59 protein-coding genes (2 of these 59 only partly in view) are annotated in these 53840 nt (G+C 70.7%); 26 read left to right on the forward strand and 33 right to left on the reverse strand.

The features are described from left to right. The 5 genes in view from OL358_RS02160 to OL358_RS02180 are tightly spaced (at most 26 nt apart) and all read right to left on the reverse strand, a layout consistent with a single transcriptional unit that may run on beyond the window. Nucleotides 1-10, reverse strand: the start of a protein-coding gene (locus OL358_RS02160) for a GNAT family N-acetyltransferase (RefSeq protein WP_264708296.1). 587 nt of this gene lie to the left of the window's left edge; only the first 10 of its 597 coding nucleotides appear in the window; its start codon is at nucleotides 8-10; its stop codon lies beyond the left edge, outside the window. A gap of 22 nt (nucleotides 11-32) precedes the next feature. Beyond that, nucleotides 33-1151 carry a sulfate/molybdate ABC transporter ATP-binding protein gene (locus OL358_RS02165; protein ID WP_264708297.1) on the reverse strand — a complete coding sequence of 373 codons (1119 nt, stop codon included), beginning with the start codon at nucleotides 1149-1151 and terminating at the stop codon, nucleotides 33-35. Beyond that, nucleotides 1148-1927: an ABC transporter permease gene (locus OL358_RS02170; protein ID WP_319805420.1), complete on the reverse strand. Its 780-nt coding sequence runs from the start codon at nucleotides 1925-1927 to the stop codon at nucleotides 1148-1150. Before OL358_RS02170 ends, OL358_RS02165 begins: the two co-directional genes overlap by 4 nt. Before the next feature lie 26 nt (nucleotides 1928-1953). Further along, nucleotides 1954-2760 (reverse strand): molybdate ABC transporter substrate-binding protein, encoded by an 807-nt coding sequence (modA, locus tag OL358_RS02175; protein ID WP_264708298.1) that lies wholly within the window; start codon nucleotides 2758-2760, stop codon nucleotides 1954-1956. A 2-nt stretch (nucleotides 2761-2762) separates the two neighbouring features. Next, complete coding sequence (locus tag OL358_RS02180) at nucleotides 2763-3155, reverse strand: TOBE domain-containing protein (RefSeq protein ID WP_264708299.1); 393 nt, start codon at nucleotides 3153-3155, stop codon at nucleotides 2763-2765. Nucleotides 3156-3265: 110 nt separating this feature from the next. On the opposite strand from OL358_RS02180, the gene OL358_RS02185 reads away from it, so the two are divergent. From OL358_RS02185 to OL358_RS02210, 6 genes are read left to right on the forward strand one after another with little or no spacing between them, the layout of a single operon-like run. Beyond that, the gene (locus tag OL358_RS02185) at nucleotides 3266-4369 is read left to right on the forward strand and encodes a HesA/MoeB/ThiF family protein (RefSeq protein WP_264708300.1); all 1104 of its coding nucleotides are present in this window, start codon (nucleotides 3266-3268) and stop codon (nucleotides 4367-4369) included. Continuing rightward, on the forward strand, nucleotides 4366-5604 hold the full coding sequence (gene glp, locus OL358_RS02190) for a gephyrin-like molybdotransferase Glp (RefSeq protein WP_264708301.1): 1239 nt from the start codon (nucleotides 4366-4368) through the stop codon (nucleotides 5602-5604). The genes OL358_RS02185 and glp overlap by 4 nt, the downstream gene beginning before the upstream one ends. Beyond that, entirely contained in the window at nucleotides 5601-6077 is a 477-nt protein-coding gene (moaC, locus tag OL358_RS02195) for a cyclic pyranopterin monophosphate synthase MoaC (protein ID WP_264708302.1), read from the forward strand. The genes glp and moaC overlap by 4 nt, the downstream gene beginning before the upstream one ends. Before the next feature lie 4 nt (nucleotides 6078-6081). Then, nucleotides 6082-6690, forward strand: a complete 609-nt coding sequence (locus tag OL358_RS02200; protein WP_264708303.1) for a molybdenum cofactor guanylyltransferase — start codon at nucleotides 6082-6084, stop codon at nucleotides 6688-6690. After that, a complete protein-coding gene (locus tag OL358_RS02205) occupies nucleotides 6687-6956 on the forward strand; it encodes a DUF6457 domain-containing protein (RefSeq protein WP_264708304.1) in 270 nt (89 codons plus the stop codon). The genes OL358_RS02200 and OL358_RS02205 overlap by 4 nt, the downstream gene beginning before the upstream one ends. Beyond that, entirely contained in the window at nucleotides 6956-7189 is a 234-nt protein-coding gene (locus OL358_RS02210; protein ID WP_264708305.1) for a MoaD/ThiS family protein, read from the forward strand. Before OL358_RS02205 ends, OL358_RS02210 begins: the two co-directional genes overlap by 1 nt. A 3-nt stretch (nucleotides 7190-7192) precedes the next feature. Here OL358_RS02210 and OL358_RS02215 read toward each other — a convergent pair whose 3' ends face one another. The 4 genes from OL358_RS02215 to OL358_RS02230 are packed head-to-tail and all read right to left on the reverse strand — an operon-like array spanning nucleotide 7193 to nucleotide 10702. Further along, nucleotides 7193-7618, reverse strand: coding sequence for a molybdenum cofactor biosynthesis protein MoaE (locus tag OL358_RS02215; protein ID WP_264708306.1), 426 nt, complete (start codon nucleotides 7616-7618; stop codon nucleotides 7193-7195). Continuing rightward, nucleotides 7618-8097 carry a molybdenum cofactor biosynthesis protein B gene (locus OL358_RS02220; protein ID WP_264708307.1) on the reverse strand — a complete coding sequence of 160 codons (480 nt, stop codon included), beginning with the start codon at nucleotides 8095-8097 and terminating at the stop codon, nucleotides 7618-7620. The genes OL358_RS02215 and OL358_RS02220 overlap by 1 nt, the downstream gene beginning before the upstream one ends. A 41-nt stretch (nucleotides 8098-8138) precedes the next feature. Next, complete coding sequence (locus OL358_RS02225) at nucleotides 8139-10031, reverse strand: DUF853 domain-containing protein (protein ID WP_264708308.1); 1893 nt, start codon at nucleotides 10029-10031, stop codon at nucleotides 8139-8141. 5 nt (nucleotides 10032-10036) lie between these two features. Continuing rightward, a complete protein-coding gene (locus OL358_RS02230; RefSeq protein WP_264708309.1) occupies nucleotides 10037-10702 on the reverse strand; it encodes a phosphatase PAP2 family protein in 666 nt (221 codons plus the stop codon). A gap of 78 nt (nucleotides 10703-10780) precedes the next feature. On the opposite strand from OL358_RS02230, the gene OL358_RS02235 reads away from it, so the two are divergent. Together OL358_RS02235 and OL358_RS02240 are read left to right on the forward strand one after the other, a co-directional pair. Then, nucleotides 10781-11287: a nitroreductase family deazaflavin-dependent oxidoreductase gene (locus OL358_RS02235; RefSeq protein ID WP_264708310.1), complete on the forward strand. Its 507-nt coding sequence runs from the start codon at nucleotides 10781-10783 to the stop codon at nucleotides 11285-11287. Beyond that, nucleotides 11284-11775, forward strand: a complete 492-nt coding sequence (locus tag OL358_RS02240) for a nitroreductase family deazaflavin-dependent oxidoreductase (RefSeq protein ID WP_264708311.1) — start codon at nucleotides 11284-11286, stop codon at nucleotides 11773-11775. The genes OL358_RS02235 and OL358_RS02240 overlap by 4 nt, the downstream gene beginning before the upstream one ends. A gap of 1 nt (nucleotide 11776) precedes the next feature. Here OL358_RS02240 and OL358_RS02245 read toward each other — a convergent pair whose 3' ends face one another. After that, nucleotides 11777-13123 (reverse strand): multidrug effflux MFS transporter, encoded by a 1347-nt coding sequence (locus OL358_RS02245; protein ID WP_264708312.1) that lies wholly within the window; start codon nucleotides 13121-13123, stop codon nucleotides 11777-11779. Between the two features lie 338 nt (nucleotides 13124-13461). Here OL358_RS02245 and OL358_RS02250 point away from each other — a divergent pair, with 338 nt between their 5' ends. Both OL358_RS02250 and OL358_RS02255 read left to right on the forward strand, forming a co-directional pair. Then, nucleotides 13462-14178, forward strand: coding sequence for a DUF3105 domain-containing protein (locus OL358_RS02250; protein ID WP_264708313.1), 717 nt, complete (start codon nucleotides 13462-13464; stop codon nucleotides 14176-14178). A 7-nt stretch (nucleotides 14179-14185) separates the two neighbouring features. Continuing rightward, nucleotides 14186-14860, forward strand: coding sequence for a DUF305 domain-containing protein (locus OL358_RS02255; protein ID WP_264708314.1), 675 nt, complete (start codon nucleotides 14186-14188; stop codon nucleotides 14858-14860). 98 nt (nucleotides 14861-14958) lie between these two features. Here the strand turns inward: OL358_RS02255 and OL358_RS02260 are convergent, their stop codons facing one another. From OL358_RS02260 to OL358_RS02270, 3 genes are all read right to left on the reverse strand, one after another. After that, nucleotides 14959-15936: a carbohydrate ABC transporter permease gene (locus tag OL358_RS02260; RefSeq protein WP_264708315.1), complete on the reverse strand. Its 978-nt coding sequence runs from the start codon at nucleotides 15934-15936 to the stop codon at nucleotides 14959-14961. Further along, the gene (locus OL358_RS02265; protein WP_413631331.1) at nucleotides 15933-17285 is read right to left on the reverse strand and encodes a carbohydrate ABC transporter permease; all 1353 of its coding nucleotides are present in this window, start codon (nucleotides 17283-17285) and stop codon (nucleotides 15933-15935) included. Before OL358_RS02265 ends, OL358_RS02260 begins: the two co-directional genes overlap by 4 nt. Before the next feature lie 122 nt (nucleotides 17286-17407). Continuing rightward, entirely contained in the window at nucleotides 17408-18742 is a 1335-nt protein-coding gene (locus OL358_RS02270; protein WP_264708316.1) for an ABC transporter substrate-binding protein, read from the reverse strand. Between the two features lie 242 nt (nucleotides 18743-18984). Here OL358_RS02270 and OL358_RS02275 point away from each other — a divergent pair, with 242 nt between their 5' ends. After that, nucleotides 18985-20022: a LacI family DNA-binding transcriptional regulator gene (locus OL358_RS02275; protein ID WP_264708317.1), complete on the forward strand. Its 1038-nt coding sequence runs from the start codon at nucleotides 18985-18987 to the stop codon at nucleotides 20020-20022. 81 nt (nucleotides 20023-20103) lie between these two features. On the opposite strand, the gene rplL is transcribed toward OL358_RS02275, so the two are convergent. From rplL to OL358_RS02300, 5 genes are all read right to left on the reverse strand, one after another. Next, nucleotides 20104-20487: a 50S ribosomal protein L7/L12 gene (gene rplL, locus OL358_RS02280; protein WP_263797916.1), complete on the reverse strand. Its 384-nt coding sequence runs from the start codon at nucleotides 20485-20487 to the stop codon at nucleotides 20104-20106. A gap of 48 nt (nucleotides 20488-20535) precedes the next feature. Further along, nucleotides 20536-21024: a 50S ribosomal protein L10 gene (rplJ, locus tag OL358_RS02285; RefSeq protein ID WP_264708319.1), complete on the reverse strand. Its 489-nt coding sequence runs from the start codon at nucleotides 21022-21024 to the stop codon at nucleotides 20536-20538. A 372-nt stretch (nucleotides 21025-21396) separates the two neighbouring features. After that, complete coding sequence (locus OL358_RS02290) at nucleotides 21397-21780, reverse strand: hypothetical protein (RefSeq protein ID WP_264708320.1); 384 nt, start codon at nucleotides 21778-21780, stop codon at nucleotides 21397-21399. A gap of 591 nt (nucleotides 21781-22371) precedes the next feature. Beyond that, nucleotides 22372-22740, reverse strand: coding sequence for a hypothetical protein (locus tag OL358_RS02295; protein WP_264708321.1), 369 nt, complete (start codon nucleotides 22738-22740; stop codon nucleotides 22372-22374). A 604-nt stretch (nucleotides 22741-23344) separates the two neighbouring features. Further along, the gene (locus OL358_RS02300; protein WP_264708323.1) at nucleotides 23345-23767 is read right to left on the reverse strand and encodes a hypothetical protein; all 423 of its coding nucleotides are present in this window, start codon (nucleotides 23765-23767) and stop codon (nucleotides 23345-23347) included. Nucleotides 23768-24085: 318 nt separating this feature from the next. Between OL358_RS02300 and OL358_RS02305 the strand changes: the two genes are divergently transcribed. Further along, nucleotides 24086-24589, forward strand: coding sequence for a hypothetical protein (locus OL358_RS02305; protein ID WP_264708324.1), 504 nt, complete (start codon nucleotides 24086-24088; stop codon nucleotides 24587-24589). A 149-nt stretch (nucleotides 24590-24738) separates the two neighbouring features. Here the strand turns inward: OL358_RS02305 and OL358_RS02310 are convergent, their stop codons facing one another. The 3 genes from OL358_RS02310 to OL358_RS02320 all read right to left on the reverse strand — a co-directional run bounded on the left by OL358_RS02310 (nucleotide 24739) and on the right by OL358_RS02320 (nucleotide 29413). Continuing rightward, complete coding sequence (locus tag OL358_RS02310; protein WP_264708325.1) at nucleotides 24739-25815, reverse strand: winged helix DNA-binding domain-containing protein; 1077 nt, start codon at nucleotides 25813-25815, stop codon at nucleotides 24739-24741. 94 nt (nucleotides 25816-25909) lie between these two features. After that, complete coding sequence (locus tag OL358_RS02315; RefSeq protein ID WP_264708326.1) at nucleotides 25910-27382, reverse strand: NAD-dependent succinate-semialdehyde dehydrogenase; 1473 nt, start codon at nucleotides 27380-27382, stop codon at nucleotides 25910-25912. A gap of 135 nt (nucleotides 27383-27517) precedes the next feature. Further along, nucleotides 27518-29413: an FAD-binding monooxygenase gene (locus OL358_RS02320; RefSeq protein WP_264708327.1), complete on the reverse strand. Its 1896-nt coding sequence runs from the start codon at nucleotides 29411-29413 to the stop codon at nucleotides 27518-27520. Between the two features lie 124 nt (nucleotides 29414-29537). Between OL358_RS02320 and OL358_RS02325 the strand changes: the two genes are divergently transcribed. Then, nucleotides 29538-30242 (forward strand): IclR family transcriptional regulator, encoded by a 705-nt coding sequence (locus tag OL358_RS02325; protein WP_264710217.1) that lies wholly within the window; start codon nucleotides 29538-29540, stop codon nucleotides 30240-30242. Nucleotides 30243-30269: 27 nt separating this feature from the next. Here the strand turns inward: OL358_RS02325 and OL358_RS02330 are convergent, their stop codons facing one another. After that, nucleotides 30270-30569, reverse strand: coding sequence for a hypothetical protein (locus OL358_RS02330; RefSeq protein ID WP_264708328.1), 300 nt, complete (start codon nucleotides 30567-30569; stop codon nucleotides 30270-30272). 147 nt (nucleotides 30570-30716) lie between these two features. Here OL358_RS02330 and OL358_RS02335 point away from each other — a divergent pair, with 147 nt between their 5' ends. Then, entirely contained in the window at nucleotides 30717-32369 is a 1653-nt protein-coding gene (locus tag OL358_RS02335; protein ID WP_264708329.1) for a thiamine pyrophosphate-binding protein, read from the forward strand. 108 nt (nucleotides 32370-32477) lie between these two features. Here OL358_RS02335 and OL358_RS02340 read toward each other — a convergent pair whose 3' ends face one another. The 10 genes from OL358_RS02340 to OL358_RS02385 form a co-directional block, all read right to left on the reverse strand. Then, complete coding sequence (locus OL358_RS02340; RefSeq protein WP_264708330.1) at nucleotides 32478-33239, reverse strand: enoyl-CoA hydratase/isomerase family protein; 762 nt, start codon at nucleotides 33237-33239, stop codon at nucleotides 32478-32480. 10 nt (nucleotides 33240-33249) lie between these two features. Further along, nucleotides 33250-34443 carry a 1,2-phenylacetyl-CoA epoxidase subunit PaaE gene (paaE, locus tag OL358_RS02345; RefSeq protein ID WP_264708331.1) on the reverse strand — a complete coding sequence of 398 codons (1194 nt, stop codon included), beginning with the start codon at nucleotides 34441-34443 and terminating at the stop codon, nucleotides 33250-33252. Further along, nucleotides 34443-34955 carry a 1,2-phenylacetyl-CoA epoxidase subunit PaaD gene (paaD, locus tag OL358_RS02350; RefSeq protein WP_413631484.1) on the reverse strand — a complete coding sequence of 171 codons (513 nt, stop codon included), beginning with the start codon at nucleotides 34953-34955 and terminating at the stop codon, nucleotides 34443-34445. Before paaD ends, paaE begins: the two co-directional genes overlap by 1 nt. A 113-nt stretch (nucleotides 34956-35068) precedes the next feature. Further along, nucleotides 35069-35893: a 1,2-phenylacetyl-CoA epoxidase subunit PaaC gene (gene paaC, locus OL358_RS02355; RefSeq protein ID WP_264708333.1), complete on the reverse strand. Its 825-nt coding sequence runs from the start codon at nucleotides 35891-35893 to the stop codon at nucleotides 35069-35071. Further along, the gene (paaB, locus tag OL358_RS02360; protein ID WP_056119062.1) at nucleotides 35890-36195 is read right to left on the reverse strand and encodes a 1,2-phenylacetyl-CoA epoxidase subunit PaaB; all 306 of its coding nucleotides are present in this window, start codon (nucleotides 36193-36195) and stop codon (nucleotides 35890-35892) included. The genes paaC and paaB overlap by 4 nt, the downstream gene beginning before the upstream one ends. Further along, nucleotides 36195-37193, reverse strand: coding sequence for a 1,2-phenylacetyl-CoA epoxidase subunit PaaA (gene paaA / locus OL358_RS02365; protein ID WP_413631332.1), 999 nt, complete (start codon nucleotides 37191-37193; stop codon nucleotides 36195-36197). Before paaA ends, paaB begins: the two co-directional genes overlap by 1 nt. A gap of 44 nt (nucleotides 37194-37237) precedes the next feature. After that, nucleotides 37238-37642 carry a hydroxyphenylacetyl-CoA thioesterase PaaI gene (gene paaI, locus OL358_RS02370; RefSeq protein WP_264708335.1) on the reverse strand — a complete coding sequence of 135 codons (405 nt, stop codon included), beginning with the start codon at nucleotides 37640-37642 and terminating at the stop codon, nucleotides 37238-37240. A gap of 91 nt (nucleotides 37643-37733) precedes the next feature. After that, nucleotides 37734-39821 (reverse strand): phenylacetic acid degradation bifunctional protein PaaZ, encoded by a 2088-nt coding sequence (gene paaZ / locus OL358_RS02375; protein ID WP_413631333.1) that lies wholly within the window; start codon nucleotides 39819-39821, stop codon nucleotides 37734-37736. Further along, the gene (locus tag OL358_RS02380) at nucleotides 39806-40666 is read right to left on the reverse strand and encodes a 3-hydroxyacyl-CoA dehydrogenase family protein (protein WP_264708337.1); all 861 of its coding nucleotides are present in this window, start codon (nucleotides 40664-40666) and stop codon (nucleotides 39806-39808) included. Before OL358_RS02380 ends, paaZ begins: the two co-directional genes overlap by 16 nt. Further along, nucleotides 40663-41400 carry an enoyl-CoA hydratase/isomerase family protein gene (locus OL358_RS02385; RefSeq protein WP_264708338.1) on the reverse strand — a complete coding sequence of 246 codons (738 nt, stop codon included), beginning with the start codon at nucleotides 41398-41400 and terminating at the stop codon, nucleotides 40663-40665. Before OL358_RS02385 ends, OL358_RS02380 begins: the two co-directional genes overlap by 4 nt. A 191-nt stretch (nucleotides 41401-41591) precedes the next feature. Here OL358_RS02385 and OL358_RS02390 point away from each other — a divergent pair, with 191 nt between their 5' ends. Then, nucleotides 41592-42209 carry a TetR/AcrR family transcriptional regulator gene (locus OL358_RS02390; protein ID WP_264708339.1) on the forward strand — a complete coding sequence of 206 codons (618 nt, stop codon included), beginning with the start codon at nucleotides 41592-41594 and terminating at the stop codon, nucleotides 42207-42209. A gap of 89 nt (nucleotides 42210-42298) precedes the next feature. On the opposite strand, the gene OL358_RS02395 is transcribed toward OL358_RS02390, so the two are convergent. Next, nucleotides 42299-43681 carry an MFS transporter gene (locus tag OL358_RS02395; RefSeq protein ID WP_264708340.1) on the reverse strand — a complete coding sequence of 461 codons (1383 nt, stop codon included), beginning with the start codon at nucleotides 43679-43681 and terminating at the stop codon, nucleotides 42299-42301. A 119-nt stretch (nucleotides 43682-43800) separates the two neighbouring features. On the opposite strand from OL358_RS02395, the gene OL358_RS02400 reads away from it, so the two are divergent. The 11 genes from OL358_RS02400 to OL358_RS02450 form a co-directional block, all read left to right on the forward strand. Further along, on the forward strand, nucleotides 43801-45411 hold the full coding sequence (locus OL358_RS02400; protein WP_264708341.1) for a fumarylacetoacetate hydrolase family protein: 1611 nt from the start codon (nucleotides 43801-43803) through the stop codon (nucleotides 45409-45411). Continuing rightward, entirely contained in the window at nucleotides 45408-46118 is a 711-nt protein-coding gene (locus OL358_RS02405; RefSeq protein WP_264708342.1) for a GntR family transcriptional regulator, read from the forward strand. Before OL358_RS02400 ends, OL358_RS02405 begins: the two co-directional genes overlap by 4 nt. A gap of 52 nt (nucleotides 46119-46170) precedes the next feature. Continuing rightward, a complete protein-coding gene (hpaE, locus tag OL358_RS02410; RefSeq protein ID WP_264708343.1) occupies nucleotides 46171-47682 on the forward strand; it encodes a 5-carboxymethyl-2-hydroxymuconate semialdehyde dehydrogenase in 1512 nt (503 codons plus the stop codon). Between the two features lie 116 nt (nucleotides 47683-47798). Then, nucleotides 47799-48959 carry a 3,4-dihydroxyphenylacetate 2,3-dioxygenase gene (gene hpaD, locus OL358_RS02415; RefSeq protein WP_264708344.1) on the forward strand — a complete coding sequence of 387 codons (1161 nt, stop codon included), beginning with the start codon at nucleotides 47799-47801 and terminating at the stop codon, nucleotides 48957-48959. A 146-nt stretch (nucleotides 48960-49105) separates the two neighbouring features. Then, nucleotides 49106-49891, forward strand: coding sequence for a fumarylacetoacetate hydrolase family protein (locus OL358_RS02420; protein WP_264708345.1), 786 nt, complete (start codon nucleotides 49106-49108; stop codon nucleotides 49889-49891). After that, entirely contained in the window at nucleotides 49876-50676 is an 801-nt protein-coding gene (locus OL358_RS02425; protein WP_264708346.1) for an HpcH/HpaI aldolase/citrate lyase family protein, read from the forward strand. Before OL358_RS02420 ends, OL358_RS02425 begins: the two co-directional genes overlap by 16 nt. Before the next feature lie 153 nt (nucleotides 50677-50829). Beyond that, entirely contained in the window at nucleotides 50830-51627 is a 798-nt protein-coding gene (locus OL358_RS02430) for a transglutaminase-like domain-containing protein (protein WP_264708347.1), read from the forward strand. A gap of 50 nt (nucleotides 51628-51677) precedes the next feature. Next, the gene (locus tag OL358_RS02435) at nucleotides 51678-52247 is read left to right on the forward strand and encodes a hypothetical protein (protein ID WP_264708348.1); all 570 of its coding nucleotides are present in this window, start codon (nucleotides 51678-51680) and stop codon (nucleotides 52245-52247) included. Between the two features lie 125 nt (nucleotides 52248-52372). Beyond that, complete coding sequence (locus OL358_RS02440) at nucleotides 52373-52615, forward strand: hypothetical protein (protein WP_264708349.1); 243 nt, start codon at nucleotides 52373-52375, stop codon at nucleotides 52613-52615. A 137-nt stretch (nucleotides 52616-52752) separates the two neighbouring features. Then, nucleotides 52753-53613 (forward strand): ABC transporter substrate-binding protein, encoded by an 861-nt coding sequence (locus OL358_RS02445; protein ID WP_264708350.1) that lies wholly within the window; start codon nucleotides 52753-52755, stop codon nucleotides 53611-53613. 25 nt (nucleotides 53614-53638) lie between these two features. Then, nucleotides 53639-53840: the start of an amino acid ABC transporter permease gene (locus OL358_RS02450; protein ID WP_264708351.1), read on the forward strand. 677 nt of this gene lie beyond the right edge of the window; the window shows 202 of its 879 coding nt (coding positions 1-202); its start codon is at nucleotides 53639-53641; its stop codon lies beyond the right edge, outside the window.

Here is a 53840-nt window from a genome sequence, read left to right on the forward strand (position 1 = left end):
GGATGCGCATCCGATGAGTCTAGGAGCGCCGCTCAGGGCTCCGCTCGAGGTATCGCGACGAATCGCACCGCCGGCGCAGGGATGCGCAGCCTCACGAAGACTCCGGGAGCGAGTCCGAGGTCGAGCGCGGTGTCGGCCGGCACATCCACCGCGACCTCGGGCTCGGCCGTGCGCACCCGCACGCCGGCCGGAGTCTGCTCGAGCCGCATCACGCGAGCGATCCACTCCCCGTGGCGGGACGTCGGCTCGAGCCGGGTGACGCCGGTCCAGGTCTCGGCCGGGACGGACGCGATCTCGACCGACGACGGCCGGAACACCGCCGCCACCTCGGTGCCGCCCGGGAGATCGGATGCCGCGCCCGTCGCCGCGAGAACGAGCGGACCCTGCACCCAGTCTCCGGATCCGGTCGATCCGGCGACGCGGTTCAGACCCGCGACCGCCGCAGCGAACCGGGTCGCCGGCGCAGCGAGCACCTGCCGTACCGGCCCGGACTGCGTGACGCGCCCGTCCTCGAGGACGACCAGGCTGCTCGCGAGCGACACCGCGTCCACCGCGTCGTGCGTGGCGACGATCGCGGTGGTGTGCGTGGCGGCGAGCTGGTGATGCAGAAGCGCACGGATGTCGGCGGCGGTCTCGGTGTCGAGCGAGGTCAGGGGTTCGTCGAGGAGCAGCGCGGCCGGCGAGGTCGCGAGCGCACGGGCCAGGGCGACGCGCTGCTGCTGCCCGCCCGAGAGCTGGGCGGGGCGCCGGTCGCCCATACCGTCGAGACCGACCCGCCACAGCCATTCGTCGGCCTCCCCGAGGGCACCGGGCTTGGCGACGCCGCGCACCCGCAGCCCGAACGCGACGTTCTCGTGCGCCGTCAGGTGCGGGAACAGCCGAGGCTCCTGCCCGAGCAGCACGATGCCCCGCTGCGACGGCGTCGTGCGCACGCGCGGTCGCGGCGCCCGGTCGAGCTCGCGATCCCCGAGCCGGATGTGCCCTTCGCCGAGGTCGACGAGCCCCGCGAGGGCCCCGAGCAGCGTCGACTTCCCCGCCCCGCTCGGTCCCATCACAGCCACGACCTCGCCGGCGGCCGCGCTCACCGCGGCGTCGAGCCGGAACGCGCCGCGCTCCACGACGACGCGGGCATCCAGCCCCACCCCGGTCATCGCTGCGCCTCGGGACGCCAGGCGCGCACGAGCAGGAGCACGCCGACCGCTGTCACCAGGAGGAGCAGCGACAGCGCCACGGCCGTGCCCTGCGAGACGCCGGCGCCGTTGAACGCCGTGTAGATCGCGAGCGGCATCGTCTGCGTGACGCCCGGCGCGTTGCCCGCGAACAGGGCGGTCGCGCCGAACTCGCCGATCGTCCGCGCGAAGCACAGGACGATGCCGGCGACGAGCCCGGGAGCCGCGAGCGGCAGCGTGACGCGACCGAGGATCGTCCATCGATCGGCCCCGAGAGCGGCAGCGGCCTGCTCGTAGCCGACGCCGGTCGTCCGCAGCGATCCCTCCAGTGCCAGCACCAGGAACGGCAGGGCGACGAACGTCTGCGCCAGCACGACGGCCGTCGTGGTGAACGGGATGCGCAGCCCCCATTCGGCGAGGATGCCGCCGAGCCAGCTCGTGCGACCGAAGAGGAACAGCATCGCCACGCCGCCGACCATCGGCGGCAGAACGAGCGGCACGGTGACGAGCGCGCGGAGCACGGCGGAAGCCCGGGGACCACTGCGTGCGATGAGCAGAGCGAGCGGTACACCGAGCACCACGCACACCGCGGTGGCCATGAGGCCCGTGGCGAGCGAGAGACCGAGCGCGGACAGCGCCTGCGGCGAGGTCACGTCGGTCCACAGGGTCGACCAGTCGACGCGCAGCACCAGCGCGGTGAGCGGAAGCGCGAGCAGCGCGAGCCCGAGCAGCGCCGGGACGGCGAGGATGCGCGGCACGAAACCGACGCGATCGCCGCCCGCGATCACGGCGCCCCGAAGCCGAAGCCGTCGAGCAGGGTGCGACCCTTCTCCGAGAGGACGAACTCCACGAACGCCGCGGCGGCGGCCGGGTTCCCGGAATCCGAGAGCGCCGCGATCGGATAGTGGTTGACGACGTCGTCGGCGCCTGCCGCATCGATCGACTCGACATCGTCGCGGCCTTGTACGTCGGTGACGTAGACGAGCCCGGCATCCGCCTCCCCGGCGGCGACCTTCGTCAGCACGGCGGTGACGTTCTGCTCGAGGCTCGCGGGCGTCACGGTGACGCCGTCGTCGTCGAGGAGGGTCTGCGAAGCCGCGCCGCACGGGACCTCCGGCGCGCACAGCACCACGGTGAGACCGTCGTCGCCGAGGTCCTCGACGGACTCGACGCCGCCCGGATTGCCGGCGGGCACGGCGATGACGAGCGTATTCGAGGCGAACAGTTCGGGCGCCGTCGCAAGACCGGCATCCACGACCTTCTGCATGTTCTTCTCGTCGGCGGACGCGAACACATCGGCGGGTGCGCCCTCGATCAGCTGCGTGGCGAGGGTGCTCGATCCGTCGTACGAGATCGGCAGCACCTCGAGCTGCGGATGCCGCGCCTCGAACTGCGTCGCGAGCTCGTCGAACGCGGTGCCCAGCGACGCGGCGGCGTAGATCGTCAGCTCGCCCGTGAGCTCCTCGGTGACCGCCGGCTCGGAAGGCCCGGGAGACACCGGGCCCGCGGGCTCGTCGCCCTCCGCCGCGCAGCCGGCGACGGCCAGCGCGCCGGCGATCAGGGCGGCGATGAGGACGGGCCGTCGCGGCATCGTCAGCTCCTCGGCGTTTCGACGATCACGGTGGTGGCCTTCACGACGGCGACGGCGAGCGAGCCCACCGCGAGACCGAGGTCGTCGGCGGCCTCGGCCGACATGAGCGACACCACGCGGTGCGGACCGGCCTGGATGTCGATCTGCGCCATGAGCCCGTCCCGCTGCACGCGCGTGACCAGGCCGACGAAGCGGTTCCGGGCGCTCGAGACGAGGTCTCCCCCGTCGGCGGGCGCCGCCGCCAGCTCGACGGCACGAGCGGCGAGCGCGTCGCCGGGGACCTCGGCGGGCGTCGAGCCCGTGGTGGGAAGCGCTCCGGCGTCGATCCACCGGCGCACGGTGTCGTCGCTCACGCCGAGGAGACGCGCGGCCTCGGCGATCTTGTAACTCGGCATGCTCGCACGATATCACCGCAGATTCGGCCCCCGGGCCGTTGTATCTCCGCGCATGCGGATCATGACGACGCATCGATCCCGACCCTCCGTCCGCGCAATACCCTGGACCCATGCCGATTCCGCCGCTCGTCGAGCCCGTCGCGGCCCTCGCCGACGACGAGGTCGCGCGTACGGCCCGCCACGCGAGCCTCGCCGGTTTCGGCGAGACGGCGCAGCGCCGGCTCGCCGCCGCCCACGTCGCGATCGTGGGGGCCGGCGGACTAGGCTCCCCGACCGTGCTGGCCCTCGCCGCCGCCGGCGTCGGCACGCTCACGGTGATCGACGACGACGAGGTCGAGGCATCCAATCTCCAGCGCCAGGTGATGCACCGCGTCGCCGATGTCGGGCGGCCCAAGGTGGACTCCGCTCGCCGCGTCGCCGAAGATCTCGCCCCGCGGACCGTCGTCCACACCGTCCGCGCGCGGCTCACGCGCGGCAACGCGACCGCGCTGCTGTCGGGCGCGCACGTCGTGGTCGACGGCACCGACACGTTCGAGACGCGCGCCGCGGTCGCCGCGGCCTGCGAGCGGCTGGGCGTGCCGCTCGTGTGGGGCGTCGTGCAGGAGTTCCACGCGCAGGCGACCGTGTTCTGGTCGGCGCCCCCGCAGGGGTACCCGGCGATACGGCTGTCGGACCTCTACCCGCCCGAGTCCGTCGGTGACGTGCCGTCGTGCGAACAGGTCGGCGTGCTCGGACCCCTCTGTCTGCAGGTCGGCGCACTGCTCGCGACCGAGACGGTCAAGCTCGTCACCGGTGTCGGCGAGCCGCTCCTCGGCCGGGTCATCGTGATCGACGCCCTGCGCGGGCGCACCGATGAGATCCCGCTGCGCCCGGCCCGCGCCTCGACCCCCATCGCGACCGGCACGGATCCCGTGCCGCAGGTCGACCTCGACGCCGCGATCGCCGCGCAGGCCGCCGGTGCCACCCTCCTCGACGTGCGGGAACCGCACGAGACCGCGACCGGAGTCCTGCCGGGCGCGATCGAAGTCCCGCTCGCACGGCTGCTCGCAGAACCGGCCCTCGCCGGCGACGGCCCGGTCGTCGTGGTCTGCAAGGTCGGCGTGCGCGCGGAGCGTGCGGCCAGGGCCCTGCGCAGCGCGGGGATCGAGGCATCCGTCCTCGCCGGAGGCATGGACGCATGGGCCTCGGCGCTGCGTGAGCGGTCGCACGCGTGACGACCGACGGCCTCGTCTCGATCGAGGACCACCTCGCGGCGGTGCTGGCCGCGACGACGCTCGTCGACGCCGTGACCGTGCCGGTCGCCGCGGCGCGCGGGCGCACGCTCCGTGAACCCGTGCGGGCGGCCGTCGACATCCCCGTCTTCGACAATTCCGCGATGGACGGCTTCGCGGTGCGCTTCGCCGACGTGGCGGATGCCGCGGCCGACGCCCCGGTGACGCTGCGGGTAGTCGCGGACCTGCCCGCGGGGACGGCGCTCGACCCCGCCCTCCGTCCGGGCGAGGCGGCCCGCATCATGACGGGCTCCCCCGTCCCGTCCGACGCGACGGCGATCGTCCCGTTCGAGGACACCGCAGGCGGCCTCGCGGACTCGCTCGGGAGCATCCGGGTGCTGCGCGCCCCGCGCGGCGCCGGCGTCCACGTGCGCCGGCGGGCCGACGACGCCCGCGCGGGCGACGAACTGCTGCCCGCGGGCACGCTCCTCGGCCCCCTCCAGCTCGCCGCGGCGGCTGCCGCCGGCGTCGCCGAGGTCGTCGTGAGCCGGATGCCGCGGGTCGCCGTCGTCTCCACGGGGTCGGAGCTCGTCGCGCCCGGCACGCCACTGGAGCGCGGCCAGATCCCCGAATCCAACGGCGAGCTCCTCGCCGGTCTGGCGGCGGAGGCCGGAGCAGAGGTCGTTCTGCGCCTGAGCGTCAGCGACGACGGCGATGGCCCGCGCGAGGCCGTGGCGGCCGCGGAGCTGCTCGGCGCCGACGTCGTGGTGTTCTCCGGCGGGGTGAGCGCGGGTGCCTACGAGGTCGTCAAGGGCACGCTCGGCGACGTCATGGCCTTCCCTAAGCTGCGCATGCAGCCCGGCAAGCCGCAGGGCTTCGGCCGCACCCCCGGCGGCACCCTCCTGTTCGGACTGCCGGGCAACCCGGTGAGCGCGGCCGTCTCGTTCGAGGTGTTCGCGCGCCCGGCGCTGCTGCAGATGCAGGGCCGCACCGCACTGTCGCGTCCCGTGCTGCGTCTGCCTGCCGCGACGGGCTGGCGCACCCCGCCGGGCCGCACTCAGTACCTGCCCGTCACGATCGACCGCACCGACCCGTCGGCCTGGCGCGCGGTTCCCGCCACGGGCGGCGGCTCGCATCTCGCGGGCGGGCTCGGCCGCGCCGAGGCGTACGCGATCGTGCCGGACGACGTCGCAGCGGTCGAGGCGGGCGACGCGGTCGATGTCATGCTGATCACATGAGCTTCACGCACCTCGACGACTCCGGCCACGCGCGCATGGTGGATGTCACGCAGAAGCAGCCGACCGTCCGATCGGCGACGGCGCGCGGATTCGTGCGGTGCTCCCCCGAGGTCGTCTCAGCCCTTCGGGACGGCACCGTGCCGAAGGGCGACGTGCTCGCGGTGGCGCGGATCGCCGGCATCCAGGCGGCCAAGCGCACCCCGGACCTCCTGCCGCTGGCGCACGTCATCGGCGTGCACGGCGCGGTCGTCGACCTGGCGATCGAGGACGACGGCGTCGCCGTCGAGGCGACGGTGCGCACGGCCGACCGCACCGGCGTCGAGATGGAGGCGCTGACCGCCGTCTCGGTCGCGGCCCTCGCCGTGGTCGACATGGTGAAGGCGCTCGACAAGGCCACCTCGATCGAGCGCGTGCGCATCGTCGCGAAGGCCGGCGGCAAGAGCGGCGACTGGGTTCGCGCCGACGAGGCGTGACGGCATGACCGACCTGGGTGCGATCCTGCTCGCCGGCGGTCGCGCCTCGCGCGTGGACGGCGCAGCGAAGCCCCTGTTCGACGTGGGCGGCACGACCCTGCTCGCCACGGCCGTGAAGGCGGCGACGGATGCCGGAGCCCGCCCGCTCACCGTGGTGGCACCGGTCCTCGACCCCGCGCTCCCCGTCGAGTGGGTGCGAGAGGACCCGCCGTTCGGCGGACCCGCGGCCGCCGTCGTCGCGGCGCTCGACGCCTGGCCGCGCGACGCCGATCCGGAGTGGACACTCCTCCTGGCGTGCGACCTGCCCGGCGCCGGCGCGGCCGTCAGGCGCGCCCTCGGCGGCCTGCCGCTGCTGCCGAACGACACCGACGGCCTGTGCCTCGGCGACGCGACGAGCCGACCGCAATGGCTGACAGGCGTCTACCGCACGCGCGCACTGCGGGAGGCGGCATCCGCTCTCCCCGACCGCGGGCGCGATGCGTCGGCCCGCGCCCTCCTCGCCGACCTGGCGATCGCGGTCGTCGCGGCCCCCGCCGAGCTCACGCGCGACGTGGACACGTGGGAGGATCTGGAGGAGGCGCGGGCCCGCGCCGCGCACGAGGAGGCGTCATGAGCGATCCGTCCCGCACCCTTCCCCCCGAGGCGCTCGACGCGTGGGCTGCGGCGCTGCGCGAGCGGTTCGCGCTCGCGGAAGCCGACGTCCCCGTCGCCGCGGTGCTCGACCTGACCCGTGACGTCGCGAACGGGGTCGCGCGGCCCGCAGCCCCGCTCGGCGCGTTCGTCGCCGGACTCGTCGCCGGGCGCGCTGGCACCGACCCCGCCGAGGTGCGCGCAGCGCTGGCCGCGGTGGCGGCGCTCGCCGAGACGTGGGACGCGTAGTGGCGGTCGTCCGCTACTTCGCCGCCGCCCAGGACGCCGCCGGGCGAGACACCGAGCGGCGCACCGAGACGACCCTCGGCGAGCTGCGCCGCGCGGTCGCGACCGAGTATCCCGGTCTCGGCGGCATCCTGCCCCGCTGCGCCGTGCTCGTCGGAGGCTCGCGCGTCGGCGACGACACCGCTCTGGACGCCGACGACCTCGTCGACGTGCTGCCGCCCTTCGCCGGGGGCTGAGGGTCAGCCGCCGAGGCCGAGCCAGGTGGCCGTTCCGTCGGACTCGACCTGACGCTTCCACACCGGCAGTCCGGTCTTGATCGTCTCGATGACGGCGCGGCACACCTCGAACGCCTCCGCCCGGTGCGCCGCCGCCACCGCGATGACCACGGCGGCGTCTCCGACCTCGAGCCGACCCACGCGGTGCGACACGGCCACCAGGGCACCCGTGCCGCCCACCGCGTCCTCGGCGATACGGCGCAGCGCCGCCTCGGCGTCGGGATGCGCGGAGTACTCGAGCGCGACCACCGGGGTCGCGGCATCCGGATCGTGATCCCGAACGCGCCCGACGAAGGTCGTCACCGCGCCCGCCGCCGCGTCGTCGACGGCGGCCAGGTGCGCGTCGAGATCGAGGGGCTCGGCGCTGATCGCCGCGAGACGCACCGGCATCAGTGGTCGCCCCCGCCGAGCTGGTCGAGCACGTGCCCGGCGACCGACAGCAGCACCGGCATCCCCGACGCGACACCGCGCGGAGAGCCGGGGAGGTTCAGGATCAGCACGCCGTGAGGATCGGCGACGCCCGCGATCCCGCGCGTGAGCATTCCGGCGGGCTTCTCTGCGGCGCCGCGACGGCGGAGCTCCTCGGCGATGCCGGGGACCTGTCGCGTGATCACCCGCAGCGTGCCCTCGGGGGTCTCGTCCCGCGGCGCGACACCCGTTCCGCCGGTCGTCACGATGAGCTTCACCCCCGCGAGGATCTCGGCGTTGAGCGCGCGCTCGACGCTTTCGGCGCCATCGGGCACCACGACCGCATCGGAGCACTCGAAGCCCGCCTCGCGCAGCGCCGCCACCGCGACGGGGCCGCTCTCGTCGGGACGCTCACCCCGGGACGATCGGTCCGAGACGGTGATGACGGCAGCGCGGGTCATGCCCCCAGCCTAGAGATCGCCCGCCGAGCCCGGGCCGTCGCTCAGCGGCGACCGGTGCCGAAGATCCCGCGGATGACACCGCCGAGGATCGTCTGGGTCGACTTCGAGTTGAGGATCTGCTCGATCGGCGACTTCTGTGCGCTGCGCGACGTGCGGGTGGTTCCCTGCGTCTTCTTGAGCAGCCGCTCGTACTCCTGCTGAGCCTTCTTGTCGGCCGCGGCCTGCGCCTTGTCGATCGCGGCCCGCTGCTTCGCGAACTCGGCGTCGGCCTTCGCTTTCGCGAGCGCCGCCTCTTCCGCCGCCGCCGCGTCGTCGGCCGCCTTCATCTTCGCCGTGAGGATCTCGCGCGCGGACTCGCGGTCGATCGCCGTCCCGTACTTCGCCAGGAGCGGGGATGCCTTCACGGCGGCGTCGATCGCCGGGTCGGGCGTCGGCGACATGAGGCCCTGCGGCGCGCGCAGGCGCGTCCACGCGACGGGGGTCGGCGCTCCCTTCTCGCTCATCACGGTGACGATCGCCTCGCCGGTGCCCAGCTCCTGCAGCGTGCGCTCGAGGTCGTAGCCGGACTTCGGGTACGTGCCAACGGTCGCGCGCAGCGCCTTCGCGTCATCGGGCGTGAACGCGCGCAGCGCGTGCTGCACGCGCGAACCGAGCTGCGCGAGCACGTCGGACGGCACGTCCTTCGGCGTCTGCGTCACGAAGAACACGCCCACGCCCTTCGAGCGGATGAGCCGCACCGTCTGCACGATGGCCGACAGGAAGTCCTTGGAGGCGTCCTTGAAGAGCAGATGCGCCTCGTCGAAGAAGAACACGAGCTTCGGCTTGTCGAGGTCGCCGACCTCGGGGAGGATCTCGAACAGCTCCGCGAGGAGGTACATCAGGAAGGTCGAGAACAGCGCCGGCTTGTCGACGACGCCGGGCACCTCGAGGAGGCTGATCACCCCGCGACCATCGGCAGCCACGCGCAGGAAGTCGGTGACCTCGAACTCCGGCTCGCCGAAGAACACGTCCGCTCCGTCGTCGGCGAACGTGATCAGCTCGCGCAGGATCACTCCGGCGGTCGCGGCCGAGAGCCCGCCGAGCTCCTTGAGCTCTGCCTTGCCCTCCTCGCCGGTCAGATACGTCAGCACGGCGCGCAGGTCCGAAAGGTCGACCAGCGCAAGACCCTGCTGATCGGCGTAGTGGAACACCAGGCCGAGACTCGACTCCTGCGTGTCGTTGAGCCCGAGCACCTTGCTCAGCAGGAGCGGGCCGAACCCCGAGACCGTCGCCCGCACGGGTACGCCCTTGCCGATGCCCCCGAGTGCGAAGTACTCGGTGGCCGACGCCTCGGGCTTCCAGTCCTGCCCGATCGCCTGCGTGCGCGCGAGCAGCTTCTCGCTCGGCTCACCCGGCGTTGCGACGCCCGACAGGTCGCCCTTGATGTCGGCCGCGAACACCGGCACGCCCTTCGCGGCGAGCTGCTCGGCGAGGCCCTGCAGGGTGCGCGTCTTGCCCGTGCCGGTCGCGCCGGCGACGAGCCCGTGCCGGTTCATCATGCCGAGAGGGATGCGCACCTGCGCGGCAGGCACTGGATCGCCGTTGACCACCGCGCCGAGATCGAGGGTGGCACCCTCGAAGCTGTACCCCGCGGTGATCCTGTCGATGTCGGCCGCGGTGAGCGGGCCCTCGTGCGTCGTCGAGGGAGCGGGCTGCGCCGTGGCGGCCGGCGCTTCGGCGGGGGTGGCCGCTTCGGGCACGACCTCGGCGGGTGCGGCATCCGGCGATCCCGCGGCAGCCTTTGCCTTCGCGGCCTCGGCCTGCGCGGCAGCGAGCGCGGCCTTCGCCTGTGCGGCTTTGAGCTGTGCTTCGGCGGCCTCCGCCTCGGCGGTGAGCCGGGCGAGTTCCGCCTCGGCTGCTGCGACGGCGGGATCGGGCGTCTCGGGCGCGGTCATGCCGCTCAGCCTAGCGAGGCCGCTTTCTCGACCGCACGGGCCTTCTCGCGCGCCATCGGCACGGCGAAGGCCGCCGCCACCAGCAGTGCCGCGCCCGCTCCGAGCAGCGCTCCGCCGACGGTGTCGCTCAGCCAGTGGGCGTGGAGGTACGTGCGGCTGAACGCCATGAGCACCACCCAGACGGCGCCGACGACGGCCACCCACACGCGCGGGAAGATGACGAAGAGGGCCACGGCGAGCGTCGTGGCATTGGCCACATGCCCCGACGGGTATGAACCGTGGTCGGTCACGACGATGATGTCCTCGGGGCGGACCCGGCCGAAGAGATGCTTGAGCGCCTGCACGCCGCCGGCCGACACCGCCTCCGCGGCGAGGAAGTACGCCGCTGCCCACGGCCGCCGAACGACGATCAGCGCGACGGCGCCGCCGATGGGCACGGCGAGCACCCCGAACCAGCCTCCGCCGAGCCAGTTCATGACGCGGGAGAACCCGGTGAGGACCGGCGAGTACCACTCGGCGACGAGCGCGTTCCACCAGGTGTCGATCGCGAACGGCGTCTCGCCGCGCGTGAAGATCCAGAAGCCGAGCCCGCAGGACAGGGCGACCAGCACGAGGCCGGTCACGAGGTAGCCGATCGCGGGGCCCCGTCCCGGCTTCCGCTCGTCGCTCATCGCCCTATTGTGCACGGCTGTGGGCGAGAACGGGCCGGATCGTCACGCGCGCCCGCACATCGAGGGCATGATGTCGGAATGAGCAGCGTCACCGATGCCGTCCGCGCCGTGATCGCGCCGTTGACCCGCACGCGCGTGTTCCGGCGCTTTCTCGGGCCGCTCCTGCTGCCCCCGCTCGAGCGGGTCGTCACGTGGCTGTCTCACGGTCGCGTCCAGGTGAGCGGGCTGCTGGTGCCGTCGCTCGTGCTGCACACGCTCGGCGCGAAGTCCGGCGAACCGCGCGATGCGCCGCTCATGTACTGCCCCGACGGTCGGGGACGCGCGATCGTCGCGGGGACGAACTTCGCCGGGGCGCGGCATCCGGCATGGACGGCCAACCTGCTCGCGCATCCGGATGCCGAGATCACCGTGCGGGGTGTGCGCATGCCCGTCCGGGCGAGCCCGGTCCCTGACGACGAGCGCGACGCCGTCTGGGCGCGCATCGAGCGGCAGTGGCCGGGGTACCGCAACTACGAGCGGCAGTCCGGACGCACGGTGCGGCTGTTCCGGCTGCAGCCGGTGCGGGCGCGGGAAGTGAGCCGATGAGCGTCGTCGACGTGGTGCGCGCCGTGATCGCGCCGGTCACGCGCACGTCCTGGTTCCGGTGGTTCGCGCGGACCGGGCTCCCGCCGGTCGAACGATTCCTGTCGCGGATCACCGGCGGCCGCGCGCAGCTGACCGCCTTCCTCGTGCCGTCGCTCGTGCTCCACACGGTCGGCGCCAAGTCCGGCGTACCGCGCGACGCCCCGCTGATGTACACGGCCGACGGCCGGGGCCGTGCCCTCGTCGCCGGCACGAACTGGGCCGGGGCGCGGCATCCGGCGTGGACGGCCAACCTGCTCGCACATCCGGATGCCGAGATCACCGTGCGCGGGCGCCGTATGGCGGTGCGCGCGATCCCGGTGCCGGACGACGAGCGCGAGGCCGCGTGGGCGATCATGGAGGCGCAATGGCCCGACTACCGGGAGTACGAGCGCGACTCCGGCCGGACGGCTCGCATCTTCGTGCTGCAGCCCGTGAAACGGCCCGACTGAGTCAGGGCGCGAGTCGCTCGACCGTGCGCGGGCGCACGATGAGCCACAGGGACAGCACGCCGATCACGGCGCAGCCGGCCATGACGACCGCCATCGTGGTCGCGGTGATACCGGATCCGGCGGAGATCCATCCGACGAGCGGCGTGATGATCCCCGCGACGCCGAAGTTCGACGCCCCGATGATCGACTGCGCGGTCCCCGCGGCCTTTCCGTGCCGGTCGAGCGCGAGCACCTGCACGCACGGGAACGTGAACCCGCACGCGGTCATGAAGACGAAGAGCGGCACGATGGTGCCCCAGAGTCCGAGTCCGAGCTGGTCGGTGACGATGATGGCGGATGCTGCCACGACGAGCACCGCGGTCGACCAGGCCATCACCCACTGGGGCCCGTAGCGCGCGGCCAGCCGCGCGGCGACCTGCACGCCGAGCACGACGCCGAGCGAGTTGGCGGCGAAGAGCAGGCCGTACTGCTGCGGGTCGAAGCCGTAGGTCTGCTGGAACAGGAACGACGACGCCGACAGGTACGAGAACAGGCCGCTGAAGGTCATGCCGCCGATGATGAGCACGCCGACGAAGACGCGGTCCGTCAGCACGCTGCGATAGCGCTGCCATACCGTCGTCGTGCCCTTCTCGCTGCGGCGAGCGGACGGGAGGGTCTCGGGGATGAAGATCGCGGCCGCGACGAGCATCACGCTTCCGTAGACGCCGAGCACGACGAAGATGCCGCGCCAGGGCATGACCAGCAGCAGCGCCGACCCGACGAGCGGCGCGAGCACGGGGGCGACGCCCGACACGAGCGCGAGGCGCGAAAGCATCACGACCAGGCGGCGCCCGCCGAAGAGGTCGCGCACGACGGCCGCCGCGATCACGCCGCCCGCGGCCGCACCGGCGCCCATGAACACCCGGGCGAGCGAGAGCAGTTCGAGGTTGGGGGCGAGCGCGGCGGCGACGCTCGCCACGACATGCAATGCGGTGACGGCCAGCAGCGGCACCCGGCGGCCGACCTTGTCACTCAGCGGCCCGACGACGAGCTGACCGAGCGCGAAGCCGACCATCGTGCCGGTGAGCGTGAGCTGGATCGCGGTCGCGGTCGTCTGGAACTCCGACTCCAGCACCGGGAACGCCGGCAGGTACAGATCGATCGTGAACGGCCCGAGCGCGGTCAGCGCGCCGAGCAGCACGATGTAGAGCACGCGGCGGCGGTGCGGAATCGAGTCGCCGGGGTGCAGGACGATCGGCGCGGTGGCCGGGTTCGGCCCGAGCGTGCGGATCGCGCCCGTGGACGACGGGTGCGCAGCGGTGTCGCCTGCGGCGGGACGCTGGGTGGGGATGGAGGCGGTGTCGAGCAACGTGGGATCTTCTGTTCGGCGGCGATGCGGGAGGCGTCGACGCCGGTCATCCGGCTCAGGCGCGCACTGTGGGGGAAAATCGAATCGATTCGACGTTCATTGTATCGGATGCTTCCGCCCCACCCGCAACGCCAGGAGCACTCACTCGCCAAGACACGCCGGGATCGCGCACCCGCTCGCGGCGTGTCTTGGCGAGTCGAGATGCCGACGTTCAGTGGGGTACTGTCGGCGCCTTCCCAGACCGCCTCTCATGCGCTCGCATAGGATTGTCGTGTCCTGTCCCCTGCCCGCGGACCGCAAGACGCGCCACGCCGGGTGCCCGAGCCGAGATCACGATCATGACCCCGACACCCCCGAGCCCCACCGACAAGCGAGCGAGCGGAAACCCCGCCAAGCAGGCCGAGATCAACCTCACCATCAAGCAGCAGCGCGAGCAGAAGCGCCAGGAGAAGCTGGCCGAGTACCAGAAGCAGCTGGCCAAGCGCCGCCGCAGCAAGCTCGTGTGGTGGGTGGTCGGCATCACGGCCGCCGTCGTCATCATCGGCCTCATCGTCGCGTCGATCGTGTTCGCACCCGCGCCGCCGAAGGCCTACACGCCCGGCGGCGAGGGCGTCGAGATCGAGGGCGTCCAGACGTACGAGAACGAGACCCAGCACGTCGAGGGCACGGTCGACTACGAACAGTCGCCGCCCGCCGGCGGACCGCACAACGCGGTGTGGCTGAACTGCGGCATCTACGACCAGCAGGTGCCGAACGAGAACGCCGTCCACTCCCTGGAGCACGGCGCCGTGTGGGTCACGTACAACCCCGACGACATCTCGGGAGAGGACCTCGAGACGCTCGAGAGCCACCTGCCCGACACCTACGTCGTCCTCTCGCCCTACGAAGGCCTCGACGCGCCGATTGCCCTGACGAACTGGAACCACCAGCTCAAGGTCGATTCGGCCGACGACGAGCGCATCTCGCAGTTCTTCGAGGAGTACTGGCGCAGCGCCGACGTGCCCGAGCCCGGCGCCGCGTGCACCGGCGCGCTGGACGCACCCGGCAAGCGCTGATCCGGCCATGACCGACGAGCCGACCCCCACCGCGCCCGGCCGGCGCTGGTGGGTGGTCGCGCTCGTGCTCCTCGCGATCGCCGCACTGGCTTTCGCGATCGGCAGGTTCTCGACCTTCGGCGCCCAGAGCCAGGGCAGCGCGCCCGCCACGACCTCGCCCGAGGCCGGATTCTCCCGCGACATGCAGGTGCACCACGCGCAGGCCATACAGATGGCCATGGAGATCTACCGCAAGACCGACGACCCCGAACTGCGCGTGCTCGCCTACGACATCGCGACGGGCCAGGCGGCCCAGCGCGGTGAGATGTACGACTGGCTCGTGAAGTGGGGTCTGCCGCAGAGCGGCGAGCCGATGATGTCGTGGATGAGCGGGGCGGGCGACGGTCACGCCCACGGCGGCACGTCCGATGAGCCGCTGACCGAAGAAGAGGCGCACGCGGCGATGGGCATGGCGACCGGCGAGGAGCTCGCCGCGCTCGAGGATGCGACCGGCCAGGAGGCGGACTGCCTCTTCCTCGAGCTCATGATCCGCCACCACGAGGGGGCGATCCCGATGGCGGAGGCGCTCCTCGAGCTCGGCTCCGATCCGCGCGCGCTGCAGGTCGCTCAGGCCATCAAGGACGGTCAGACGGCCGAGATCGACGCCATGGAGTCGATGCAGGCCCGCCTCGGCTGCGGCTGAGCCCGGCGTCGCGGGGCGGCGCCCGCGACGGCGTGCGGACACGACGACGGCGCGGCGCCCGGGCCCCCCGGACGTGCGCCGCGCCGTGTCGCGTCTCGTCAGCCCTTCGTCGCGCCGGCCAGGAGCCCTCGCACGAAGAACCGCTGCAGGGCGAAGAACACGATCAGCGGGAAGAGGATCGTCAGGAACGTGCCCGCCGCCTGCAGGAACCACTGGTTGCCCCACGTGCCCGACAGCGACGCCAGCGACTGCGTCATCGGCAACGATGACGACGGCGCGAAGATCGTCGCCACGAGCAGGTCGTTCCACACCCAGATGAACTGCAGCACCGCGTACGACGCGAGAGCGGGGGCGGCCAGCGGGATGATGATCCGGAAGAAGATCTGCCCGTGTCCGGCCCCGTCCACGCGCGCCGCCTCGATCACCTCGTGCGGGATCTCCGCGATGAAGTTGTGCAGCAGGAACACCGCCAGCGGGATCGCGAAGATCGTGTGGGCGATCCAGATCGTGGCGAAGCTGCGATCGACATCGCTCATGTCGAGCCCCGGGAAGATCGTCACCCCGTTGATCGTGAGCCCGCGCGAGAAGAGGCTGAGCAACGGCACCAGCGCCATCTGGAGCGGCACGATCTGCAGCGCGAAGACCGCGACGAACAGGACGCTCTTCCCCTTGAAGTTGATCCACGCGAACGCGTAGGCGAGCATCGAGGCGACCGCCATCGCGAAGAACGCCACGGGGATCGTGATGGCCAGCGAGTTCACGAACGACTCCGCCAGCGTGAGCGTCGTGCCGCCGGCTGTGAGGGCCGCCTTGTAGTTGTCGAGTGTGAACTCCGGGTCGGTGAAGACCGTCCACCAGCCGGTCGACTGCACGTCGGCGGGCGGGCGGAACGACGTGACGAGCAGGCCGAACGTCGGGATCGTCCAGAAGAAGGCGATCACGATCGCCGCGATCGTCGCCCCCTTCGACGACAGCCGCTTCTGTGCGAGCTTCTCGTGCTTGGCCGTCTCGCGGGCGACCTGGCGAGCCGTGGGCGCATTCGGATTCGGCTCGATGACCTCCACTCCGACAGTCATCGGATCTCCCTCTGCTTCCTGATCTGGACGACGTTGAACACGATCAACGGGACGACGAAGAGGAACAGCACCACCGCCAGAGCTGCGGAGTGCCCGTAGCTCTGGAACCGCTGCTGCTGATTGACCATCTCGAACGCGAGCACGCTTGTGTCGTTGCGACCGCCTGTCATGACGGCGACGATGTCGTAGATCTTCAGCGCTCCGATGGCGATCGTCGTGAACACCACGACGATCGACGAGCGGATGCCGGGAACGGTGACGTTGCGGAATCGCTGCCACGCGCTCGCACCGTCCAGGGCCGCTGCTTCGATCTGCTCGGTCGGCACGGCCTTGACCGCCGCCGAGAGAATGACCATCGCAAGGCCGGTCTGACTCCAGATGAACACCGCCAGCAGGAGCAGGGTGTTCACGAGCGGGGTCACCGACAGCCACGCGACCGGTGGGAAGCCGAACGCCGTGACGATGGCGTTGAGCAGGCCGACCTGCTCTCCCTGCCGGTAGTCGTACATGAAGCCCCAGATGATGCCGGCACCCACGAACGAGATCGCGAACGGCATGAAGATGAGGATCTTCAGTGCCTTCTCGCCTCGTGCCCGGTCGATGAACACCGCGTACGCAAGACCGATGATCGTCGCGAACGTCGGTGCCACGAGCACCCAGATGACCGAGTTGATGACCGACCAGAAGCCCTGCGGGTTCGTGAACACCCAGACGTAGTTCTCCATGCCGACGAACTCTTTGCCGGACTTGTCGAAGAACGACTGGATGAACGTGGCGATCGCCGGGTAGACCAGGCCGATCAGGAGCAGGATCGCGGCGGGCGCCGAGAACAGGATGAGCTGGTAGAGGAAGCCCGCCCCCTCGCGTGCCCGGTAATCCACCCAGAACAGCACCGCCCCGAGGATCACCGCGATCGCGAGGACGTAGATCACCGCGTTCTGATAGGGCCGCAGCAGCATGAACGCGAGTACCGGGAGCAGGAAGCACGTCGCCAGCCGCAACCAGAAGTAGAACGTGCCTTTGCGCGGCGCGTACTCGATCAGGAGCAGGATCAGTGCCACCACCGCGAAGAACACGACGAGGACGACCGGGATCTGCACGAAGGGGCTCAGATCGCCCAGCCAGCGGAAGAAGCTGTTGAACGAGAAGCCGAGGCTGGTGGGCCGCGTCTCTGTCGGAGGCCGCGTCACCATGAAGAGGAACAGCGCCGCTATGAGGATGAACCCGATCGTGGCGACGATGATCGTGAGGCGGCGTCTCTTCGAGAGGCCCGCCTCCTTCTCATCGGAGTAGTCGGTGCCGGTGCGAGGGGCTTCCGTCGCGTCGGACACCTTGGTCGTGTCGGTCATGGATGCCTTCCGAGTGCTTCATCGGACTGGGATGGAATCAAGGTCGGGACGAACGTGTCCCGACCGGTGGGTGAGCGGGCCGCTCGCGTGGACGAGCGGCCCGCCTCCCCCTGAGTCGGGACTCAGTCGTCGTAGCCGGCCTGGATGTCGCTCAGGACGGTCGCGGTGTCCTTTCCGTCGACCCAGTCGACCATGCCCCGCCAGAACGAGCCTGCGCCGACGGTGGCCGGCATGAGGTCGGATGCGTCGAAGCGGACCGTGGTGTTCGGGTCCTGCAGGAGCGTCATGGCCTCGGTGAGGAACTCGCTCGAAGCCAGGCTCGGGTCGGCGTTCAGGTTGGCGGAGATGTTGCCGCCGAGACCGACGCGGATGTCAGCCCACTCCGGGGTCGACATGTACTCCGCGACAGCCTGCGTCGCAGCGTCGTCGGAGAACAGCGTGACGAACTCGCCGCCGACCTCGATCGTGGCGGAGCCGGCCTCGTAGCCCGGGAGCACGAACGCGTACACGTCGCCGTCAGGTGCGACGTTGGGCGTCGCGCCCTCCGCCGTCTGAACGTCGAGGAAGTTGGCCGACAGGAACGAGGCCTGGTGCGTCATCGGGCAGCTGCCGTCGGCCACCTTGGCCGCGACATCCGCGAACGCCACATCGTTGATGCTCGCCACGTCGCCGAACCCGGCGTTGACCCAGTCGGGGTTCAGCAGGATCTCTCCGACGGCGTCGAATGCATCGGCGATCTCGGGGTCGGTGAACTTCACCTCGTTGGCGATCCACTGGTCGTAGACCTCGGGACCGGACTGGCGAAGGACGAGGTCCTCGATCCAGTCGGTGCCGGGCCAGCCGGATGCCGCCTCGGAGAAGAAGCCGGCGCACCACGACGGGCCACCGGTCGCCTCGGCGATCGTCGCCGTGACATCGAGCAGCTCGTCCCACGTGGTCGGGACCTCGACGCCCCACTCCTCGAAGCGGGCGGGCGAGTACCAGACGTAGCCCTTGATGTTCGCGAGCATCGGCGCCGCGTAGAACACGTCGTCGATGGTGCCGTAGGACTTCCAGTCGGGCGACCAGTTCTCGTCGACGTTGGCCTCGACCTCGGACGAGGCCTCCTGGACCTCTCCGGTGCCCACGAGCGTCCGGAGCAGACCGGGCTGCGGGACGATCGCGATGTCGGGGGCGTCGCCACCCTGGACCTTGGTCACGATGTTGCCCTCGAACGCCTTGTCGCCCGTGTACTCGACGATGACACCGGTCTCTTCGGTGAACGCGTCGAACGACTTCTGCATGTTCTCGGCTTCGATGCCCGTGATGCCGCCGTAGATCGTGACGGTCTCACCCTCGATGTTTCCATCGTCGCCCTCGTCGCCGCCGCCCTCGGCGCAGCCCGCGAGAGCGAGCGCAGCGATGGCGGTCGCTCCGACCGCGGCCAGCATGCGCCGGCGGGATCGCATTGCAGTCATTAGTGCCTCCTCATTGAGTTCCGCGGAGCGGGACTGACTCCGGCTCCGCTGCAGGACCATAGGGAACCGATTCCATGCTCACGCTAGGGGATGGACGGTTTCGACACAATCGCGGTTGATCACAACTCGATAAATACGGGGACGGGGCTGGATATCCGCGGGTTACAACGGCACAATGAGCCCGGAACCGGTTCCACATATCGCACCGATGCGGTGGATCGCCGGGCTGCCGAGGAGGCCTCATGGCGGGCATCGCCGACGTCGCGCGTGCCGCTGGCGTGTCCAAGTCGACCGCGAGCCGTGCGCTGACCGGCGCCGGCTATGTCTCCGACGGGACGCGGGCGAAGGTGCAGGATGCCGCGGCCGCTCTCGGCTACGTCCCCACCACGAGCGCGGTCAGCCTCGTGACCGGTCGCACGCAGACCATCGGCGTCGTCATGCCGACCTTCGACCGCTGGTTCTTCGCGCACGTTCTCGAGGGCATCCAGGACGCGCTGCTGGAGCGCCGCTACGACCTCGCCCTGTACAGCGCTCCCCCGGAGTCGGACGCCAGGCGTGAGATGTTCGAGCACTTCCTCGCCCGCAAGCGATTCGACGGTCTGATCGCCGTGGGCATCGAGCCGAGTGCGCACGAGCTCGAGCGCCTCGTCGAGTTCGGCAAGCCGGTGGTCAGTGTCGGCGGGTACGACGTCGGCACGAATGCCGTCTCGATCGACGACCGCGCCGCCGGTCGCATCGCGACCGAGCACCTCGTGGGGCTCGGGCACCGGTCGATCATCTTCGTCGGCGGCGATCCCGACGGCCGGCGCACCAGTTACGGCGACCAGCAGCGCCTCGACGGCTACCTCTCCGCGATGAGCGACGCGGGGCTCGCGGCATCCGCTCTCCACGTCTCCTCCGAAGTGTCGATGCCCGGCGGATACGGGGCGGCCGTCGATCTGCTCGGCGACCGGCGCACGCGCCCGACGGCGATCGTCGGCGTGTGCGACGAGGTCGCGGTCGGCGCGATCATCGCGGCCCGTCGCCTCGGCATCCGCGTGCCCGACCAGCTCAGCGTCGTCGGCATCGACGACCACGCGTACGCCGAGATGTTCGCCCTCACGACGCTGCAGCAGAAGCCGCACCAGCAGGGACGCGCGGCCGTGCAGCTGCTGCTGTGGCAGCTGGACGATCCGGATGCCCCGACCCACCGCATCTACGAGGCATCGCCTCTCATCGTGCGCAGTTCGACGGCCGCGATCGACGACGAGGCGTCCGCGATCGTCGGCGTCGGCCGCTGATCACGCTCTCGCGCGAGAACGACGAAGGGCCCCGGATGCCGAAGCATCCGAGGCCCTCGCGTACTAGCTGAGCTAGCGGAATTACTTGAGGGTGACCGTAGCGCCGGCCTCTTCGAGAGCGGCCTTGGCCTTCTCGGCGGCCTCCTTGTTGGCGCCCTCGAGGACGGCCTTGGGGGCACCGTCGACGACGGCCTTGGCCTCGCCGAGGCCCAGCGAGGTGAGCTCGCGGACCGTCTTGATGACCTGGATCTTCTTGTCGCCGGCAGCCTCGAGGATGACGTCGAACGAGTCCTTCTCCTCCTCGGCCTCGGCAGCGGCACCCGCGCCACCGGCGCCGGCAACGGCGACGGGAGCAGCAGCGGTGACGTCGAACTTCTCCTCGAACGCCTTCACGAACTCGCTGAGCTCGACGAGGGTCAGGTCGGCGAACTGCTGAAGCAGTTCCTCAGTGGTGAGCTTCGCCATGATGTGTCTCCTAGATAGATGGGGTTGTGAGAAGAGATCGCCGGACGCTTACGCGGCCTCGGCGGTCTCGAGCTTTTCGCGAAGCGCGTCGATGGTCGCGGCAGCCTTGCCCATCGTCGCCTTCATCATGCCCGCAGCCTTCGCAAGCAGAACCTCACGGCTCTCGAGCGAGGCGTACTTGTTGACCTCGTCGGCGGTGAGGGAGTTGCCCTCGAAAACGCCGCCCTTGATCACGAGAAGCGGGTTGGCCTTGGCGAAGTCACGCAGAGCCTTCGCGGTGGCGACGAAGTCGCCGTGCACGAACGCGATGGCCGACGGACCCTTGAGGTCCTCGTCCAGCGACGTGATCCCCGCGTTGTTCGCGGCGATCTTGGTCAGCGTGTTCTTCACCACGGCGTATTCCGCGTCCTGACGGATGTTGTTGCGCAGCTGCTTGAGCTGGGCAACCGTCAGACCGCGGTACTCGGTCAGCAGAACGGCGTTCGAGTCCTCGAAGTTCTTCGTGAGCTCGGCAACCGATGCGTCCTTCTGCGCCATGGTCACTCCTTGTGTGTGTGAGACGCTCCGCGGTGGCGGGGCGCCGGCCTCGACGTCGGCTCATCTGCTCTCGTCACGGCAAAGAAAAAAGCTCCGGCGCAAGCGCACGGAGCAGGATTCGGGAGAATCATTCGTGACACCTGCGCGGGCCCCTGCGATGCAGTGCTTCGATCCCCTGCGCTTGCGCGCGTGGCGATGACCGGCGGTCTTCGGTTGCCACGAGTCTACGCGATGCCCCGATCCGGGCCAAATCGGGGCGACGGCGCCGGATTCATCGCACGAGGAGGACGATCGCGCCCGCGAGCAGCCCTAGCCCGAGCAGCCACGGGAGCATGATCCCGAGCACCACGGCGAGCCCGGCGAGGACGGCCATCATCGCGTCGACTTGACTTGGTCACGCAGCTGCAGCAGGGCGCGGAGCTCCGGGGCGTTCTTCTTGGCGACATTCAACGGCTCGAGGTGATGGTCGTCGACGGTCGCGAATCGGTCGCCGTCGATCACGATCGACCCTTCCCACACCCCTTCGGCCGCGCGACGTCGTGCCGGTCCGGCGACGACCGCCATTGGCTCGGCAATCAGTTGGCCGTGTGCGGTCGCGTCGCCGACGACCCCGGCCAGCGCCCGCCGGAGACGGGTGGGCACCGTGTCGAGGTCTCTCGTGACGTGGAGGGTTGTGCTGCCGCGCATGCCGTTGCCGGTGTGCAGGTCGTCGAGGATGTCCTCGGGACGGGTGTCGAAGTGGCTGTTGACGTGCACCGTCGGCCGTCGACCTGGTGCGCGGTGACCGTTTCCCAGGTGAGGACAGGATCGTGCAGAGAAACCCCGTAGCGGGAGGAGTATCGGATGCCACGAGGCGGACGACGATCCGGGGAATTGGACCACCGCGCCTACGCGTACCTCGAGCGGGGCGTGAAGGAGATCCTCGAGCTCACCTACCTACGCGCGGGCGCCGACCCCGACTGGGAACGCGTCCGCACGAACGGGTGCGACATCACCGACAGCCCGGAGCTTTGGACCACGTATCAGCGCTCTAGGCGCAAAGCGTTCGAATCTCGCGTGGAGGGGTACCGAGCAGGGGGTCTCTTCACCGGCTAGGGAATGGGGAGCGCGGGCTTCGCGCTCACTGGTGGCGCCAGTGGCCACAACGCGGGGCCGCCCCTCTCTGCCCCATCACCAATCATCCCGGCAACGATATCCGGGAGTGGCCGAGGAGTGGTGGGCGCCCAGCAACGGGTGCCCACCACTCGCCGGGGCGGTCGGCCGCGGGCATGGGAACCGACGTCCGACCGGAAAGATCGATCGCACTTGCTTCGCGAGACCCCGCGAGTGCGCGTGTGACCTGTGAGGCTACCCGCCCTGCCCTGGGCCGGCACCGATGACGATCTCTACCCCGGCCGCAGTGCACGCTGCGGACACGCCAGAGATCGCTGCGGCAACGGCTGTGTCGCGTGGATCGAACGTGCCAGCCGATGCTGCGGCTAGCGTCCTCACTTCGTTGGCAGCCTCGTAGATCGCGCCTGGCTCAGCGGGCATGAACTGCCACGCCTCACCAATGGCGTTGGTGACCGCCTGGTACTCGTCTGCAGTGATGGCTCCGGAGTCCAGGTTGAACTCCGCGCGTGAAGCGATGCCGATGAGACTGGCGACCTGACCGCAGGTCAGCTCACCCGATGGCGTCATGTCCGTCGCGGGATCGGTGGTAGCCTCCGGCGTCAACGACTGGCTCGGCGTCGATGTCGCTACCGTCGGAGCGCACCCCACAAGGGCGGCGACAGCAAGGCATGCGAGCGTGACACTGAGAGCTCCGCGGCATCGCCGCAGCTTCACCCGGCTCACAGCGGTGCCGCCGTGTAGTTGTTGTACGAGAGGTTCGCTGTGAACGACAACTGCAAGGAGGAGCTCGAAGTGAATCGGGAATTCATGTAAAAGGTTCCGCCAGGGATCGCCGAAGAGCCGTTTGGTTTCACGAACGCACGCCACGCGGTGTTCGGCGAACCCTCTGCCTTTGCAATCTGCACACCGCTTGTGTTCCGTACCCCAAGCACGAGAGACGCGCCGCCGCCGACGGAGGTGATCTGCGTTGACATGAGGTTGCGGGCGTAGCTGTTCGTTCGCGGTACCCACCATTGCTGTACCTCATTGCCGGCGTGCGTCCCGCGGAGGCTGGCGGTTGCAGCCTGCGATGCGGTCGAGGTTCCCGCGAAGAGGGCTCCCACAAGCAGGGAAGCCAGGAAAACCCGCGTAGCCAAGGGTCGAACCCCACCGCTCGGGCTTGGCCCTGTCAGCAAGACCGTCCCGCGCTGAGCGATTGCACCAGTCATTACTTCGTCACCTCTCCGGTCAGCGACGCACAGTCCGCCTCGTAAATGAGGGCCACGGCGTCGTCCGCCTCGCGGCCAACTGATCTGGCCCACTTCGGCGCACCTGCAATGTACAGGTCGAACTCGGCGCGCGAGCTCTCCGGCAATGAGAGTCGGTACTGCTCGTTGACCTTTTCGAAGCGCGCAGAGTCGATAGGGACCTTCGAGCGCGCAGCCTTGAGCTCAGTGCTGATCCACGAGCAACGCCAAAAGTTCATGACGAAGTGATCCACTAGCGGCGCCTCGTAGAGGTAGACCATGCCCGGCTCTCCATCGAAGAATGTCGGCGGCGTCGAGGGAAAGTTCATTCCCGGCGGGAGCTCGAGCTTCGAAGCGGCTACGGCTTTCGCCCATTCTGTCGAAACCTCCTGACGCGTGAGCATCCGCGGCTCTTCCGTGGGAGTTGCGCTCGAGTCCGAAGAGAGCGCGCTCGAGGCGAAGGCGACACCGGCTGAGCCGAGGCCGAGCCCACTGAGCGCGCAGGCAGTTACGACGCCGATCGCGAACGCTCTGGACCTTCGTCGGGAACGGGGACGGTTGGGCGAGGGTTGCTCCGAGGCCAATTGACGCTCAACTTTCGGTCCGGGGCCGGACTCTGTCGCCGGCCCGCCCATCGACGTGAAGATCAGTGTTCCGAAGCCGACGGGTACCGACGCGGATGCGGTCGCCGCTGGCTTTGCGGATGCTCTGTGGGACAAGGTATGACCATGATTGCGGAGACACCGGCGCCTGCCCGAACGTTTGCTGCTGCGATCGTCTTCACCGCGTTAGCCGCGATCACCTTGGCACTCGCTTGGCTAGGCGCAACGGGCGAAGTCCCTTGGCGGTACAACGCGGACCATCGAGCGCAAATCTGGTGGCAGTACATCACTCTCAGCGTCGTGGCGCTCGGAGCAGTGGGGATGGTCTTGGTGCTGGGCGGACGAGGCAAGGGCCGACTCCCGTGGCCCCGCACGGCTCGTGCGGTCGGGGTCGGACTCGTCGTGATCTCCCTCCTGTGGGGGGCCGCCATCTTCATGTTCGGTCTCATTGGCGGTGACGCAGTCGCGGCGTTCGTCATAGCGGCAGCATCGGTCGCGCCGGCTCTGTCAGTCTCACTGGCCACAGTATGGGTCGGATTCTCCAGCCGACGCCTTGGGGCGATGCTGATCGCGCTCGGAATTCTGGTCTGCGGTGCGATCGCGATGTCCTTCGCGTTCAATTGATCCGCACGGGACTTCGGCGCGGCGAGGTGGCTCATTCGTACACGTCAACGGCCACTGATGCGCAATGTGGAGTGGATTTCGGGCTCAGTCGGATAACGATCTCCCGGTCTACGCGAAGCCCCGATCCGGGCCAAATCGAGGCCGCGCGGCTACGCGGTGATGAAGTCGCGGTACCGGTCGAGCGCGGCGGCGACCTCTTCTGCGGTCGCCGCGCCGGCGGTGAAGAGCTCGGGGATGGGATCGTCGGCGTGACGCCCCACCGCGAGCGAATGGGTCCATACGCCGATGGCCTCTCCGCGCGCGACGATGATCGGCCGCACGATCCCGTTCATGCTCGGTCCGATCGCCCGCAGGAACTCCGGGGCGCACGGAATCGTCCGGTCGGCATAGGAGAGGTAGTACTCCTCGAACGGCGGCAGCGCGACCACCCCGGGAGCTGCGGCCGAGCGCCGCGGCGCCGGCGCGGCGACGTATTGGGGCTCAGGGTCGTCGCCGACGAGGGTGAGGCGATCCGATGCCTGTTCGGCGGCGGTGCGCGAGACTCCGAGCGGGAGCCCCGACCACCAGGAGAAGTCGCGCGCGCCGGCCGGGCCGTGGGAGGCGATGTAGCGGAAGAAGAACTCGGCGAGCGGATCGGCGGGGGACGCGGCATCCGCTACCCACTCCTCGGCGAGGACGATGTACTGCTCGCGCGTGGGCCCGCTCTCGCGCGGGACGACGGGCCCCTGGCAGACGACGACGCGCAGCGAGAGCGCGACGAGCAGGTGATAGCCGCGCTGATGCGCCGTGCTGACGCCGCCGGCGTCGAGCACCGCGAACAGCTCTTTGCGGGTGAGGCGGTTGCCGCCGGCGAGCGCCGCCCGCGTGAGGACCTCGGCGCGGGCGAGCTCGTCGTCGTCGATCGCCTCGGCCCGCCGGACCGCCGCAGCCTGCCGCGCCTGCCGCTCCCCCGTGAGCGAGAGCACCCAGGCGAGGTCCCGCGGCGGGATGACATGGATCGTGCCGCGCATCGTCCACGAACGCACGATCTCTCCGCGGTCGAACGAGGCGTCGACGTCGCGCACGGTGGTGCGCCCACGCGTGCGAGCGGCGAGCGCCCATCGACCGCCCCAGAACTCCTGCCCCTGGGTCGCCAGCATGTGCGACGCCGCCTCGGCGACGGACGCGGCGGGCGCGCTCAGCCGATGCGACCTGAGCCTCGCCTCTCGCACGGACGCAGCATCCATGCCCCCATCATGCCGCGCGCTCCCGACAGACGTCAGTCGCCAAGACACGCCGGCGCATGCCTTCCCCGGCCGGCGTGTCTTGGCGAGTGAAGGGTCAGGCGAAGGGGTTGGCCGTCAGCGTGTACTTGGTCTGGAGGTACTCGTGGATGCCCTCGGCGCCGCCCTCGCGGCCCAGGCCCGACATCTTCCAGCCGCCGAACGGGGCGGCGGCGTTGGAGACCACGCCGACGTTGAGGCCCATCATGCCGGTCTCGAGGCGCTCGATCATGCGCTGACCGCGGGTGAGGCTCTCGGTGAAGACGTAGGAGACCAGCCCGTACTCGGTGTCATTGGCGATCGCGACGGCCTCGTCCTCGGTGTCGAACGGGACGATCGCGAGCACCGGACCGAAGATCTCCTCGCGGAGGATGTCGCTGCCCGGCTGCACGTCGGTGACGACGGTCGGCTCGTAGAACGTGCCCGCCCCCTCGATCTCGTTGCCGCCGGTGCGCACCTGCGCGCCGCGCTGCACGGCGTCGGCGACGAGCGAGGCGGCCTTGTCGACGGCGTCCTGGTTGATGAGGGGGCCGATCGCGACGCCGTCCTCGGTGCCCCGGCCGATCTTCATGCCCTGCACCCGCTCGGTCACCCGGCGCGCGAACTCGTCCGCCACCGACCGCTGCACGATGAACCGGTTCGCGGCGGTGCACGCCTGCCCGATGTTGCGGAACTTCGCCAGCATCGCACCGTCGACCGCCTTGTCGAGGTCGGCGTCCTCGAACACCACGAACGGGGCGTTGCCGCCGAGCTCCATCGACGTGCGCAGCACACCCTGCGCGGACTGCTCCAGCAGCCGCTGACCGACCCCGGTCGACCCGGTGAACGACAGCTTCCGCAGCCGCGGGTCGCGGATGATCGGCTCGGACACCTTCCCGGACGTCGACGTCGTGAACACGTTGACGACGCCCTTGGGGAGTCCGGCGTCCTCGAGCAGCTTCGCGAACGCGAGGGTGGTCAGGGGGGTGAGCTCGGCGGGCTTGATCACGACCGTGCAGCCCGCGGCGAGCGCGGGCGCGATCTTGCGCGTCGCCATCGCGAGCGGGAAGTTCCACGGCGTGATCAGGAAGCACGGCCCGACCGGATGCTGCGACACGATCATCCGCCCGGTGCCCTCGGGGTTCGCGCCGTACCGGCCCTGCACACGAGCGGTCTCCTCACTGAACCACCGCAGGAACTCGCCGCCGTAGCCGACCTCGCCGCGCGCCTCGGCCAGCGGCTTGCCCATCTCGATCGTCATCAGCAGCGCGAAGTCCTCCTTGCGCTCCTGCAGCAGATCGAACGCGCGACGCAGGATCTCCGCCCGCTCCCGCGCCGGCGTCGCCGCCCACGCCGGGAACGCGTCGACGGCCGCATCGAGAGCCGCCTTGCCGTCCTCGGCCGACGCGTCCGCGATCTCCTTCACCACCGCACCCGTCGCCGGGTCGTAGACCTTCAGCGTCCGCCCGTCCGCGGCCGCACGCCACTCGCCGCCGATGAACAGCCCATCGGGCACAGCCGCCAGCAGCTCGATCTCACGGTTCTCGGTCACGGGGACTCCCTCGTCGGTTCCGGATGCCGCGGCATCCCTGTTCGATGACTTCGGGGCAATTCTGCCCCGCGTCGGCCGGTCGGCCGATATACACGACGTACAGCGGCGGGGTTGCGTTCACCCCGCTGGACAGCTTCAGCCGACCGCGTGCTGATCGGTCAGGGCGCCGGCGAAGAACGCGGTCAGCTCTTCGGTCGCCGAGAGCGGCACGACGGCGGCGACGTACTGGTCGGGGCGCACGACGACCACGACCCCGTCGCGCGAGAGCTCGCGCTCGGCGAAGATGTCGTCGGTGCTCCAGGCGCTGGGCGCGGCGGCGTAGACCTTCTCCCAGTCGATGAGCCCGAGCGGACCCGTGCGCGGGAGGAAGACGTCGGGCACGGCCGTGAGGTCGACATCCTCGAACCGCTGCTGGTAGATCGCCTTCACGTCGAACACCGCATCGGCATCGGCTCCGGCTGGAGTGTGCCGCGCGAAGGGCGAGTCCGGCGACGATGCCCAGTCCGCCCAGGCCGCGAGCGCGGAATCCTCGCCCGCCGGAGCGGCGTCGGCGAAGGCGTACACGCGCCAGCGCCCGTCGGCCTTCGCGTGGTGGCCGAGATGCACGACGTTGCCGTCGCACACCCGCACGACCTCGACGGACGCGAAGCGCTTGCCGAGGGGGAAGCCCGCCGCGAGAGGCTGGTGCGCGGCATCCGTCACGACCATCGACGGACCGTACTGGGTCATGAAACCGGACGGGAACTCGGCGGTGCCGAGGTAGAAGGTCGCGAGCTCCTGGGGGTCGGAGATCTCCTCCGGCTTGCGCGCCATGAGCGACGACCACTCGCGATCGAAGTCGATGAGCTGCTGCGCGACCGGCTGACGCTCCGCCGAGTAGGTCTCGAGCAGCGACGCGGGAGCGAGGCCCGTCAGCACGTGGCCGAGCTTCCAGCCGAGGTTGAAGCCGTCCTGCATCGAGACGTTCATGCCCTGACCGGCCTTGGCGCTGTGGGTGTGGCACGCGTCGCCGGTGAGGAACACGTGCGGCGCACGTCCGCCGTCGCCGTCGTCGAAGCGGTCGGTCACGCGGTGGCCGACCTCGTACACGCTGTGCCACGCCACCTGCTTCACGTCGAGCGTGTACGGGTGGAGGATCTCGTTCGCGCGGCGGATGATCTCCTCGATCGGTGTCCGGCGCACGCGGTGGTCGTCGTCCTCGGCCACCTCGCCGAGGTCGATGTACATGCGGCTGAGGTAGCCGCCTTCGCGCGGAATGTGGAGGATGTTGCCCGCCGACGAGTTGATCGCGCATTTGGTGCGCCAATCGGGGAAGTCGGTGTTCACGAGCACGTCCATGACGCCCCACGCGTGCGCCGCGATCTCGCCGACATGCCGGCGGCCGATCGCCTCGCGCACACCGCTGCGGGCGCCGTCGCACCCCGCGACGTACTTCGCCCGCACGGTGCGCTCCTCGCCGGTGCGCTCGCCCGCGGTGTGGCGAAGCCGGACCTCGACCGGGTACTCCCCGGCCTCGTGCACGGTGAGGCCGACGAACTCGATGCCGTAGTCGGGCACGATGCGACCAGGGCCGTGGGCGGCGGCCTCGGCGAAGTAGTCGAGCACGCGCGCCTGGTTCACGATGAGGTGGGGGAACTCGCTGATCTTGAAGGCGTAGTCCTCGGTGCGCGCCGTGCGCACGATGTTGCGCGGGTTCTCGGGGTCGGGTCCCCAGAAGTTCATGTAGGCGATGTTGTAGGCCTCGGCGACGATCCGCTCGGCGAAGCCGAACGCCTGGAAGGTCTCGACGCTGCGGGGCTGGATGCCGTCGGCCTGCCCGAGCACGAGCCGGCCGTCGCGGCGCTCGATCAGGCGCGTGGTGACGTCGGGGAACTGCGACAGCTGGGCCGCCAGCAGCATGCCGGCGGGACCGGAGCCGACGATGAGCACGTCCAGCTCGTCGGGGAGCTCGGCGGGGCGGTCGATGCCGGTGCCGGCGGCGTCCTGGATGCGGGGCTCGCCCGAGACGTAGCCGTGGTGGTGGAACTGCATGCGACTCCTCGTGCGACGTCATCGTTGCGGAAGCGGGACTTCGTGTTCTATATTCGAACGCGTCGTTCTACTATTGAACAGATCGTATACGAAGCGCCCGCCATAGGGCAAGGGAGGTCGCGTGATGGCCGAGAGCGGCGCGCCCGCCTCGCAGACGCTGAGTCGCGGCATCCGGATCCTCGAAGTGCTCGCCGACGCGCGCGAGCCGCTGTCGATCGACGACCTCGCGCGGCGCCTCGACGTGCACCGCTCGGTGGCCTACCGCCTGCTCCGCACGCTCGAGGACCACGGCCTCGTCGCACGCGACGGCAACGGCCGGGTCTCGCTCGGCGCGCGCATGGCCGCCCTCGCGGCGGGCGTCGCGCACGATCTGCAGGCCGAGGCGCTGCCCGAACTCACGGACGTCGCGAACGAGTTCGGCATGACCTGCTTCCTCAGCGTTCTCGACCATGACGAGTGCGTCACGCTCGCGAGCGTCGAGCCCCGGCATTCCGTCGCCTCGGTCGCGCAGCGGCCGGGAACGCGGCATCCGGTCACCCGCGGAGCCCCCGGCAAGGCGATCCTCTCCCTCGTCCCCGGCGCGTCCTGGCCGGCGGAAGCCGCCGCGAGCCTGCGGGACGAAGTGGCGGATGCCGCATCCCGGGGATGGTTCGAGAGCCACGACGAGGTCATCCCCAGCCTGCGAGCCGTCGCCGTTCCGCTCGAACTCCGCGGCCGCGGACCCGCCGCGATCGCGGTCGTCTACCTCGCGAGCCGCCATGAGCCGGCCGAGATCGCCGCGCGACTGACGCGCTCGGCCGCCGTCATCCGCGCGGCGCTCGGGGACTGAGCCGCCCGCCCGATTTCGATCGGCGAGTCAGGCGTAGGAGGTCGCGAACGTCATGAGCATCGCGGCGACGCGCTGCGGCACGCCCGCGAACGCGGCGGCGCGACCGTCGGAGGCCATGTACTCCTCCTCCAGCGCGAGGAAGGCGCTCTCGTCTCCCTCGGCGCTGACCGCCCAGATGAACTCGTTCGTCTCAGGGATGCCGTAGGCGAACTCGATCTCGAAGCCGGCGGCAGGGCGCACATGCGGCATCCACTCCTCCCACCAGTCGACGAAGGCCTCGTACTCCCCTTCGACGAGCGTGTACCGGCGCAGCTGAATGGTCCTCATGCCTCCATCCTGCCGTCTCCGGGGGTGTGGCATACTCGTGTCGTCCGGCGGGAACGACCCTGCCGGTGCTCGAAAAAAGGGCACGCAGCGCGGACGCGCGAGACACATACGGCCTCGAATCCGTTCTCGTCTCGCAGGAGTCCCCTCATGCCGACCGTATCCGCGCACGTCGCGCTCACGCTCGCCCGCCACATCGACCACGTCTTCGGGGTCATGGGCAACGGCAACGCCTACTTCCTCGACGCCCTCGAGCGCTCGACCGGCGCCTCGTTCACAGCCGTGCGCCACGAGGCGGGCGGGGTCGTCGCCGCGGACGCGCACCACCGCGCGTCCGGCCGCCTCGCCGCCGCGACCGCGACCTACGGCGCCGGGTTCACCAACACGCTGACCGCTCTCGCCGAGGCCGTGCAGGCGCACGTACCGCTCGTGCTCGTCGTCGGCGACGAGCCCACGTCGGGCCCGCGACCGTGGGACGTCGACCAGATCGCGCTCGCGTCGGCGGTCGGTGCGCGCACGTACACCGTCGGACGAGCGGATGCCGCCGCCACGACGATCATCGCGATCGAGCACGCGCTCACCTACCGGGTGCCGACGGTGCTGGCGATTCCCTACGACGTCGCGTCGCGCGACGCCGGGCCGCTGCCCGAGGCGCCCGAACCCCGGCTGCCCGCGCCGCTCTCCCCCGCCGGACCCTTCGCGCAGGGAGCGATCGACGATCTGGCGGCGGCGCTGGCCTCGGCGCGGCATCCGTTCCTCCTCGCCGGACGCGGCGCGTGGATCTCGGGCGCGGGCGAGGTGCTCGGCGAACTGGCCGATGCCGTGGGAGCCGTCACGGCCTCGACGGCGCTCGGGCGGGGCGTGTTCCCGCGGACCGAGTACGACCTCGGCGTGACCGGCGGATTCGGGGCGGAAGGCGCGATGGACCTGGTGCGCGAAGCCGACGTCGCGGTCGTGTTCGGAGCGTCGCTCAACCAGTTCACGATGCGCTTCGGCGACCTGTTCGCGCCGGGCACGCGCGTGTTCCAGGTCGACGTCGCACCGGCCGCGACCCACCCGCACGTCGGCGGATACGTGCGCGGAGATGCGGCCGTGGTCGCGCGCGACGTGCTCGCGGCGGTCCGCGACGGCGGCGCCGCACCGAGCGGCTGGAGAGAGTCCGTCGACATCGCCGGAGCGCGGGCATACGACGCCGGAGACGGGCTCGCCCCCGACGGCCGCCTCGACCCGCGCTCGGTCGCGGCGCGCATCGGCGAGCTCCTCCCCGATGACCGCGTGGTCGTGTCGGACGGCGGCCACTTCATCGGCTGGGCGAACATGTACTGGCCCGTCGCCTCCCCCGATCGCATGATGATGATCGGCACCGCGTTCCAGTCGATCGGGCTCGGATTCCCGTCGGTGGCAGGCGCGGCGCTCGCGCAGCCCGAGGCGACCATCGTCCTCACCACGGGCGACGGCGGCGGACTCATGGCGCTCGCCGACCTCGAGACGGCCGTGCGCGTCGCCGGCGGCCGCGGGATCGCCGTCGTGTGGAACGACGCCGCCTACGGCGCCGAGGTGCACCTGTACGGGCTGAAGGGTCTCGCCGAGGATCCGATGCGCATCCCCGAGGTCGACTTCGCCGCGCTGGCCGCCGGCGTCGGCGCCGAGGGCGTGGTCGTGCGCTCGATGTCAGACCTCGATCGCCTCGCCGAGTGGAGTGGACAGGATGCGGCATCCCGCCCGTTCCTCCTGCTCGACTGCCGCATCTCGGGGGCCGTCGTCGCCCCGTACCAGCACGAGATCATTCGCGTGAACTCCTGACGCGCCGCCGAGTCGCCAAGACACGCCGTCGGTCTGCGCGCGATATCGGCGTGTCTTGGCGACTCGAGGTGCGGGAGTGCGCGAGTGCGCGAGTGCGGGAGTGGGCGGTCAGGACCCGGTGAAGACCGGCGGGCGCTTCTCGCCGAACGCGGCGAAGCCCTCGCGGTAGTCCGCGGTGTCGCGAAGTTCGGCCTGGCCGCGGGTCTCGTCGGCGACGACGCGCCACAGCCGCTCGTCGCGGAGCTTGTCGATCAGCCGCTTCGAGGCGAGGAACGCCTGCGTCGGTCCGGATGCAACGCGCAGCGCGCGTTCGCGCGTGAAATCGAGCACCTCGCCGGCATCGACGACGCGGCTGAAAAGTCCGGCGGCGACGGCCTCCGCACCGGTGAGCAGCTCCCCGGTATAGATGAGGTCGAGCGCGCGGTGCGCGCCGAGCCGCTCGTACAGCAGCGCGTGTCCGCCGGAGTCGAGGAGCGCCCCCAGGTTCGCGAACGGCGACCCGACCTTCGCGGTCTCGGCGACGTAGACCACGTCGGTCGCGATCGCGAGCCCCAGCCCCACACCGAGGCACGCGCCGTGCACGGCCGCGAACGTCGGGGCGGGGAAAGCGGCCATGCGCCGCATGAGCGCCTCGACCGCGCCGAGGTAGCCGGACACGTCGTCGGTCGCCGGGTCGACGCCGGCGATGTCGCGACCGGCGCAGAACGCCCGGCCCTCGCCGCGCAGCACCAGCGCGCGGACGCCGGCGGCCTCGGCCTCGGCGTACGCGGCATCCAGCTCCCCCAGCGCGTCGAGCGAGAGGGCGTTGAGCTTCTCGGGGGCGTCGAGGGCGATCTCGGCGACGGCGGCGTCGATCTGCAGCTGGATCATGAGCGGGTCCTCACACGTCGTAGTCGACCACGACCCGGTCGGTCGTGGGGTGCGATTGGCAGGTCAGGATGTAGCCGCGCTCGAGCTCGTCGGGTTCGAGCGCGTAGTTCTCGGTCATGGTCACAGAGCCCTCGACGAGCCGGGCGCGGCAGGTGCCGCACACACCGCCCGCGCACGCGAACGGCGCGTCCGGCCGCACGCGCAGCGCCGCGTTGAGGATGGATTCGTGCGCCGCCACCGGGCTCTCGACGGTCGCCGACTGGCCGTCGAGAGTGACCTCGATGCGCAGCACGGGTTCGTCCGCCCGCACCTGCACGGCCCGCCCGGACGGCGCCTCGACGCGGCCGGCCTCGCCGGTCGTGAACAGCTCGTACCGCACGTGCGCGGGCTCGACGCCGATGTCGGCGAGCGTGTCGCGGCACAGCTGCACGAGTTCGAACGGCCCGCACAGGAACCACTCGTCGACGGTGTCGGGAAGCACGAGGGCGTCCAGGATGCGGCGCAGGCGCTCCTCGTCGATGCGGCCCGACAGCAGCGGCGCGGCGCGCTGCTCGCGCGAGAGCACATGGTGCAGCGCCAACCGCGAAGGGTAGCGGTCCTTGAGGTCGGCGAGCTCCTCGAGGAACATCACGTCGGTCGTGGACCGGTTCGTGTAGACGAGGGTGAATCGGGAGGTCTCGGACCGCGCGAGCACGGTCGCGGCGAGCGCCATCAGCGGCGTGATGCCCGAGCCTGCGGCGATTCCCGCGACATGAGCGCCATCGAGCTCGGCCAGCGTCGAGGTGAAGGTGCCCTGCGGGCTCATCACGTCGAGCTCGTCGCCGGGCCGCAGCTCGGTCTGCGCCCAGGTCGAGAAGCGGCCGCCCTGATCGCGCTTGATCGCGACGCTGATCGACCCCGCGCCCGTCGCGAGGTCGGTGCCGGGCGGGCGGCACAGCGAGTAGGAGCGGCGCACTTCGTGACCGTCGAGCTGGGTGCGCAGGGCGACGTGCTGACCGGCGAGGTAGTCGAACTCGCCCTGGAGCTCCGCCGGGATCTCGAAGGTGACCTCGATCGCGGCATCCGTCAGCGGCCGCACGTCGGCGACGCGCAGCGCATGGAACCGGGTGCGCCGTCGAACCGAGGGGGCGGGGCCTCCCACCGCGCTCGCGAGCAGGGCGTCGGCGACGCGCTCGGCCTCGGCGACGTCGTGGTCGGTCGTCATCAGTGCACCTTGAAGTGGTCGAAGGGCTCGAGGCACGCACGGCACTCGTAGAGCGCCTTGCACGAGGTCGAGCCGAAGCGGGCGAGCTCCTTCGTGTCGAGCGATCCGCACCGCGGGCACTTGACGGCGAGCGCGACGCGGACCGGGCCGGCGGCCGCGCGCCCGGTCGGCGGCGCGATGCCGTACGCGCGCAGCTTCTCCTTGCCCGACTCGCTCATCCAGTCGGTGGTCCACGCGGGCGCGAGCGTCACCCGCACCGCGACATCGTCGAACCCGGCGTCGGTGAGTGCGAGCACGAGGTCGTCGCGGATCGTGTCGACGGCGGGGCACCCGGAGTAGGTGGGCGTGATCGTCACCGCCACGCGTCCCCCGTCGACCGAGACGTCGCGCAGCACCCCGAGGTCCTCGATCGTGAGCACCGGCACCTCCGGGTCGACGACGGCCGCGGCCACGCGGCGCGCGCGCTCGGCCGTCACCGGCTCGGTCGCCGCGCTCGCCCGTACCGTACTCAGGACGGTCGCGGCCGAGCCGGATCGAGGGCCGCGGATTTCCGCCGGCGCGGCGGCCGGAAGCGGCACCGATCCTGAGAACGGTACGGGCTGCGCGTGAGCACCGGCGACCGCGGTCACCACGTCGCCCCCGGATGCTGTCGCGCCAGCACCTGCATCTCTGCGAGCACGTAGCCCAGGGTCGAGAAGTGCGATCCGCGACGACCGCCGCCGGATGACGCGAAGCCGGCCGGCGTCTCGATCCCGGCCTCGGCGAAGACCGCCGCGATCACCGCGTCGAACGGCGCGCGCAGGGTCGACGGGCGCACTGCGATGCCCTCGAGCCGATCGATCAGCGGCTCGTCACGGAAGAGCTCGTCGGCGTAGGGCCACACGTCGGCGACGGCGCGCAGCATCCGCTCTCTGGACTCGTCCGTGCCGCCGGCGAGTCGCAGCGTCCACTGCACGGCGTGGTCGCGGTGGTACTCGACCTCTTTCACCGACTTCGCGGCGATCGCGGCGAGCGTCTCGTCGGATGACCGCTGCAGTGCCGTGTACAGCTCGTACTGGAAGACGGATGCCGCCAGCTGGCGTGCGATCGTCTGGGCGAAGTCGCCGTTGGGCTGCTCGAACAGCCACGCGCTGCGGAACTCGGGCTCGTCGCGCCAGTAGGCCAGGTCGTCCTCGGTCCGCCCGTCGGCCGTGCCCGCGTAGTGCAGGAGCGAGCGGGCGTGGCCGAGGAGGTCGAGCGCGATGTTGCCGAGGGCGACGTCCTCCTCGAGCTCGGGTGCGCGGGCGATCCAGGCGCCGAGCTGCTGCGACAGGATCAGCGCGTCGTCGCCGAGCCACAGCGCGTACTCGGCGACATCTGCCGACGCGACGTGACCGTCGACACCGGCGAGCTCGGCGGAGAGCTCGGTCTCGGCGACCGTGACGTCGCCGTGGGTGAACTCCTCGCTCACAGGTGCGGCACCCCCTCGGAGGCCGTGTAGTAGACGGCGTGGCGGTAGTTCTTGCCGGCCGGGCTCTCGAAGAAGGCGCCCTTCGAATCCGGGTCGCTCGTCGTGATCGCGTCGGCGGGCACGACCCACACGCTCGTCCCCTCGCCGCGGCGGGTGTACAGGTCGCGCGCGTTGCGCAGGGCGAACTCGGCGTCGGGGGCGTGCAGCGAGCCGGCGTGCACATGGCTGAGGCCGCGGCTCGCGCGCACGAACACCTCCCACAGCGGCCACGTCTCGCGTGCCGAGGCACCGGGGGTCGTCATCATGCCACCTGCCCTTCCATGCGCACGGCCTGCTTGCGCGCGTACTCGGCAGCAGCCTCCCTCACCCAGGCGCCGTCCTCGTGCGCGTTCCGCCGGTTGCGCAGGCGCTCGGCGTTCATCGGCCCGCGCCCACGCAGCACCTCGTGGAACTCGGTCCAGTCGATCTCACTCGTGTGCCAGCGCTTCTCGTCCTCGATCCACCGCAGCTCGGGGTCGGGAAGGGTGACGCCGAGCACCTCGGCCTGCGGCACCAGCATCCCGATGAACCGCTGGCGCAGCTCGTCGTTCGAGAACCGCTTGATCTTCCACGCGGTCGACTGCGCCGAGTTCGGGGACTGGTCGTCGGGCGGACCGAACATCATGAGGCTCGGCCAGTACCAGCGGTTCACGGCATCCTGCGCCATCTCGCGCTGTGCGGGCGTGCCCTGCATGAGCGACAGCAGGATCTCGAAGCCCTGCCGCTGGTGGAACGACTCCTCCTTGCAGATGCGCACCATCGCGCGACCGTACGGACCGTACGATGCACGGCACAGCGGCACCTGGTTGCAGATCGCGGCGCCGTCCACCAGCCAGCCGATCGCGCCCATGTCCGCCCACGTCGGCGTCGGGTAGTTGAAGATCGACGAGTACCGCGCCTTGCCGTCGATCAGCTGCTGCGTCATCTCGTCGCGCGTGATCCCGAGCGTCTGCGCGGCGGAGTACAGGTACAGGCCGTGACCCGCCTCGTCCTGCACCTTGGCCATGAGGATCGCCTTGCGCTTGAGGCTCGGTGCTCGAGTGATCCAGTTGCCCTCGGGCTGCATGCCGATGATCTCGGAGTGCGCGTGCTGCGAGATCTGCCGGATCAGCGTCTTGCGGTAGGCCTCGGGCATCCAGTCCCGCGGCTCGATGCGCTGCTCGGCGGCGATCAGGTCGTCGAAGCGCGCCTGCTCGGCGGCCTCATCGGGGGCGGCCGTCGCCGGTTCCCGAGCCTGTCGAAGGGTGGGTGCAGTCATCATCGACTCCTCAATTACAGACCGTTCGTTCAGTAAAGTCTACCTCGTCACTCGGCCGGGTGCGTGCGGCGCGTCGTGAACGACCGGCCGCGGAACTCGGCGACCACGTCGCCGGTCTCGTCGGTCACGGTCACGTCGTACAGCCCGGTGCGCCCGGACAGCGTGCGGCGGCGCGCGTGGGCCGTGAGGGTCTGTCCCGCGCGGGTGGCCTTGAGGAAGGCGATGTCGGCGCCGGCGGCGACGGTCACGTCCTCGTCCTCGTTGCAGGCGATCGCGAACGCCGTGTCGGCGAGGGCGAACACCATTCCGCCGTGGGTGATGGCGAAGCCGTTGGTCATGTCCTCGCGCACGCGCATCGAGACGACGGACTCGCCCGGCTCATCGCGCTCGACGACCATCCCCAGCGCAGCCGACGCGCGGTCGCGCTGCATCATCGGTCGCGGCTCGCTCATGACGCGACCCCTCCGCAGGCGCGGTCGAAACCTGCATCCGCGGCCGACGCCTTCAGCCGCGTTCGCAGGTTTCGACCGCGCGAAGGGATGCTCACGGCGCGACCGCCTCGGCCTGCTCCTTGGCGACGAGCGTCAGCACGTCGTACGTCGCGACGAGCTCGTCGTCCTGGTTGCGGATGACGGCATCCCAGCGCACCTCGCCGTACTCGTCGGTCTCGCGCGGCGTGATCTGCTTCGCAGTGAGCACGACGCGGATGTCGTCACCCGGCGACACCGGCGTGACGAAGCGGAGGTTCTCGAGGCCGGAGTTCGCGAGCACGGGGCCGGGCTCCGGATCGACGAACAGCCCCGCCGCCCACGACACCAGCAGGTAGCCGTGCGCGACGCGGCCGGGGAAGAAGGGGTTGGCGGCCGCCGCCTCCTCGTCCATGTGCGCGTAGAAGAGGTCGCCGGTGAAGTTCGCGAAGGTCTCGATATCGTCGAGCGTCACCCGGCGCGACCCCGAGACGACCTGGTCGCCGATCGCGAGTTCGGACAGCGACTTGCGGAACGGGTGACGGTCGGAGCGGGATGCCGCGCCCTGGTGCCATACGCCGGTGAGGGCGGTCAGCATCTCGGGCGAACCCTGGACGGCCGTGCGCTGCATGTGGTGGAGAACGGCGCGGATGCCGCCGAGCTCCTCGCCTCCGCCGGCGCGGCCGGGACCGCCGTGCACGAGGTGCGGCACCGGCGCACCGTGCCCGGTCGAGGTGCGCGCGTCGTCGCGATCGAGGAACAGGATGCGGCCGTTGTACGCCGCGGTGCGCGAGAGCAGGGTGGCGGCGACGGCCGGGTCGTTGGTGGCGACGCTCGTCACCAGCGAGCCCCCGCCGAGGCTCACGAGGTCGGCCGCCTCGTCGACGGTGTCGTACGGCAGCACGCTGGCGACCGGCCCGAAGGCCTCCACGCGGTGCACGGCCGGGGCCGCGGCATCCGTGAAGCCGATCAGCAGCGGCTCGACGAACGCGCCCTGATCGGCGACACCCGCGGAGCCGTCCGCACGCACGACGGTCGGCGGTTCGGTGGAGCCCAGCAGGAGCCGGCCGCCCTCGTCCACGAGCGCGGCGACGCTGCGCAGCACTTCGTCGCGCTGCTCGAGCGACACGAGCGGACCCATCGTCACGGATGCGGCGTGGGGGTCGCCGAGCACCACGCGCTCGGCGATCTTCGCGCGCAGCGCGTCGACGAGCGCGTCGACCTGTCCCGCGGGCACGATCGCGCGACGGATCGCCGTGCACTTCTGACCCGCCTTGGTCGTCATCTCGACAAGGAGCTGCCGCACGTACGCGTCGAACTCGGGCGTGCCCGGCACGGCATCGGGGCCGAGCACCGAGGCGTTGATCGAGTCCGTCTCGTTCGTGAAGCGCACTCCCCCGGTCTGCACCGACGCGTGCGCGCGCAGGCGGTCGGCCGTCGAGGCGCTGCCGGTGAAGCCGACGAGGTCGCCGAGCCGCAGGTGATCGAAGAGTCCCGGCACGCTGCCGCTCACGAGCTGCAGCGATCCGTCCGGGAGAAGTCCGGTCTCGACGAGGATGCGCACCCACGCCTCGGCCACGTACGCGGTCGGTGTCGCGGGCTTCACCAGCGTCGGCACTCCCGCCAGGAAGGCCGGAGCGAACTTCTCCAGCGCGCCCCACATCGGGAAGTTGAAGGCGTTGATCTGCACGGCGACGCCGGGCAGGCGCGTGTAGACGTGACGGCCGAGGAACGAGCCGTCCTTCGACAGCACCTCGACCGGACCGTCGAGGTAGACCTGCCCGTTCGGCAGCTCCCGCCGGCCCTTCGACGAGTAGGTGAAGAGCACGCCGATGCCGCCGTCGACGTCGTTGAGCGAGTCGCGCTCGGTCGCACCGGCGCGCTTGGACAGGTCGTACAGCTCCAGTTTGCGCTCGGTCAGCGCCTGCGCGAACTGCTTGAGCAGCACGGCGCGCTGATGGAAGGTCAACGCGCCGAGGCTCGCCTGCCCCACCGTGCGCGCATACTCGAGCGCGCCCGCGAGGTCCACGCCGTCCGTGCTCACGCGGCACACCGGCTCGCCCGTCGACGCGTCGCGCACGACGACGCCGGCTGTGGCATCCGTCGGCGTCCACCACTGCTCGCGCAGATAGCTGGGGAGGGTGTCGGTCACTGGTCGCTCCATTCGTAGAATCCGCTGCCGGTCTTCCGCCCGAGGCGGCCCTCGGCGACCATGCGCCGCAGCAGCTCCGGCGGGGCGAAGCGCTCGCCCAGCTTCGCGTGGAGCTCCTCGGCGATTCCCAGCCGCACATCGAGACCGACGATGTCGGTCGTGCGCAGCGGACCGGTCGGATGCCGGTATCCGAGCTCCATCGCGGCGTCGATGTCGGCGGGCGAGGCCACACCCTCCTCGACCATGCGGATCGCCTCGAGCGCGAGCGCGACACCCAGGCGGCTCGACGCGAAGCCCGGCGCATCCCTGACGACGACGGCGGTCTTGCCGAGCGCCGCCACCCACGCGCGGGCGTCGTCCACGAGACCCGGTGCGGTGGCGGACCCGATCACGACTTCGACGAGGGCCGACGGCGGCACCGGGTTGAAGAAGTGGAGGCCGAGGAATCGCTCGGGCCGGGAGAGTCCCGCGGCGAGGTCGTCGATCGAGATCGAGGACGTGTTGGTCGCGAGCGCCGCGTCGCCGGCGACGGCTTCGACCCGGCGCAGGGCGTCGAGCTTGAGGGTGCGATCCTCCGGAACGGCCTCGATCACGAGCGCGCACTCGGCGAACGCCGCGACATCCGTCGCCGTCGTGAACGCCCCCTCGAGGTCGGTGATCGTGCGCGCCGTGGATCCGCGCTCGACGGCCTTCTCGAGGCTGGCGCGGAGGCGAGCGGATGCCGCCGCCGCCGCGTCGTCGTCGCGTTCGACGACGACCAGCTCGGCGCCGGCGAGGGCGAAGGCGTGCGCGATGCCCGCGCCCATCCGGCCCCCGCCGAGCACGCCGACCCGGGCCGGGACGCCGTCGGCGGTCATCGCGGGCGCCGTTCGAGGAAAGCGGTCATGCGGCGCTCCTTCTCGGGGCTCTCGAAGAGCTCGGCCTGCAGCTCGAGCTCGATGCCGGGGTGCGCGTCCGCGGGCGCGGCGAGCGCGCGCTTCGTGTGCTGCGTCGCGAGCGGATCGTTCGCGGCGATGCGATCGGCGAGGGCGTGCGCGGCGGCGAGGAGGTCGTCGGGCTCGTGCAGGGACGACAGCAGACCCCACGCGACGGCCTCGTCGGCGTCGAGGATGCGCCCCGTCAGCAGCAGCTCGGCCGCGCGGGCCTCGCCGACGATCTGCGGCAGACGCCAGGTGGCACCGGCGGCCGCGATGATTCCGAGGCCGGTCTCGGGGTTGCCGATCTTGACGCGCGGCGTGCCGATGCGCAGGTCGGCGGCGTACGCGAGCTCGGCCCCGCCGCCGAGGGCGTAGCCGTCGACGGCCGCGATCACGGGCATCGGGAGGGCGCGCACCCGCTCGAAGGCGTGCGTGTTGATGCCGCGGCGCGCATCGGCGGCGCGGCGCTCGCGCAGCTGCGCGATGTCGGCTCCGGATGCGAACACGCCGCCCGACCCGATGAGGATGAGTGCGCGCGGGGTCGACTCGAGTTCGGCGCACAGCTCGTGCAGACCGTCGATCATGTCCTGGTCGATCGCGTTGCGCACGTCGGGGCGTGCGAGGGTCGCGACGACGCGGTCGTCAGCGGTCTCGACGCGCAGCGAGTCACTCATCGGCATCCTCTCGTCCGCTCCGTTGCGGCCGCCCCCATAATACCTGTCCGATCGTTCAGTAATGAATCGCGCGTCACGGTCTCTCGAGTCGCCAAGACACGCCGGCCGCGACAGCGAGATCGCGGCGTGTCTTGGCGACTCGGTACCGGCCACGAACGGTCTGCACGGGAGCGCGGTGCAAGACTGGGCGCATGTCCGCCACCACCAGCCCCGGCGCCGCCGCAGCGCCACGCCGTGGTCGCCCCGGCTACGACCGGGCGCAGGTGCTCGCGATCGCGGTGGAGCTGTTCAACGAGCAGGGCTACGACGCGACGTCGGTGGCGGATGTCGCGACCCGCCTCGGTCTCACGAAGTCGGCGCTGTACCACCACTTTGACTCGAAGGAGCAGCTGCTCGCGCTCGCCGTCGACGAGGCGCTCAGCGGACTCGAGGGCGTGCTCGAGCTTCCGGACGCACGCCGGGGGTCGGCATCCGAACGTCTCGCCGCGGTGCTGCACGGTGCGGTCGGCGTGCTCGTCCAGCGCCTCCCGTACGTCACGCTGCTGCTGCGCGTGCGGGGAAACAGCGACGTCGAGCGGGCCGCCCTCGAGAGACGCCGCGCGTTCGACCACCGCGTGACGGACCTCGTCGAGGAGGCGCAGCGCGAGGGTCTCGTGCGCGACGACCTCGACGGCGCCGTCGCCACACGGCTCGTGTTCGGCATGGTCAACTCGATCGTCGAGTGGTACCGCCCCGGCGGATCGGTCGACGCCGACCGCCTCGCGCACGACATCGTCGCCGTCGCCCTCGACGGCATGCGCACGCGCTGAGCCGCGGCATCCCCCGTTCGTCTCTACGAAATCGACCTCCGGCGGGGCGCCGAAGGTCGGTTTCGTACAGCTGAATCCCGGCGGGCGGGTCAGACCTTCGCGAGACCCCGAATGGGGCTGACCGCCTGCTCCGCCTCGTGGTCGGGACCGAGCGGGATGCCGCTGCGATCGCGCAGCAGCAGGGTGGCGACGAGTCCCACGAGGGTCATGCCGGCGAGGTACCACGTCACCGACATCGTCGTTCCGGTCTCCTTCACGAGCCACGTCGCGATGAGCGGGGCGAAGGCGCCGCCGAAGATCGCGCCGATCGCGTACGAGATCGAGACGCCCGAGAACCGGATGGATGCCGGGAACAGCTCCGAGTACAGCGCCGCCTGCGGTCCGTACGTGAAGCCGAGGCCGATCGTGAGGATCGCGAGCCCGAGGAACAGCAGCCCGACCTCGCCAGTGTTCACCAGCGGGAAGAGCAGGAACACCCCACCCAGCTGCAGGATCCAGCCGATGATGTACGTGCTGCGCCGACCGATGCGGTCCGACACGAACCCGGCCGCGAGCGTGGAGAGCAGCCAGGTGACCGCCGAGCCCGCGACCGCCCACAGCACCGGACCGCGCTCGAGCGCGAGCGGACCGTCGGGCGACGTGGCGTATCCCTGGATGTACCCGCCGGTGGTCATGTATCCGACGGCGTTGTTCCCGGCGAAGACGAGCGCGGCGATCACGACGAGCAGCGCGTGCTTGCGGAACAGCTGCAGGATCGGCGTCTGCGCCTTCTCCTTGCGCTCGGCGAGCTCGGTGAACACCGGGCTCTCCTCGACGCGGCGGCGCACGTACCAGCCCACCAGGATCAGCACGACGCTCAGCAGGAACGGCACGCGCCAGCCCCACTCGAGGAACGCGTCGCCGGGAGCGATCATCGCCATGAGCGCCATCACACCGGACGCCAGCAGCAGGCCGAGGGGAACGCCGATCTGGGGTGACGCGCCGAACGCGCCGCGGCGCGACCTCGGCGCGTGCTCGACGGCCATGAGGACGGCGCCGCCCCACTCGCCGCCCGCCGACAGTCCCTGCAGGATGCGCAGCAGCACGAGCAGGATCGGCGCCCAGATGCCGATGGCCTCGTACGTCGGAAGGACGCCGATGAGCGCCGTCGCGGCGCCCATCAGGATGAGCGTCCACATGAGCACGACCTTGCGGCCGAACTTGTCTCCGAAGTGGCCAGCCAGGAACGCGCCGAGGGGACGGAAGAGGAAGCTGATGCCGACCGTGGCGAAGCCCACGAGCAGGCTGTCCGCGCCGAGCGGTGCGAAGAAGAGCTGCCCGAACACGAGCCCGACGGCCGTCGCGTAGATGAAGAAGTCGTACCACTCGACGGTCGTGCCGACGACGGTGGCGAAGACGACGCGACGCCGATCGACGGGGCTCGCGATGGTGCCGGTGGGTGTGAAACCCGGATCTGGCTGCGATGAACTCATGGTGCGACTCCTGTGTCTGGGGGTTGACGACTTCGTCACCGGCGATGTTTCGCGAGGGTATTGCCGGACGTGCGACGATCATATACGATTTCAGATACGACGCAAGAGTGAGGACGCTCATGATGGACGACAAGGCCTCGGATGCCGCATCCGGCACCGATCCCCGGTTCGCCGCCCTCCCCGGGCGCCCGGGCAAGGTGATCGCGATCCACCTGAGCTACGAGTCCCGCGCCGACCAGCGCGGGCGGCGGCCGCAGCATCCGTCGTACTTCTTCAAGCCCTCCAGTTCGCTCGCCCCGACCGGTGCGACCATCGAGCGCCCCGCGGGCACCGAACTGCTCGCGTACGAGGGCGAGATCGCCCTCGTGATCGGGACCCCCGCCCGCCGGGTCTCCCTCGCCGACGCATGGAATCACGTGGGCCACGTCACCGCGGCGAACGACTTCGGCCTCTACGACCTGCGTGCGAACGACAAGGGCTCGAACGTGCGGTCCAAGGGCGGCGACGGCTACACCCCGATCGGTCCGGCCCTGCTCGACGCCCGCTCGGTCGATCCCGCGAGCCTTCGCGTGCGCACGTGGCGCAACGGCGAGCTCGTGCAGGACGACACCGCCGGCGGCTTGATCTTCCCTCTGTCGCAGCTCGTCGCCGACCTGTCCCAGCACTTCACGCTCGAGACGGGCGACGTGATCCTCACCGGGACCCCGGCCGGCTCGTCGGTCGCCGTTCCCGGAGACCTCATCGAGGTCGAGGTCGACGTGCCCGGCGGAGCCTCGACAGGTCGCCTGGCCACCACCGTCGTGCAGGGCGAGGTGGCGTTCGACGCCGGTCTCGGCTCGCTCCCCGCCGTCGACGACCTTCAGCGCACCGAGGCCTGGGGCTCGCCCGCGGCCGCCGGGACCCCGGCCGAGAACTCGTCCGCCGCCTCGGTCTCGTCGGCCGCCGGCCTGCCCGCGTCGGTTTCGTCCGCAGGAGAAATCGCTCCCGCAGGAGGATCCGGCGCGGATGCTCCTGCGCAGCGGATTTCTCCTGCACTGACACCCGCGCTCCGCGCGAAGCTCGAGGCGGTTCCGGTCGCGGGGCTCTCCGCGCAGCTGCGCAAGCGCGGACTCGACAACGTGACGATCGACGGTGTGCGGCCGCTCCACCCCGGCGCCAAGCTCGTCGGCATCGCCCGCACGCTGCGGTTCGTGCCGCTGCGGGAGGACCTCTTCGAGAGCCACGGCGGCGGCTACAACGCGCAGAAGCGCGCGTTCGACGCCGTCGGCGAGGGCGAGGTCATCGTGATCGAGGCCCGCGGCGAGTCCGGTTCGGGAACGCTCGGCGACATCCTCGCGATCCGCGCCCACGCCCGCGGCGCCGCCGGCATCGTCACCGACGGCGGCGTGCGCGATGCGGATGCCGTGACGGGCGTCGGCATCCCGGTGTACACGGCAGGGGCGCACCCTGCGGTACTCGGTCGCAAGCACGTCCCGTGGGACCACGACGTGACGATCGGATGCGGCGGCACGACCGTCCAGCCCGGTGACGTCATCGTCGGCGACGCGGACGGCGTGATCGTCATCCCGCCCGCGCTCGCCGAGGAGGTCGCCGATGCGGCCCTGGCACAGGAGGACGAGGACGCCTGGATCGCGCAGCGCGTCGCGGAGGGGCATCCGATCGACGGACTGTTCCCGATGAACCGCGAATGGCGCGCCCGCTTCGAGGCCGAGCGAGGAGAGGCGCGATGACCCCGTTCGAAGCCGCGCCCGCAACGGTGAACGACAGCGCGCTCAGCAAGTCGCAGCAGGCGTACCGCTGGATCAAGGACCGCATCGCGAATCAGGAGTTCACCCCGGGCTACCGGCTGGTCCTCGGTTCGATCGCCGGCGACCTCGACATGAGCGTCGTGCCGGTGCGCGAGGCGATCCGCCAGCTCGAGGCGGAGGGACTCGTCACGTTCGAACGGAACGTCGGCGCCCGCGTCTCGATGGTCGACGACTCGCAGTACCGGTTCAGCATGCAGGCGCTGTCGATCCTCGAGGGCACTGCGACGGCACTGTCGGCGCGGCGGCTCACCGCCGACGACATCCGCAACGCCCGGCGCATCAACGACCTGATGATCGAGACGCTCGAGCACTTCGATCCGAGGGCCTTCACGGCGCTCAACCAGGAGTTCCACGCCGCCCTGTACGAGAAGTGCGCCAACCCGCGCATGCTCGAGCTCGTGCGCGCGGAGTGGGCGCGCCTCGGGCACCTGCGCGACTCGACGTTCAGCTTCGTCCCCGGCCGCGCGCAGGAGTCCGTGCGCGAGCACGAGAGCATCCTCCAGCTGATCGAGGCCTCCGCCCCGCTGGGCGAGATCGAGAAGGTCGCCCGCCGGCACCGCGCCGCCACCCTCGACGCGTACATGATCCACGAGCATCCCGATGAGACGCTCGGCCTTCCCGCTTTCTAGTCCCGCCGGAGCGCGCCGGCGAGCGCGGCCCCGACTTCCCGAAGGAGCACCCATGACCGACACCACGACGCAGACGCGGCACGTGCCCGCCGACCTGCCCGACCACATCCGCCACTACATCGACGGCGAGTTCGTCGACTCGATCGACGGCGACACGTTCGACGTGCTCGACCCGGTGACGAACGAGACCTACCTTCAGGCCGCTGCCGGCAAGAAGGCCGACATCGACCGGGCCGTCGCGGCGGCGCGGCGTGCGTTCATCGAGGGGCCCTGGCCCCGGATGCTGCCCCGCGACCGGTCCCGGATCCTGCACCGGATCGCCGACATCGTCGAGTCGCGCGACAAGCGCCTCGCGGAGCTCGAGTCCTTCGACTCCGGCCTGCCGATCACGCAGGCGCTCGGTCAGGCCCGCCGCGCAGCCGAGAACTTCCGCTTCTTCGCCGACCTGATCGTCGCGCAGACGGACGACGCGTTCAAGGTGCCCGGACGGCAGCTCAACTACGTCAACCGCAAGCCGATCGGCGTCGCCGGCCTCATCACGCCGTGGAACACGCCGTTCATGCTCGAGTCGTGGAAGCTCGGTCCCGCGCTCGCGACGGGCAACACGGTGGTGCTCAAGCCCGCCGAGTTCACGCCGCTGTCGGCGTCGCTGTGGGCCGGGATCTTCGAGGAGGCCGGGCTGCCGCAGGGGGTCTTCAACCTCGTCAACGGACTCGGCGAGGATGCCGGAGACGCGCTGGTGAAGCATCCGGATGTGCCCCTCATCTCCTTCACCGGCGAGAGCTCGACGGGGCAGTTGATCTTCGGCAACGCCGCCCCGTTCCTGAAGGGCCTCTCGATGGAGCTGGGCGGCAAGTCCCCCGCGATCGTGTTCGCAGACGCCGACCTCGAGGCCGCGATCGACGCGACCATCTTCGGCGTCTTCTCGCTCAACGGCGAGCGCTGCACCGCCGGGTCGCGCATCCTCGTCGAGCGTGCGATCTACGACGAGTTCGTGGAGCGCTACGCCGCCCAGGCGTCGCGTGTGATCGTCGGCGACCCGCAGGATCCGGCGACCGAGGTCGGCGCACTGGTGCACCCCGAGCACTACGACAAGGTGATGTCGTACATCGAGATCGGCAAGACCGAGGCGCGTCTGGTCGCCGGCGGCGGGCGCCCCGAGGGGTTCTCCACGGGCAACTACGTCGCTCCGACGGTGTTCGCGGATGTCGCGCCCGACGCCCGCATCTTCCAGGAGGAGATCTTCGGTCCGGTCGTCGCGATCACACCGTTCGACACCGACGAAGAGGCCCTCGCGCTCGCGAACAACACCAAGTACGGGCTCGCCGCGTACCTGTGGACGAGCGACCTCAAGCGCGCCCACAACTTCTCGCAGGCCATCGAGGCCGGCATGGTGTGGCTCAACTCGAACAACGTCCGCGACCTGCGTACGCCCTTCGGCGGTGTGAAGGCCTCCGGTCTCGGCCACGAGGGCGGCTACCGTTCGATCGACTTCTACACCGACCAGCAGGCCGTGCACATCACGCTCGGCCCCGCCCACAACCCCACCTTCGGCAAGGACTGACCACCCCGCTGCCGTTTGTGCGGGCGAATGCGCGTCCCGACACCGGGACCAGCGGCATTTCTCCCGCACAAACGGACACCACTGACGGACACCACTGACGCAAGGACGCGACCGACATGACCCACCGCGACGACATGACCCTCACCTCCTCCGGCTACTACGTGAGCCAGGAGGCGCCCATCCGCTCCGACAACCCGGTGCCGACCCCGACCTCGCCGGCACCCGACGTGCTGCGCTGCGCCTACATGGAGCTCGTGGTCACCGACCTGGCCGCGTCACGCGTCTTCTACGTCGACGTGCTCGGGCTCTACGTCACCGAAGAGGACGAGAACGCGATCTACCTCCGCTCGACCGAGGAGTTCATCCACCACAACCTCGTGCTGCGACAGGGCGAGGTCGCCGCGGTCGCCGCCTTCTCGTACCGCGTGCGTTCCGCGGAGGACCTCGACAAGGCCGTCGCCTTCTATGAGGAGCTCGGCTGCGAGGTGCGCCGCAATCCCGACGGGTTCGTGAAGGGCATCGGCGACTCGGTGCGTGTGATCGACCCGCTCGGCTTCCCGTACGAGTTCTTCTTCCAGACCGAGCACGTCGAGCGGCTGTCGTGGCGCTACGACCTCCACACCCCGGGGGAGCTCGTGCGCCTGGACCACTTCAACCAGGTCACCCCCGACGTGCCCCGCGCGGTGAACTTCATGCAGTCCCTCGGGTTCCGGGTGACCGAGGACATCCAGGACGAGGACGGCACCGTCTACGCCGCCTGGATGCGCCGCAAGCCCACCGTGCACGACACCGCGATGACCGGCGGCGACGGGCCGCGCATGCACCACGTCGCGTTCGCCACGCACGAGAAGCACAACATCCTCGCGATCTGCGACAAGCTCGGCGCTCTCCGCCGCTCGGACGCGATCGAGCGCGGCCCGGGCCGCCACGGCGTCTCGAACGCGTTCTACCTCTACCTGCGCGACCCCGACGGTCACCGCGTCGAGATCTACACGCAGGACTACTACACCGGCGACCCCGACAACCCGGTGGTCACGTGGGATGTGCACGACAACCAGCGCCGTGACTGGTGGGGCAACCCCGTCGTCCCGTCCTGGTACACCGAGGCATCCCTCGTGCTCGACCTCGACGGCAACCCTCAGCCGGTCGTGGCGCGCACCGACTCGTCCGAGATGGCCGTGACGATCGGTGCCGACGGCTTCTCGTACACGCGCCCCGGAGAAGACTCGATGCCCGAGTACAAGCAGGGCGAGTACAAGCTCGGCCACCAGCTGTAGCCCCACCGTGCGTCTGTACCGTTTGCAGGATGGGGCCGCGCGCTCCCCCCACGGCTCCGCGCATACGCGCGGAGCCCGGGCGCTGATGCCGGCACCGGTCCTGAGAACGGTACATCGAACGGCACGAGAGACCTGAGGAGGATCGGATGCTTCACCCCGACGTGATCGCGCAGCTCGCGGCCGAGCTGGCCGAGGCCGACCGCACGCACGGCGTGATCCCGCGCATCACGGCGCGCTACCCGGACGCGACGATCGAGGACTCGTACGCGATCCAGGGTGTGTGGCGCGATCAGAACCTCGCTGCGGGGCGCGCGCTCGTCGGCCGCAAGATCGGCCTGACCTCGAAGGCGATGCAGCAGGCGACGGGCATCACCGAACCCGACTACGGCGTGATGTTCGACGACACGGTCTACGAGTCGGGCGCCGAGATCCCCGTCGACCTCTTCTCCAACGTGCGCATCGAGGTCGAGCTCGCATTCGTGCTCGCGAAGCCGCTCGCCGGACCTGACGCCACCCTCGAGGACGCGCTCGACGCGATCGACTACGCCGTCCCCGCCCTCGAGATCCTCAACTCGCACATCGAGCTGGAGGGTCGCACGATCGTCGACACGATCAGCGACAACGCCGCATACGGCGCGATGGTGCTCGGCGACGTCCGCAAGCGCCCCGACGAGATCGACCTGCGCTGGGTGCCGGGAGTGCTCTCCCGCAACGGCGAGATCGAGGAGACCGGCGTCGCCGCAGGAGTGCTCGGCCATCCCGCCACCGGGGTGGCCTGGCTCGCGAACAAGTTCGCACAGCATGGCGCCCGGCTCGAGGCGGGTGAGATCATCCTCGCGGGGTCGTTCACACGGCCGATGTGGGTTTCGCGCGGCGACGCCGTGCGCTGCGACTACGGACCGATGGGAGTCATCGAATGCCGCTTCGTCTGAATCCGACGTTCCGCGACGCGCTGGCGGGCGCCGACCGGCCGCTGGCCGGCATGTGGGTGTGCTCGGGATCCGCGCTCGTCGCCGAGATCTGCGCCGGCGCGGGTCTGGACTGGCTGCTCATCGACATGGAGCACTCCCCCAACGGCCTCGAATCGGTGCTCGCGCAGCTGCAGGCCGTCGGCGCCTACCCGGTCAGCCCGGTCGTGCGCGTGCCGATCGGCGACGTCGTCACCCTCAAGCAGGTGCTCGACCTCGGCGCGCAGAACATCCTCGTTCCGATGGTGTCGTCGGCCGCCGAGGCGGAGGAACTCGTCGCCGCCGTGCGGTACCCCCCGCGCGGCCGCCGGGGCGTGGGCTCAGCCCTCGCCCGCTCAGCCCGGTGGAACCGCGTCGACGACTATCTCGCCCACGCCGACGACCACGTGTCGCTGTTCGTCCAGATCGAGACCGTGGCGGGCGTCGACGCCGCGGCCGCCATCGCCGCGGTCGACGGCATCGACGGCGTGTTCGTCGGCCCGAGCGACCTCGCCGCCTCGATGGGGCTGCTGGGGCAGCAGACGCACCCGGATGTCGCAGCCGCCGTCACGCGCGCGTTCGACGGCGTCCGCGCCGCCGGAAAACCGGCAGGCGTGAACGCGTTCGACCCCGCAGCAGCGCGCGCCTACCTCGACGCGGGCGCAGCGTTCGTGCTCGTGGGAGCCGACGTCGCGCTCCTGGCGCGTGGGTCCGAGCGCCTCGCCGCGGACTTCGGCGCCGGCGGCACGCAGACCCGCACCTCGTACTGACCCGGGCCGCGCGGGGCATCCGTCCGCTCCCCACGCGAGTCGCTAAGACACGCCGGTGCCGCGACGCACGAGGCGGCGTGTTTTGGCGACTCGAAGGCGTGGTGGTGTGTCAAGGCCTCACCGCACGGGGCGCGCGCATGGCACGCTGAGGGCATGCGCAGGGATGTCTCGAGCCGGATCACGCTCACCGTGACCGAACCCGCCGACCTGGTGTTCGCCGTCGCCGCGAGTGCCCAGTACACCTCTGTCGACGAGACGTTCACCGCGTCGCTCGACGGCGCCCCCGTGGAGGCCCGCGACGTCGTCGACGCCCACGGAACCCGCCTGCACCGCGTCGCGAGCGGGGTCGGCCGCCTCGACGTGATCTATCGCGCCACGATCGACGGCGAGGCCGAGCCGCTCCGAGCGAGCGAGGCCGACCTTCTCGTGTACGGGAGGCCGAGCCGCTACGCCGAGTCGGACGCGCTCGCCCCCACGGCCGTGGGCGAGTTCGCCGGAATCCGCGACCCCGCGCAGCTGCTCGCGTCGGTGTCGTCGTGGGTGGGAACCCGGCTGGCGTACGTGTCGGGGTCGTCGCTCCCGACCGATGGCGCGACACGCACGCTCCTCGCTCGGCAGGGCGTGTGCCGCGACTACGCGCACCTCTGCGTCGCGCTGCTGCGCGGGCTCGGCATTCCGGCCCGGCAGGTCGCGGTGTACGCGCCGGGACTGATGCCGATGGACTTCCACGCGGTGGCCGAGGCCTGGATCGACGGAGCCTGGCGGGTGGTGGATGCCACGACCCTCGCGCCCCGTTCGACCCTCGTGCGCATCGCCACGGGGCGCGACGCCGCCGACACCGCGTTCCTGACCGTCGTCTCCGGACGTTGCGACCTCGTCTCCGTCGAGGTGTCGGCGATCGCGGACGTGCTGCCCGACGACGACATCGATCGGCTCGTGTCGATCCGCTGACCTCGCGGCGGATCTCGCGCCCCGGCCGCGCGTCGTGGCACAGTGAGTCCATGAAGAAGTGGACCGTCCGATTCCTCTCGCTGCTCGTCTTCAACATCGTCGTGCTGCTCGTGATCGGCTTCCTCACTCCCGCACGAGTCGGGTGGTCGGCGCTGTGGGCCGGCATCGTGCTCACCGCGATCTCGATCTGGATCAAGCCGGCCGTGCAGAACTGGTTCCGCACGATGGCAGCAAAGTCGGCGAGCCAGCGCACCAGGGCCGGCGAGAAGCTGATCGAGTTCCTCCTGGCATTCGCTGTCGCGTTCCTGGTGTGGATCGCCACCGTGCTGCTGTCGGGCGTGACGATCGGCGGCGGCTTCTTCGGCGCCTTCTGGGGCTACGTCCTTCCGCCGGTCATCCTGCTGATCGGCTGGGCGATCTACGACGCGATCGACGACAAGGTCGAGGCGCACGCGGGAGCCCTGTACGACAAGGCCTCCGGCGGCCGTTCGACGGCGACGGATGCTTCCGCCCCGGCGATTCCGCAGAATCCCGAGGCCGCCGCGGCCGGGCGCCGCGAACTGAATGACGGTCTCACCGACGAGCAGCGCCGCATGCTCGACGAGCTCGGCAAGGGCTGATCCCGCCGATCGGTCGATCCCGTCGGCGCACGGCACTGATCGGGACCGCTCCGGTCCGGCATGTCAACCCCTGGGCGGGGAAGCCCCGCACGCGCGAGTGTGGAGGCACGGACGAAGGGATTCCCATGTCGGACACGAACGAGAACCCGCACCACGACGCAGGCGCGGACGCCGCGCAGGGCGGCGCCATGCCCATGCCGCACGGCTCCGACGACGCGACGCCGCCGGTGGATGGCGCGCTGCCCATGCCGCACGAAGGGGACGACGGCGAACCGCCCGTCGACGGCGCGCTGCCCATGCCGCATGCGGGAGACGAGAACCCGCCCGTCGACGGCGCGCTGCCGATGCCCCACGGGACCGAAGGCTGACGGCCCGCTCCCGCCCGATTCCGCAGCGTCCGGGACGTCATCTACGGAAACTCAGCGGCGACGAGGGGCGCGAGTCGCCAGGATGGACGCAGGCCGCGCGACAGCACGCGCGGCGCACCCGAGTCCTGGAGGCTGCCATGTCGCGTACCCCTGTTCTCCGCCTGGCCGTCGTCGGCCTCGCCGCCGCTGCTCTCGCGCTCACGGGCTGCGCGAGCGGAACTTCGGGCACTCCGTCGGGCGAGGCATCCGAACCCGCCGATTCCGGCTACGTCACCGAGGGCAAGTTCACCGTCGCGACCGGCGAGCCCGCGTACTACCCATGGGTGATCGACGACGCGCCTGAGAGCGGCGAGGGCTTCGAGGCGGCCGTCGCTTACGCGCTGGCCGAGGAGCTCGGGTTCGCCGCGGAGGACGTGGTGTGGGTGCGCACCAGCTTCGAGGAGGCGATCGCCCCCCGTCCGAAGGACTTCGACGTCAACCTGCAGCAGTTCTCCATCACCGACGAGCGCAAGGAATCGGTCGACTTCAGTTCGCCGTACTACGAGACCACGCAGGTCGTCGTCACCACGGCGGACTCGCCCGCGGCCGACGCGACGTCGATCGCCGACCTGAAGGACCTGCTGATCGGCGCCCAGACCGGCACCACGAGCTTCACGACGATCGAAGAGGTCATCCAGCCGACCCAGGGTGCGCAGGCGTTCAACACCAACGACGACGCGAAGCTCGCCCTCGAGAACGACGTGGTCGACGCGATCGTCGTCGACCTGCCGACCGCGTTCTACATCTCCGGCGTCGAACTCACCGACGGCGTGCTCGTCGGTCAGCTCCCCACCCCCGACGGCGCGACGGGTGACGAGTTCGGCTTCGTGCTGGCCAAGGACTCATCGCTGACCGCCGAGGTCACCGCCGCGGTGGACGCGCTGCGCGAGAACGGCACCCTCGACGAGCTGGCCGCGGAGTGGCTCGGCGGCGAGGGCCAGGCTCCCGTCCTGCAGTGATCCTGGCCTCCGTTAGCCTGGCCGGATGACACGCGCACCCGGCCGGGTCGCCGATCCCCCTCGCGCGGTGAGCGCGGTCGAGCTCGAGCGGCAGGCGTTCCGCAAGCGGCAGGGCACCCGCTCGGTCGTGATCAGCGTCGTTTCGACGCTCGTCATCGCGGCCGCCGTGTGGGTGTTCATCGTGAACACCCCCGGCTGGTCCCGCGTGCAGCAGCAGTTCTTCGACC

Source organism: Microbacterium sp. SSM24 (assembly GCF_025989145.1).
In the GTDB taxonomy this organism is placed as follows: domain Bacteria; phylum Actinomycetota; class Actinomycetes; order Actinomycetales; family Microbacteriaceae; genus Microbacterium.

What these genes read in the sequence shown, in the direction of transcription:
- OL358_RS02250 (WP_264708313.1), top strand. Translation starts at nt 13,462, where the DNA reads ATGACCCCGACACCCCCGAGCCCCACCGACAAGCGAGCGAGCGGAAAC.
- OL358_RS02200 (WP_264708303.1), top strand. Translation starts at nt 6,082, where the DNA reads ATGACCGACCTGGGTGCGATCCTGCTCGCCGGCGGTCGCGCCTCGCGC.
- OL358_RS02420 (WP_264708345.1), top strand. Translation starts at nt 49,106, where the DNA reads ATGCTTCACCCCGACGTGATCGCGCAGCTCGCGGCCGAGCTGGCCGAG.
- OL358_RS02320 (WP_264708327.1), bottom strand. Translation starts at nt 29,413, where the DNA reads ATGCAGTTCCACCACCACGGCTACGTCTCGGGCGAGCCCCGCATCCAG.
- rplL (WP_263797916.1), bottom strand. Translation starts at nt 20,487, where the DNA reads ATGGCGAAGCTCACCACTGAGGAACTGCTTCAGCAGTTCGCCGACCTG.
- OL358_RS02225 (WP_264708308.1), bottom strand. Translation starts at nt 10,031, where the DNA reads ATGACCGCGCCCGAGACGCCCGATCCCGCCGTCGCAGCAGCCGAGGCG.
- modA (WP_264708298.1), bottom strand. Translation starts at nt 2,760, where the DNA reads ATGCCGCGACGGCCCGTCCTCATCGCCGCCCTGATCGCCGGCGCGCTG.
- OL358_RS02405 (WP_264708342.1), top strand. Translation starts at nt 45,408, where the DNA reads ATGACCCCGTTCGAAGCCGCGCCCGCAACGGTGAACGACAGCGCGCTC.
- OL358_RS02230 (WP_264708309.1), bottom strand. Translation starts at nt 10,702, where the DNA reads ATGAGCGACGAGCGGAAGCCGGGACGGGGCCCCGCGATCGGCTACCTC.
- OL358_RS02265 (WP_413631331.1), bottom strand. Translation starts at nt 17,285, where the DNA reads ATGACCGACACGACCAAGGTGTCCGACGCGACGGAAGCCCCTCGCACC.
- OL358_RS02435 (WP_264708348.1), top strand. Translation starts at nt 51,678, where the DNA reads ATGAAGAAGTGGACCGTCCGATTCCTCTCGCTGCTCGTCTTCAACATC.
- OL358_RS02440 (WP_264708349.1), top strand. Translation starts at nt 52,373, where the DNA reads ATGTCGGACACGAACGAGAACCCGCACCACGACGCAGGCGCGGACGCC.
- OL358_RS02205 (WP_264708304.1), top strand. Translation starts at nt 6,687, where the DNA reads ATGAGCGATCCGTCCCGCACCCTTCCCCCCGAGGCGCTCGACGCGTGG.
- OL358_RS02425 (WP_264708346.1), top strand. Translation starts at nt 49,876, where the DNA reads ATGCCGCTTCGTCTGAATCCGACGTTCCGCGACGCGCTGGCGGGCGCC.
- OL358_RS02180 (WP_264708299.1), bottom strand. Translation starts at nt 3,155, where the DNA reads ATGCCGAGTTACAAGATCGCCGAGGCCGCGCGTCTCCTCGGCGTGAGC.
- paaZ (WP_413631333.1), bottom strand. Translation starts at nt 39,821, where the DNA reads ATGGAGCGACCAGTGACCGACACCCTCCCCAGCTATCTGCGCGAGCAG.
- OL358_RS02330 (WP_264708328.1), bottom strand. Translation starts at nt 30,569, where the DNA reads ATGAGGACCATTCAGCTGCGCCGGTACACGCTCGTCGAAGGGGAGTAC.
- OL358_RS02430 (WP_264708347.1), top strand. Translation starts at nt 50,830, where the DNA reads ATGCGCAGGGATGTCTCGAGCCGGATCACGCTCACCGTGACCGAACCC.
- paaA (WP_413631332.1), bottom strand. Translation starts at nt 37,193, where the DNA reads ATGATGACTGCACCCACCCTTCGACAGGCTCGGGAACCGGCGACGGCC.
- OL358_RS02390 (WP_264708339.1), top strand. Translation starts at nt 41,592, where the DNA reads ATGTCCGCCACCACCAGCCCCGGCGCCGCCGCAGCGCCACGCCGTGGT.
- OL358_RS02185 (WP_264708300.1), top strand. Translation starts at nt 3,266, where the DNA reads ATGCCGATTCCGCCGCTCGTCGAGCCCGTCGCGGCCCTCGCCGACGAC.
- paaE (WP_264708331.1), bottom strand. Translation starts at nt 34,443, where the DNA reads ATGACGACCGACCACGACGTCGCCGAGGCCGAGCGCGTCGCCGACGCC.
- OL358_RS02310 (WP_264708325.1), bottom strand. Translation starts at nt 25,815, where the DNA reads ATGGATGCTGCGTCCGTGCGAGAGGCGAGGCTCAGGTCGCATCGGCTG.
- OL358_RS02240 (WP_264708311.1), top strand. Translation starts at nt 11,284, where the DNA reads ATGAGCGTCGTCGACGTGGTGCGCGCCGTGATCGCGCCGGTCACGCGC.
- OL358_RS02300 (WP_264708323.1), bottom strand. Translation starts at nt 23,767, where the DNA reads ATGCTCACGCGTCAGGAGGTTTCGACAGAATGGGCGAAAGCCGTAGCC.
- OL358_RS02380 (WP_264708337.1), bottom strand. Translation starts at nt 40,666, where the DNA reads ATGACCGCCGACGGCGTCCCGGCCCGGGTCGGCGTGCTCGGCGGGGGC.
- OL358_RS02260 (WP_264708315.1), bottom strand. Translation starts at nt 15,936, where the DNA reads ATGACTGTCGGAGTGGAGGTCATCGAGCCGAATCCGAATGCGCCCACG.
- OL358_RS02395 (WP_264708340.1), bottom strand. Translation starts at nt 43,681, where the DNA reads ATGAGTTCATCGCAGCCAGATCCGGGTTTCACACCCACCGGCACCATC.
- OL358_RS02165 (WP_264708297.1), bottom strand. Translation starts at nt 1,151, where the DNA reads ATGACCGGGGTGGGGCTGGATGCCCGCGTCGTCGTGGAGCGCGGCGCG.
- OL358_RS02215 (WP_264708306.1), bottom strand. Translation starts at nt 7,618, where the DNA reads ATGCCGGTGCGTCTCGCGGCGATCAGCGCCGAGCCCCTCGATCTCGAC.
- paaI (WP_264708335.1), bottom strand. Translation starts at nt 37,642, where the DNA reads ATGAGCGAGCCGCGACCGATGATGCAGCGCGACCGCGCGTCGGCTGCG.
- OL358_RS02255 (WP_264708314.1), top strand. Translation starts at nt 14,186, where the DNA reads ATGACCGACGAGCCGACCCCCACCGCGCCCGGCCGGCGCTGGTGGGTG.
- OL358_RS02445 (WP_264708350.1), top strand. Translation starts at nt 52,753, where the DNA reads ATGTCGCGTACCCCTGTTCTCCGCCTGGCCGTCGTCGGCCTCGCCGCC.
- OL358_RS02305 (WP_264708324.1), top strand. Translation starts at nt 24,086, where the DNA reads ATGACCATGATTGCGGAGACACCGGCGCCTGCCCGAACGTTTGCTGCT.
- OL358_RS02325 (WP_264710217.1), top strand. Translation starts at nt 29,538, where the DNA reads ATGGCCGAGAGCGGCGCGCCCGCCTCGCAGACGCTGAGTCGCGGCATC.
- OL358_RS02340 (WP_264708330.1), bottom strand. Translation starts at nt 33,239, where the DNA reads ATGATCCAGCTGCAGATCGACGCCGCCGTCGCCGAGATCGCCCTCGAC.
- rplJ (WP_264708319.1), bottom strand. Translation starts at nt 21,024, where the DNA reads ATGGCGCAGAAGGACGCATCGGTTGCCGAGCTCACGAAGAACTTCGAG.
- moaC (WP_264708302.1), top strand. Translation starts at nt 5,601, where the DNA reads ATGAGCTTCACGCACCTCGACGACTCCGGCCACGCGCGCATGGTGGAT.
- paaB (WP_056119062.1), bottom strand. Translation starts at nt 36,195, where the DNA reads ATGACGACCCCCGGTGCCTCGGCACGCGAGACGTGGCCGCTGTGGGAG.
- OL358_RS02400 (WP_264708341.1), top strand. Translation starts at nt 43,801, where the DNA reads ATGATGGACGACAAGGCCTCGGATGCCGCATCCGGCACCGATCCCCGG.
- OL358_RS02220 (WP_264708307.1), bottom strand. Translation starts at nt 8,097, where the DNA reads ATGACCCGCGCTGCCGTCATCACCGTCTCGGACCGATCGTCCCGGGGT.
- OL358_RS02235 (WP_264708310.1), top strand. Translation starts at nt 10,781, where the DNA reads ATGAGCAGCGTCACCGATGCCGTCCGCGCCGTGATCGCGCCGTTGACC.
- OL358_RS02275 (WP_264708317.1), top strand. Translation starts at nt 18,985, where the DNA reads ATGGCGGGCATCGCCGACGTCGCGCGTGCCGCTGGCGTGTCCAAGTCG.
- OL358_RS02385 (WP_264708338.1), bottom strand. Translation starts at nt 41,400, where the DNA reads ATGAGTGACTCGCTGCGCGTCGAGACCGCTGACGACCGCGTCGTCGCG.
- OL358_RS02335 (WP_264708329.1), top strand. Translation starts at nt 30,717, where the DNA reads ATGCCGACCGTATCCGCGCACGTCGCGCTCACGCTCGCCCGCCACATC.
- hpaE (WP_264708343.1), top strand. Translation starts at nt 46,171, where the DNA reads ATGACCGACACCACGACGCAGACGCGGCACGTGCCCGCCGACCTGCCC.
- OL358_RS02270 (WP_264708316.1), bottom strand. Translation starts at nt 18,742, where the DNA reads ATGACTGCAATGCGATCCCGCCGGCGCATGCTGGCCGCGGTCGGAGCG.
- hpaD (WP_264708344.1), top strand. Translation starts at nt 47,799, where the DNA reads ATGACCCACCGCGACGACATGACCCTCACCTCCTCCGGCTACTACGTG.